Source organism: Jeotgalibacillus proteolyticus (genome assembly GCF_002926065.1).
GTDB lineage: Bacteria > Bacillota > Bacilli > Bacillales > Jeotgalibacillaceae > Jeotgalibacillus > Jeotgalibacillus proteolyticus.
Genome location: NZ_PREZ01000005.1, coordinates 287,530 through 345,200, shown reverse-complemented (window position 1 = coordinate 345,200; position 57,671 = coordinate 287,530). Strand labels below are relative to the sequence as shown.

General features: G+C 42.9%; 56 protein-coding genes, 1 riboswitch and 1 other annotated feature (2 of these 58 only partly in view). Of the genes, 28 read left to right on the top strand and 28 right to left on the bottom strand.

The genetic code is table 11. The annotated features are described in order from the left end of the window. The 4 genes from C4B60_RS14785 to C4B60_RS14770 form a co-directional block, all read right to left on the bottom strand. Positions 1 to 583: the 5' portion of a carbohydrate ABC transporter permease gene (locus C4B60_RS14785; RefSeq protein ID WP_104058792.1), read on the bottom strand. The gene continues 239 nt to the left of window position 1, outside the view; the window shows 583 of its 822 coding nt (coding positions 1-583); its start codon is at positions 581 to 583; the stop codon falls past the left edge of the window. 12 nt (positions 584 to 595) lie between these two features. Continuing rightward, on the bottom strand, positions 596 to 1,870 hold the full coding sequence (locus tag C4B60_RS14780; protein ID WP_104058946.1) for a carbohydrate ABC transporter permease: 1,275 nt from the start codon (positions 1,868 to 1,870) through the stop codon (positions 596 to 598). Positions 1,871 to 1,991: 121 nt separating this feature from the next. Beyond that, positions 1,992 to 3,308 carry an ABC transporter substrate-binding protein gene (locus tag C4B60_RS14775; RefSeq protein ID WP_104058791.1) on the bottom strand — a complete coding sequence of 439 codons (1,317 nt, stop codon included), beginning with the start codon at positions 3,306 to 3,308 and terminating at the stop codon, positions 1,992 to 1,994. A gap of 19 nt (positions 3,309 to 3,327) precedes the next feature. After that, positions 3,328 to 4,314 carry a LacI family DNA-binding transcriptional regulator gene (locus tag C4B60_RS14770; protein ID WP_104058790.1) on the bottom strand — a complete coding sequence of 329 codons (987 nt, stop codon included), beginning with the start codon at positions 4,312 to 4,314 and terminating at the stop codon, positions 3,328 to 3,330. 477 nt (positions 4,315 to 4,791) lie between these two features. Here C4B60_RS14770 and C4B60_RS14765 point away from each other — a divergent pair, with 477 nt between their 5' ends. Next, positions 4,792 to 5,835, top strand: coding sequence for an ArsR/SmtB family transcription factor (locus C4B60_RS14765; RefSeq protein WP_104058789.1), 1,044 nt, complete (start codon positions 4,792 to 4,794; stop codon positions 5,833 to 5,835). A gap of 21 nt (positions 5,836 to 5,856) precedes the next feature. Next, on the top strand, positions 5,857 to 7,095 hold the full coding sequence (locus C4B60_RS14760) for an MFS transporter (RefSeq protein WP_104058788.1): 1,239 nt from the start codon (positions 5,857 to 5,859) through the stop codon (positions 7,093 to 7,095). 274 nt (positions 7,096 to 7,369) lie between these two features. Here the strand turns inward: C4B60_RS14760 and C4B60_RS14755 are convergent, their stop codons facing one another. Continuing rightward, positions 7,370 to 7,861 (bottom strand): hypothetical protein, encoded by a 492-nt coding sequence (locus tag C4B60_RS14755; RefSeq protein ID WP_104058787.1) that lies wholly within the window; start codon positions 7,859 to 7,861, stop codon positions 7,370 to 7,372. Between the two features lie 174 nt (positions 7,862 to 8,035). Here C4B60_RS14755 and C4B60_RS14750 point away from each other — a divergent pair, with 174 nt between their 5' ends. The 3 genes from C4B60_RS14750 to C4B60_RS14740 all read left to right on the top strand — a co-directional run bounded on the left by C4B60_RS14750 (position 8,036) and on the right by C4B60_RS14740 (position 11,047). Then, on the top strand, positions 8,036 to 8,779 hold the full coding sequence (locus C4B60_RS14750; RefSeq protein ID WP_104058786.1) for a Cof-type HAD-IIB family hydrolase: 744 nt from the start codon (positions 8,036 to 8,038) through the stop codon (positions 8,777 to 8,779). 108 nt (positions 8,780 to 8,887) lie between these two features. Further along, on the top strand, positions 8,888 to 9,715 hold the full coding sequence (locus C4B60_RS14745) for an aldo/keto reductase (protein ID WP_104058785.1): 828 nt from the start codon (positions 8,888 to 8,890) through the stop codon (positions 9,713 to 9,715). A 372-nt stretch (positions 9,716 to 10,087) separates the two neighbouring features. Then, complete coding sequence (locus tag C4B60_RS14740) at positions 10,088 to 11,047, top strand: YflT domain-containing protein (RefSeq protein WP_104058784.1); 960 nt, start codon at positions 10,088 to 10,090, stop codon at positions 11,045 to 11,047. 47 nt (positions 11,048 to 11,094) lie between these two features. Here the strand turns inward: C4B60_RS14740 and C4B60_RS14735 are convergent, their stop codons facing one another. Then, a complete protein-coding gene (locus tag C4B60_RS14735; protein WP_104058783.1) occupies positions 11,095 to 11,571 on the bottom strand; it encodes a hypothetical protein in 477 nt (158 codons plus the stop codon). 79 nt (positions 11,572 to 11,650) lie between these two features. Continuing rightward, the gene (locus C4B60_RS14730) at positions 11,651 to 12,049 is read right to left on the bottom strand and encodes a DUF2500 domain-containing protein (RefSeq protein WP_245153992.1); all 399 of its coding nucleotides are present in this window, start codon (positions 12,047 to 12,049) and stop codon (positions 11,651 to 11,653) included. A 162-nt stretch (positions 12,050 to 12,211) separates the two neighbouring features. Here C4B60_RS14730 and C4B60_RS14725 point away from each other — a divergent pair, with 162 nt between their 5' ends. Next, positions 12,212 to 12,973: an SDR family NAD(P)-dependent oxidoreductase gene (locus C4B60_RS14725; protein WP_104058782.1), complete on the top strand. Its 762-nt coding sequence runs from the start codon at positions 12,212 to 12,214 to the stop codon at positions 12,971 to 12,973. Between the two features lie 81 nt (positions 12,974 to 13,054). Here C4B60_RS14725 and C4B60_RS21520 read toward each other — a convergent pair whose 3' ends face one another. The 8 genes from C4B60_RS21520 to argC form a co-directional block, all read right to left on the bottom strand. Then, a complete protein-coding gene (locus tag C4B60_RS21520; protein ID WP_167578678.1) occupies positions 13,055 to 13,204 on the bottom strand; it encodes a hypothetical protein in 150 nt (49 codons plus the stop codon). 4 nt (positions 13,205 to 13,208) lie between these two features. Then, positions 13,209 to 14,156, bottom strand: coding sequence for an ornithine carbamoyltransferase (argF, locus tag C4B60_RS14720; protein WP_104058781.1), 948 nt, complete (start codon positions 14,154 to 14,156; stop codon positions 13,209 to 13,211). Continuing rightward, positions 14,153 to 17,248 (bottom strand): carbamoyl-phosphate synthase (glutamine-hydrolyzing) large subunit, encoded by a 3,096-nt coding sequence (locus tag C4B60_RS14715; RefSeq protein ID WP_104058780.1) that lies wholly within the window; start codon positions 17,246 to 17,248, stop codon positions 14,153 to 14,155. Before C4B60_RS14715 ends, argF begins: the two co-directional genes overlap by 4 nt. Further along, positions 17,249 to 18,301, bottom strand: a complete 1,053-nt coding sequence (locus C4B60_RS14710) for a carbamoyl phosphate synthase small subunit (RefSeq protein WP_104058779.1) — start codon at positions 18,299 to 18,301, stop codon at positions 17,249 to 17,251. Between the two features lie 76 nt (positions 18,302 to 18,377). Further along, on the bottom strand, positions 18,378 to 19,532 hold the full coding sequence (locus tag C4B60_RS14705) for an acetylornithine transaminase (protein WP_104058778.1): 1,155 nt from the start codon (positions 19,530 to 19,532) through the stop codon (positions 18,378 to 18,380). After that, positions 19,516 to 20,310: an acetylglutamate kinase gene (gene argB, locus C4B60_RS14700; protein ID WP_104058777.1), complete on the bottom strand. Its 795-nt coding sequence runs from the start codon at positions 20,308 to 20,310 to the stop codon at positions 19,516 to 19,518. The genes C4B60_RS14705 and argB overlap by 17 nt, the downstream gene beginning before the upstream one ends. Then, complete coding sequence (argJ, locus tag C4B60_RS14695; protein ID WP_104058776.1) at positions 20,273 to 21,499, bottom strand: bifunctional glutamate N-acetyltransferase/amino-acid acetyltransferase ArgJ; 1,227 nt, start codon at positions 21,497 to 21,499, stop codon at positions 20,273 to 20,275. Before argJ ends, argB begins: the two co-directional genes overlap by 38 nt. A gap of 14 nt (positions 21,500 to 21,513) precedes the next feature. Beyond that, entirely contained in the window at positions 21,514 to 22,545 is a 1,032-nt protein-coding gene (gene argC, locus C4B60_RS14690) for an N-acetyl-gamma-glutamyl-phosphate reductase (protein WP_104058775.1), read from the bottom strand. A 453-nt stretch (positions 22,546 to 22,998) separates the two neighbouring features. Here argC and C4B60_RS14685 point away from each other — a divergent pair, with 453 nt between their 5' ends. From C4B60_RS14685 to C4B60_RS14660, 6 genes are all read left to right on the top strand, one after another. Continuing rightward, on the top strand, positions 22,999 to 23,769 hold the full coding sequence (locus tag C4B60_RS14685; protein ID WP_104058774.1) for a helix-turn-helix domain-containing protein: 771 nt from the start codon (positions 22,999 to 23,001) through the stop codon (positions 23,767 to 23,769). After that, positions 23,732 to 24,064 carry a hypothetical protein gene (locus tag C4B60_RS14680; protein ID WP_104058773.1) on the top strand — a complete coding sequence of 111 codons (333 nt, stop codon included), beginning with the start codon at positions 23,732 to 23,734 and terminating at the stop codon, positions 24,062 to 24,064. Before C4B60_RS14685 ends, C4B60_RS14680 begins: the two co-directional genes overlap by 38 nt. A 328-nt stretch (positions 24,065 to 24,392) precedes the next feature. Further along, a complete protein-coding gene (locus C4B60_RS14675) occupies positions 24,393 to 24,779 on the top strand; it encodes a response regulator (protein WP_104058772.1) in 387 nt (128 codons plus the stop codon). 170 nt (positions 24,780 to 24,949) lie between these two features. After that, positions 24,950 to 25,170, top strand: a binding site (T-box leader). Between the two features lie 79 nt (positions 25,171 to 25,249). Continuing rightward, positions 25,250 to 26,956 (top strand): arginine--tRNA ligase, encoded by a 1,707-nt coding sequence (gene argS, locus C4B60_RS14670; RefSeq protein ID WP_104058771.1) that lies wholly within the window; start codon positions 25,250 to 25,252, stop codon positions 26,954 to 26,956. Between the two features lie 76 nt (positions 26,957 to 27,032). Beyond that, positions 27,033 to 27,980: a peptide-methionine (R)-S-oxide reductase MsrB gene (gene msrB / locus C4B60_RS14665; RefSeq protein ID WP_104058770.1), complete on the top strand. Its 948-nt coding sequence runs from the start codon at positions 27,033 to 27,035 to the stop codon at positions 27,978 to 27,980. Positions 27,981 to 28,002: 22 nt separating this feature from the next. Next, a complete protein-coding gene (locus C4B60_RS14660) occupies positions 28,003 to 28,314 on the top strand; it encodes a hypothetical protein (RefSeq protein ID WP_104058769.1) in 312 nt (103 codons plus the stop codon). 216 nt (positions 28,315 to 28,530) lie between these two features. Here the strand turns inward: C4B60_RS14660 and C4B60_RS14655 are convergent, their stop codons facing one another. Beyond that, positions 28,531 to 29,346, bottom strand: coding sequence for an SGNH/GDSL hydrolase family protein (locus C4B60_RS14655; protein WP_167578677.1), 816 nt, complete (start codon positions 29,344 to 29,346; stop codon positions 28,531 to 28,533). 826 nt (positions 29,347 to 30,172) lie between these two features. Between C4B60_RS14655 and C4B60_RS14650 the strand changes: the two genes are divergently transcribed. The 3 genes from C4B60_RS14650 (at position 30,173) to C4B60_RS14640 (ending at position 34,280) form a co-directional block, all read left to right on the top strand. Next, the gene (locus tag C4B60_RS14650) at positions 30,173 to 30,625 is read left to right on the top strand and encodes an SRPBCC family protein (RefSeq protein ID WP_104058767.1); all 453 of its coding nucleotides are present in this window, start codon (positions 30,173 to 30,175) and stop codon (positions 30,623 to 30,625) included. 94 nt (positions 30,626 to 30,719) lie between these two features. Then, on the top strand, positions 30,720 to 31,904 hold the full coding sequence (locus tag C4B60_RS14645; protein WP_104058766.1) for a class I SAM-dependent rRNA methyltransferase: 1,185 nt from the start codon (positions 30,720 to 30,722) through the stop codon (positions 31,902 to 31,904). Between the two features lie 90 nt (positions 31,905 to 31,994). Continuing rightward, a complete protein-coding gene (locus tag C4B60_RS14640; protein WP_104058765.1) occupies positions 31,995 to 34,280 on the top strand; it encodes a helicase C-terminal domain-containing protein in 2,286 nt (761 codons plus the stop codon). 16 nt (positions 34,281 to 34,296) lie between these two features. On the opposite strand, the gene C4B60_RS14635 is transcribed toward C4B60_RS14640, so the two are convergent. The 3 genes from C4B60_RS14635 to C4B60_RS14625 all read right to left on the bottom strand — a co-directional run bounded on the left by C4B60_RS14635 (position 34,297) and on the right by C4B60_RS14625 (position 35,763). Continuing rightward, complete coding sequence (locus tag C4B60_RS14635) at positions 34,297 to 34,491, bottom strand: YwbE family protein (RefSeq protein ID WP_104058764.1); 195 nt, start codon at positions 34,489 to 34,491, stop codon at positions 34,297 to 34,299. Positions 34,492 to 34,574: 83 nt separating this feature from the next. Further along, positions 34,575 to 35,465: a manganese catalase family protein gene (locus C4B60_RS14630; RefSeq protein ID WP_104058763.1), complete on the bottom strand. Its 891-nt coding sequence runs from the start codon at positions 35,463 to 35,465 to the stop codon at positions 34,575 to 34,577. Positions 35,466 to 35,538: 73 nt separating this feature from the next. Then, a complete protein-coding gene (locus tag C4B60_RS14625; protein ID WP_104058762.1) occupies positions 35,539 to 35,763 on the bottom strand; it encodes a YuzF family protein in 225 nt (74 codons plus the stop codon). A 453-nt stretch (positions 35,764 to 36,216) separates the two neighbouring features. On the opposite strand from C4B60_RS14625, the gene C4B60_RS14620 reads away from it, so the two are divergent. The 6 genes from C4B60_RS14620 to C4B60_RS14595 all read left to right on the top strand — a co-directional run bounded on the left by C4B60_RS14620 (position 36,217) and on the right by C4B60_RS14595 (position 41,324). Continuing rightward, the gene (locus tag C4B60_RS14620; protein WP_104058761.1) at positions 36,217 to 36,399 is read left to right on the top strand and encodes a hypothetical protein; all 183 of its coding nucleotides are present in this window, start codon (positions 36,217 to 36,219) and stop codon (positions 36,397 to 36,399) included. A gap of 22 nt (positions 36,400 to 36,421) precedes the next feature. Further along, positions 36,422 to 36,724 carry a DUF4212 domain-containing protein gene (locus C4B60_RS14615; protein WP_104058760.1) on the top strand — a complete coding sequence of 101 codons (303 nt, stop codon included), beginning with the start codon at positions 36,422 to 36,424 and terminating at the stop codon, positions 36,722 to 36,724. A gap of 43 nt (positions 36,725 to 36,767) precedes the next feature. Beyond that, positions 36,768 to 38,444, top strand: a complete 1,677-nt coding sequence (locus C4B60_RS14610) for a sodium:solute symporter family protein (protein ID WP_104058759.1) — start codon at positions 36,768 to 36,770, stop codon at positions 38,442 to 38,444. Then, a complete protein-coding gene (locus C4B60_RS14605; protein ID WP_104058758.1) occupies positions 38,413 to 40,320 on the top strand; it encodes a DUF294 nucleotidyltransferase-like domain-containing protein in 1,908 nt (635 codons plus the stop codon). The genes C4B60_RS14610 and C4B60_RS14605 overlap by 32 nt, the downstream gene beginning before the upstream one ends. Before the next feature lie 23 nt (positions 40,321 to 40,343). Further along, complete coding sequence (locus C4B60_RS14600; RefSeq protein ID WP_104058757.1) at positions 40,344 to 40,994, top strand: 3'-5' exonuclease; 651 nt, start codon at positions 40,344 to 40,346, stop codon at positions 40,992 to 40,994. Positions 40,995 to 41,111: 117 nt separating this feature from the next. Continuing rightward, a complete protein-coding gene (locus C4B60_RS14595; protein WP_104058756.1) occupies positions 41,112 to 41,324 on the top strand; it encodes a hypothetical protein in 213 nt (70 codons plus the stop codon). 52 nt (positions 41,325 to 41,376) lie between these two features. Here the strand turns inward: C4B60_RS14595 and C4B60_RS14590 are convergent, their stop codons facing one another. Beyond that, entirely contained in the window at positions 41,377 to 42,756 is a 1,380-nt protein-coding gene (locus C4B60_RS14590; protein ID WP_104058755.1) for a dipeptidase, read from the bottom strand. Positions 42,757 to 43,461: 705 nt separating this feature from the next. Between C4B60_RS14590 and C4B60_RS14585 the strand changes: the two genes are divergently transcribed. The 3 genes from C4B60_RS14585 to C4B60_RS14575 all read left to right on the top strand — a co-directional run bounded on the left by C4B60_RS14585 (position 43,462) and on the right by C4B60_RS14575 (position 47,021). Beyond that, positions 43,462 to 44,721 carry a hemolysin family protein gene (locus tag C4B60_RS14585; protein WP_104058754.1) on the top strand — a complete coding sequence of 420 codons (1,260 nt, stop codon included), beginning with the start codon at positions 43,462 to 43,464 and terminating at the stop codon, positions 44,719 to 44,721. A 72-nt stretch (positions 44,722 to 44,793) separates the two neighbouring features. Next, a riboswitch (SAM riboswitch) is annotated at positions 44,794 to 44,906 on the top strand. 74 nt (positions 44,907 to 44,980) lie between these two features. Next, positions 44,981 to 46,036, top strand: coding sequence for an LLM class flavin-dependent oxidoreductase (locus C4B60_RS14580; RefSeq protein WP_104058753.1), 1,056 nt, complete (start codon positions 44,981 to 44,983; stop codon positions 46,034 to 46,036). A gap of 22 nt (positions 46,037 to 46,058) precedes the next feature. Continuing rightward, positions 46,059 to 47,021 carry an ATP-grasp domain-containing protein gene (locus tag C4B60_RS14575; protein WP_104058752.1) on the top strand — a complete coding sequence of 321 codons (963 nt, stop codon included), beginning with the start codon at positions 46,059 to 46,061 and terminating at the stop codon, positions 47,019 to 47,021. A gap of 39 nt (positions 47,022 to 47,060) precedes the next feature. Here C4B60_RS14575 and C4B60_RS14570 read toward each other — a convergent pair whose 3' ends face one another. Then, complete coding sequence (locus C4B60_RS14570) at positions 47,061 to 47,867, bottom strand: alpha/beta fold hydrolase (RefSeq protein ID WP_104058751.1); 807 nt, start codon at positions 47,865 to 47,867, stop codon at positions 47,061 to 47,063. 184 nt (positions 47,868 to 48,051) lie between these two features. Between C4B60_RS14570 and C4B60_RS14565 the strand changes: the two genes are divergently transcribed. Both C4B60_RS14565 and C4B60_RS14560 read left to right on the top strand, forming a co-directional pair. After that, positions 48,052 to 48,369 (top strand): ArsR/SmtB family transcription factor, encoded by a 318-nt coding sequence (locus C4B60_RS14565; protein ID WP_104058750.1) that lies wholly within the window; start codon positions 48,052 to 48,054, stop codon positions 48,367 to 48,369. A 79-nt stretch (positions 48,370 to 48,448) separates the two neighbouring features. Then, complete coding sequence (locus tag C4B60_RS14560; protein WP_209020094.1) at positions 48,449 to 49,312, top strand: permease; 864 nt, start codon at positions 48,449 to 48,451, stop codon at positions 49,310 to 49,312. Positions 49,313 to 49,468: 156 nt separating this feature from the next. On the opposite strand, the gene fdhA is transcribed toward C4B60_RS14560, so the two are convergent. The 5 genes from fdhA to C4B60_RS14535 form a co-directional block, all read right to left on the bottom strand. Then, positions 49,469 to 50,692, bottom strand: coding sequence for a formaldehyde dehydrogenase, glutathione-independent (gene fdhA, locus C4B60_RS14555; RefSeq protein WP_104058749.1), 1,224 nt, complete (start codon positions 50,690 to 50,692; stop codon positions 49,469 to 49,471). 185 nt (positions 50,693 to 50,877) lie between these two features. After that, complete coding sequence (locus tag C4B60_RS14550; protein WP_104058748.1) at positions 50,878 to 51,141, bottom strand: adhesin; 264 nt, start codon at positions 51,139 to 51,141, stop codon at positions 50,878 to 50,880. Between the two features lie 84 nt (positions 51,142 to 51,225). After that, a complete protein-coding gene (arsC, locus tag C4B60_RS14545) occupies positions 51,226 to 51,645 on the bottom strand; it encodes an arsenate reductase (thioredoxin) (RefSeq protein ID WP_104058747.1) in 420 nt (139 codons plus the stop codon). 229 nt (positions 51,646 to 51,874) lie between these two features. Beyond that, entirely contained in the window at positions 51,875 to 53,173 is a 1,299-nt protein-coding gene (locus C4B60_RS14540; RefSeq protein WP_104058746.1) for an arsenic transporter, read from the bottom strand. 19 nt (positions 53,174 to 53,192) lie between these two features. Continuing rightward, a complete protein-coding gene (locus tag C4B60_RS14535; protein ID WP_104058745.1) occupies positions 53,193 to 53,546 on the bottom strand; it encodes an ArsR/SmtB family transcription factor in 354 nt (117 codons plus the stop codon). Between the two features lie 168 nt (positions 53,547 to 53,714). Between C4B60_RS14535 and proC the strand changes: the two genes are divergently transcribed. Continuing rightward, complete coding sequence (gene proC / locus C4B60_RS14530) at positions 53,715 to 54,524, top strand: pyrroline-5-carboxylate reductase (RefSeq protein ID WP_104058744.1); 810 nt, start codon at positions 53,715 to 53,717, stop codon at positions 54,522 to 54,524. 46 nt (positions 54,525 to 54,570) lie between these two features. On the opposite strand, the gene C4B60_RS14525 is transcribed toward proC, so the two are convergent. Beyond that, positions 54,571 to 56,097, bottom strand: a complete 1,527-nt coding sequence (locus C4B60_RS14525; RefSeq protein ID WP_104058743.1) for an FAD-dependent oxidoreductase — start codon at positions 56,095 to 56,097, stop codon at positions 54,571 to 54,573. 341 nt (positions 56,098 to 56,438) lie between these two features. Between C4B60_RS14525 and C4B60_RS14520 the strand changes: the two genes are divergently transcribed. Continuing rightward, the gene (locus C4B60_RS14520; protein WP_104058742.1) at positions 56,439 to 56,867 is read left to right on the top strand and encodes a hypothetical protein; all 429 of its coding nucleotides are present in this window, start codon (positions 56,439 to 56,441) and stop codon (positions 56,865 to 56,867) included. Between the two features lie 92 nt (positions 56,868 to 56,959). On the opposite strand, the gene C4B60_RS14515 is transcribed toward C4B60_RS14520, so the two are convergent. Beyond that, a protein-coding gene (locus tag C4B60_RS14515) for an ABC-F family ATP-binding cassette domain-containing protein (RefSeq protein WP_104058741.1) crosses the window boundary here: on the bottom strand, positions 56,960 to 57,671 show its 3' portion. Its footprint extends 836 nt past the window's final position; only the last 712 of its 1,548 coding nucleotides appear in the window; its start codon lies beyond the right edge, outside the window; it ends in the stop codon at positions 56,960 to 56,962.

Below are 57,671 nucleotides of genomic sequence, written 5' to 3'. Positions count from 1 at the left end.
TCGTAAATACGCCGGGCGCTGCAAGTGGGAAAATAATTTTTCTGAATGTTTGGAAAGGTGTTGCTCCATCCAGTTTAGCAGATTCTTCAAGCTCCCATGGAATCTTTTGAAAGAAAGTTGCTAAAATCCAGATTGATAGAGGCAGGCTTATCGTAATGTATGGGATAACTAAGCCCATATAGCTGTTACGAAGGCCTACGGATGTAATAAAGTTGTAGATTGGCGAAATAATCGCAATCTGCGGAAACATGGAAGCAGCAAGAATTACACCTAGAATAAGCCCTTTGAATCTAATTGGCAAGCGAGTTAATGCGTACGCTGCAACAGAAGCAAAAGCAATGGCAATAATCGTCGTAATGCTCGAAATCATAAAGCTGTTGAGCATATACCGGCCTAAAGGACGGTTGTTCCAGGCATTTACATAGGATGCTACAGATGGATCCGAAGAAAACCAATTGAAATTATTAAAGATTTCACCCGGCGGTTTGATCGATGTGAGGAAAACCCAGATGAAAGGGAACATCACAAAAAACACAAACACGACGAGAAAAATATAAAATCCTATACCAGCACGTTTGTTCATCTTGATTCCTCCTTATCGAGTTTTTCCTGCAAAAAGATCAGACCCGATGAATTTTATAAATAGAGTTGAGATTATCGCAACTGAGACAAATACGATAACGGATAACACTGAACCTGCTCCAAAATTTTGCTGCGAGAAGAGGGTGATATAAGCATAAATAGATATCGATTCTGTTGCGTTTGCAGGTCCGCCGCCTGTTAAAACGAAGATCAGATCAAATACCCGGAATGCATCAAGTGTACGGAATAATAGTGCAACGAGAATAGCAGATTTCAAAAGAGGTAAGGTAACCTTCCAGAATTGCTGCCATTTTCCTGCGCCATCCACCTCAGCCGCTTCGTACAATCCTTGCGGGATCGTCTGAAGCCCTGCCAGTAATAAAAGGGCCATATAAGGCGTTGTTTTCCATACATCTGCAAAGATAACGGAGAACATTCCCCCGGTAGCAGTAGATAATAGAACCGATGCATCTGAAATTAAACTGAATTGCTCAAAGTAGTGGGATACGATCCCTGTCTGTCCGTCATAGAGAAATTTCCACATCATCGCGGCAACAGCAGTAGGGATAGCCCAAGGGATCAGAACAGAAGCCCGTACGATTCCCCGTCCTGTAAATGTCCGGTTAATCAAGATTGCAATGGCCAGACCTAAAATTAACTCTGCTCCCACTGATACAACGGTAAAAATTAAGGTATTGTAAAGCGATTGCCACATTCTGCCGTCCTGTAAATACCTTGAATAATTTTTTAATCCGATAAAATTGGATTCAATTACGGTGTTCTCTACCATTAACAGGGTGCCTGCTACATTTGCGGCATTTGTGGTGAAAGCTTCATCATCAGCTGTTGTCACAAAGCTCTCGAGTTCCTCGCTCGACTCTGTTAAAAACGCCTTATAGCTCTCGGCCCACTCATTATCCACCTCAGCATATTTTAAGGTTCGGTCACCTATAGCCGTAAAGGAAGCTAGCATTGATTCTACTTCTTCATATTGCTCACTCAGCCCGTCCATTTCCAAAAGCTCGTTATGATAGCCTTCAATTCCTGCCTGAATCTCGCTGACAGCATCAGCCGCTTCAGGATCCGGTGCATCTGCAGCTAATGTTTCAAAGTCTCTAGAAAGATAGAAGTATTGGTTCGCATAGTTTTCAAGGTCAACATTGGACGACAAAAAGCGGTCCGACCTGGAAGGATCATTTAAGCGGTAGTCAAATAAACTGTTGTAAAAGGACTGAGCCACCGGCCAAAGGGTTACTAAAATAACAAGAATCAGGGCAGGTGCGACCATTAAATAACCTAGCTGCTTTTCGTTCAATTGAAACTTCAACTGTATCACCCACTTTTTAATTAATAGAAAGGGGAGGTGAAATAACCTCACCCCCCCTTAGTTAACTTGTTATGCTTCCGCCTTACTCAGCCATTGCAGCTTCAATTTTTGTCTGCATGTTTTCAGCTGCCTGCTCTGGTGTAATTTCTCCTGCAAGTGCACGTGAAAGCTCAACCTGCATAATGTCAGAAATTTGCGGATAGATCGGTGATACCGGACGAGGTACAGCGTTTTGAAGGGTTGCTACGAACTCTTCATTTGAAAATAGAGCTGCTGCATCCTGTACTTCAGGATCCTCATAAAGAGCTTCTAAAGTAGGAGCACGTCCGCCAACTGTTGCACTGATTTTTTGTCCTTCAGGTCCGGACATGAATTTCACGAATTCCCAAGCCGCTTCCTGATGTTCGCTGTAACGGTTAATCATCGTCATCCAGCCGCCAAGTGTCGCTGCGTTACCGCCATCCCCTGCAGGTAATACAGCAAACCCAACGTTGCCGGCTACTTCTGAAGCTTCTTCGTCATTTGATGTTGCCTGCATATAAGGCCAGTTACGGGCAAATACTGCCTGTCCGCCAACCCATGCATTGTTTGTTTCAGTTTCCTGGAAGCTTAAGATATTGCTGGGAACGAAATCTGATTGTACAAAGTCAACCATTTTTTGAATTCCTGCAACTGTTTCCGGGCTATTTACAATCACCTGATTATTTTCGTCAATAACTCCACCGCCGTAAGCTGCGATGAACTCGACTGCATTACAAACCATTCCTTCATACTGATTTGCCTGCATCAGGTAACCGAACTGAGTATCTCCCTCGCCATTCAGCTCACTTGCCATGTCAAAAAGTTCGTCCCATGTTTGTGGAGGCGTATCAACAAGATCTGTACGGTAGTAAAGCAGCCCTGCATCTGTAAACTTCGGCATCGCATATTGACGGCCGTTGAAATTACCTGATGCAACGGTTCCAGGGAAGTACTCATCCATATTGATGCCGTCTGCTTCAATGAAGCGGTCAAGTTCTAAGGCGTATTGTGCCTGTGCAAACTCTGCCGGCCAAATAACGTCTGCATCGAACACATCTATTTCAGATTCCTGTGCACTGAAGCTTGTTACATACTGGTCATGAGAAGCTCCGGTATCTGCCGGCATTTCTCTGTAGGTAACAGTAATATTCGGATTTGCTTCTTCGAATGCCTCGATCAGCGCCGGTGTAGCACCTGTTACATCAACTCCGGCTGCATAAACAATCTCAACCTGTTCCTCAGAGCCGCCGTTGTCGCCGTCACTGCCTGTGTCAGGATTTTCACCGCCATCAGCGTTGTCATCTCCGCTGCAGGCTGCAAGGATCATGCTTAACGAAAGGACCGTTGCACCCGCTATCTTTTTGTTCCAAAGCTTCATAGATAAATCCCCCTTATTTTTAAGTTGATTGTCTTTCAATTAAATGGAGCGGCAATAAAATATCCCTAGATGTATTTAAGGATGGCTGGTTAATGATTTCCAGCATTACTTCCATGGCTTTAATGCCAATGTCGCTAGTAAATTGATTAATCGTCGTAATCTGAGGGTCCAGCAGCTCTGCGATCGGCTGGTCATCAAAGCCAACCACTGCTAAATCCTCGGGTACTTGCCATGAATGAGCCTGGGCTTCTTTAATAATTCCTGCAGCAACTTCATCACTGCCTGTAAAAATAGCAGTAGGGGAGTCAGGTAATTCTCTTAAATGGTTGAAAATTCTTCGTCCATCCTCAATGGTGAAGATATTTTTAAACATCCAGTCCGGATTCGGTTCCATACCCGCTTCTGTAACCGCTTTCAAAAAGCCTTTGCGTCGATTCGTTGAAACGCTGCTATCATTGCCCTGACAGTATGCAATTTTTCGGTGCCCTTTATCAAGTAAGTGTCTGGTACCGATGTAGCCGCCTTCTATCTGGTCAAGTCTGACTCTCGTAACTGTTGCATCCGGATCATATTCATTGCAATAAATAATTGGTCCATATTTGGTGAAAGGTTCAATGGCACTCCAACGATTTTCAGCAGAAGCCATGATAATGCCGTCTACCTGCTTTGATTTAAGAAGCTGAAAAAAATCCAGTTCCTTTTTTGGATCAATTCTCGTATTACAAAGGATCAATTGATAGCCTGCTGTGGCAGCCTGTCTTTCCATTGCATCTACCAGCTGGCTAAAGAAAGGATTTACAATTCGTGATACAAGAACAGCAACTTTATTTGTTTTAATATTTCGCAACCGCTGTGCAGAAGAGTTTGGAACATAACCAAGTTCATCCATAGCCTGTTGTACGGCGCGCTTTTTATCTTCGCTGACATAAGGATGGTTGTTGATTACTCTTGATACGGTAGCCTGTGATAACCCAGCTTTTAACGCTACATCTTTGATGGTATACAAGCGCTCACCCTCCTATAGGAACACCCCCATGAAATATGAAATCGTTTTCACATCTAGAGCATATTACATACAGATGACAAATGCAATAGGAAATTTTAATATTCTCACAATTTATTTTTAAGTTTGAGAGAAGGAATAGGGGATGCATTTACATTTTGAGTTATAGGGGTGTTGGGTCTTAATGGGGCGTGTTGATTTCCGTTGCAGGGGGATGCTTTCCGCGGGGCGGAAGCTGAGCTAACTTGCTTCGCAAGTGGATCTCAGCCTTTCCGCTTCATCCCGCAGGAGTCACCCCCTTCCACTTCAATCAACTAATTTAGCATTGATTTGATCCTTCTAATGGAGTTTAGTATTGCACTCAAAAATCAATTACTAGAATAGATAATTTTTTTAAAAAAATAAATTCTAAAAATATTGAATTTAAAATTCAAAAAATATAGAATAGTTTATAACAAGTGAAGAGGGGTGGGGAATAAGGTGAATATCTTAAATCTCGCAAGTAAGAAAAGGGAAACGTATGAAATCAATTTAACCTATTCAATATTGTGGGAATGTGCATTAGGGATAGCGGCAATTACTAATTCAGCATTACATGATTCTCTTGAGAAAACAGAAGGAGAATGGCTGGAAATTAAAGAATCTTTACCAGATGAATTAATAAAGGAGCTTGATTATGTTGAAAACAATAATACTTGGAAGTCATTGTTGCAGCTTCTTCACCTAAAACATTTTGAGGATATAAATGATTTTGTTATCTGTCTTCAGAAGCTAGCTGATGAAGAGTTAAAATTTTATTGTTTACCTTATACGGGATTAAGGTTTCAAGAGATTAGAAAAAGAGCTGCTTTAAATCAGGAAGAAGCAGTAAACACATTAAAAGAGGTAACAAAAGCCAATCCGTTTTTTCCTAAATATATAGAATTTATTAGCGGGGTTGATGCTCAGCATCTTAGAACTCATTTAATTAAAGTGATGAAACTCTGGAATGAAGCTTTTATAAAAAATGATGAAAAGCGTTCACAGCAAATTTTGCAAATTGACTATGAAAATAAAAAGAAAGCTAAGGGGAAAATGGATCCTGAAGAATTTCTCGAATGGGCGACAGGCGGGATTGCGTATAAACCGGAGCCTGGTGTATCTAAAGTTCTGTTAATTCCTCAACGTATTTACAGGCCATGGAATATAGAAGCAGATATAGAAGAAACAAAGGTCTTTTATTATCCTGTTTCAAATGAAAGTATAACTCCTAAAGACCGCTTCACACCGGATAACTTTTTAACACTTAAATATAAAGCTTTAGGTGATGAGATTCGTCTGAGAATTGTAAAATTGCTTTACGAAGAAAACTTGTCACTACAGGACATAACAGAAAAAATGGAAATGGGGAAATCAACGATACACCATCACCTTAAAATTCTCAGGTCAGCAAAATTAGTTGAGATTGTTGAATCAAAATATTCATTAAAAAAACGCGGAATACAAAGATTAGCAGAGGAATTGGAAAGCTATTTAACTAAATAGGACAGAGGGTGAAGGGGGGACATGAAAAGGAGCATCTTAAAAAATCGGCAGTTCTTATTTGTTTGGATAGGAAATGTTATTTCTGAGCTTGGAGGAGCTTTTGGGACTTTTTGCAATTCGATCCTCGTTTATCAACTCACAAATTCTACAATGGCTCTAGGGAGTATGTGGCTTTTGTACTTTTTGCCTTCCTTAGTTCTTCAATTATTTATTGGTCCATTTATTGACTGGTGGAGTAGAAAATGGATCATGATTCTTTCGCAGTGGGGAAAAGGGTTGGTCTTTTTAGTGCCATTAATCGCGCTGATCTCAGGAGATCTGCAGGTTTGGCACATTTACGCGGTTCAAATTATTGTTGGGTTAATAGCACCTGCTTATACACCCGCAAATCAGGCGATAACACCTACAATTGTTCCGGCTGCACAATTGGGAACAGCAAATGCGTATATCGATGGCTCCGTAAGACTTATGACTTTTTCTGCTCCGTTACTAGGGGGAGTAGTAATCGAGTATACCGGGGTAAGGGCTACCTTATTATTCGTTTGCATAACACTTCTTATAAGTGGAACACTGCTGCTGATGATTCAGGAACGAAAAAATCTTGAGACTATACGGAAATCATGGCTCGCGCAATTTAGAGAGGGGATCTCCTACTTTTTCACAAAACCAATTATGGTCTGGTTAGGAATCTTTTTAGCTTTTGTTCAATTCGGAGTGGGAGTGACGATGGTTGTAACACTTCCTTACATAACAAATGAACTGTCGGGGAGCTATGCTCATTACGGGTATTTCATGGCTGGCTTTCCATTAGGCTATATAATTGGTGCCATTTTTGTCGGTAAAATTAAGTATCAAAGCAGGAGAAACCTAATGCTGGGCTCACTGGTAGCTGGCGGTCTGACGTTTATCGTTCTGGGCGTTAACTATAGTATTGTGCTGGCTATTACGGTAGAAGTGATTGCAGGAATTGCGATGGCTATCTTTAGCATTCATAACCTGACAATTGTTCAACAGACGGTTCCTAATGAGATGATGGGGAAGATTACATCTGTACGTCTATTCATTATTAGAGCGGCTATGCCATTGGGGATAGTTGCAGGCAGTATATTGAGTGAGATTTGGGGAATCAGACCACTTTATTTACTAATCGGATCAATTATTTGCACTGTTTCTTTAGCTGGGCTTCTTCTGCCATATTTCAAATTCATTGATGAACCAGGGGACAGCTCTGAGAAAAATACCGACCGGAACAGCGCCTGATTAAAATTAGGTGAAAGGAGAAAGCTCAAACGAAACTAAGCCTGGGATATAACAATAATATTAGAAACGTGAGGTGAACGGAGCGTAAGGGGGTGACTCCTGCGGGAGGAAGCGGGAGCTTGAGATCCACTTGCAAAGCAAGTTAGCGAAGGGCCCCGTCCCGCGAAAAACATCCCCCTGAAGCGCAGTGAACCGGGTAATTTTAGGTTGAGGCATATTTGTCCCAGCCTAAAACTGTCCTACCCAACAATCTATACTTAATGAGTAACCCCAGTTATTGACCATTCCCTGCAGCTTCTTCTTCCTCCACCGGCGGAAGGGCTTTTTGCTGTATATTAATAGATTGGCGCAGAGAGAGGGGGACGCCGTCATGGTTCATTCGCACTCGTACATAGAAAGGAAAGAGCTCCTTTACGCTGTTTGTATAATTGGATCCATCGTCCGGAACTTTATGTCCGACAGCTTCTTCTTGTTCATTTAGTAAAATAACAACAGGAAGGGAAGCACCTGCTTCTATGTCCTGGTTTTCTCTGTTCCATTCCTCAAAGGTATACCATAAATAAAGCTCATCCTCTTTTTCACCATAAATCTTATAAGCGTCTGTGATAACGCCGCCAGTATTGTTCCATGCAATATTTTCTTCCAAATAACGTTCAAGGGAAGCAGTCTGATAGGAAGGGGTGGGGACAAGCAGGTTTATGGCAAGAAGGACAGTTGCCAGTGCTATGCCATAAAGGTTGTACTTTACTTTTTTCTTTAGACGCATAAGGAACCTCCGATTAGTGTGTATAAAACTGTATTTGACGAAAAGAGGTAATTCTCCTTCAGATTAAAGGAATAAATTTTAGGGGATAAGTAAAATGGTGGTTCCGTTCGATTATAAAAATGAATCAGGCTATACTAATAAAATAGGAAAGGATAAGGGAGGAGTTTAGTGAAAATGGAAGCAGGAAAGATAAAGTTAATTGCACTTGATATGGATGGAACGCTGCTAAAACAGGATCATTCAGTATCTGAGGAAAATCGAAAAGCGATCAAAAAAGCGCAGCAAAAAGGTGTTACGGTGATGGTCAGCACAGGACGGCCGCTTGTTTATTGCAAGGAGATCGTTGAGTCACTAGAGCTTGCTTCTTATTTGATCACAGTCAATGGAAGTGAAATATGGGATGCAGATTTGAATCTGATTGAGCGGACCATGATCGATATCTCTCATATTGAACAAATGTATGAGCTTGCGCAAAAGCATGACACGCACTTCTGGTCCTCGACTGTTGGGGGAGTGTGGAATAAAAAAACAGAATTCCCGAAAGCATTGGATGAGCATGAATGGCTGAAATTTGGCTTTGACATAGAGGATGACGCTATTCGGGAAAGCATCAGGGAAGAGCTTTCATTAAATAAAGAGCTTGAGCTATCGAACTCGAGTGAAACCAATATTGAAGTAAACGCTGCAGGGATAAATAAGGCAGCGGCGATTCGCAAGGTATGTGACAGACTTGGCTTCACCATGGATGAGGTAATGGCAGTGGGCGACAGCCTGAATGATTTAGCAATGATTAATGAAGCAGGCATTGGTGTGGCGATGGGAAATGCCCAGGCGGCTGTTAAGAAAGCGGCAGACTGGGTCACCGAATCCAACGAAGAAGATGGCGTGGCAAAAGCAATTCAAAAGTTTGTTTTATGATTGATTTACCAGATTTGGACATTTAACGGTACTAAATAATAGATTTTTAGAAATGGTCTGATTATACTTATGAAGTAAAAATTTCGTATTTCGAAAGGAGCTTTTAATATGCAAACAATTAAGCTGAATAATGGAATCGAAATGCCTCAAATTGGACTTGGTGTCTGGCAGGTTGAGGATGGAAAGGTTGCAGCAGATGCTGTTAAAAAGGCAATTGAAGTAGGATACCGCTCAATTGACACAGCAGCAATCTACCAAAATGAGACAGGGGTAGGCGAAGGAATTAAAGCGTCCGGAGTATCCCGTGAAGAGCTCTTTATTACGACTAAAGTATGGAATGCAGATCAGGGCTATGATACAACCATTAAAGCCCTTGATGAAAGCTTAGAAAAGCTTGGCCTTGATTATGTGGATCTTTATTTAATTCACTGGCCGGTTCCATCAAAGGACAAGTATATTGAAACCTATAAAGCAATGGAAAAGCTCTATGAAGACGGAAAAGTAAAAGCAATCGGTGTGTGTAACTTTGAAGTTGAACATCTGCAGCGCCTGCTGGATGAGTGTACAGTAAAACCGGCAGTTAATCAGGTAGAATGCCACCCTTACCTAGGGCAGCACGAACTTAAAGCATTCTGTGCAGAGCATGATATTTTCATCGAATCATGGAGCCCGATTATGCAGGGCGGAGCAGTGCTTGAGGACGAAACGATTCGCAATATTGCAGAAAAGTATGGAAAAGAGCCGGCACAGGTTGTCATTCGCTGGCATCTGCAAAGCAATGCAATCGTTATTCCAAAATCCGTTACACCGTCAAGAATTGAGTCAAACTTCAATGTCTTTGACTTTGAATTAACTCAAGATGAAATGAACACGATTAACAATCTGGACCGCAACGAACGTAAAGGTCCACATCCAAGTGACATGAACAGAGAATAGTACTCTGTCAGTAGAATGTAAGACATAACGTTAACTGAAAAAGGATACATTTCATGGTTAATTCGTTAAGAAACGCGAGGTAAACGGAGCGGAAGGCGGCGACTCCAGCGGGATGAAGCGGGAGCTTGATATCCTCGCCCCGCGGAAAGCGTCAGCCTGAAGCGCAGTGAACCGGATATAAAGGGTTGAGACACACATTTGTCTCAACTTTTTTTGTGTTCTTTCAATCTTCTGTTCATAATTTAGAATTAATTTCCACTCCAGCTCTCTAAAAACAGTTTTAAAAGGTGTGAGGCGGGTATTTTACTAGTAAGCTATTCCAGAAAAGTAAAGATACACAGCGAAGCTTAAAATAATGAGGAGGAATATAAAATGGCGAAGAATTTTGTAGAAACCTTTAACTCAGAAGAGCGTATTCTGGAAAAAATCGAAGAATTAAAAGCACAGGGATATAGAGAAGAGGATATGTATGTGATGGCCAGAGACAAGGATGAGCTTTCCTTAGTAAGAGGCCGTACAGATGTAGACCTAGAGTCATCAGAAGGAAACTGGATGGACAAGTTTAAAGCCTTTGTAACAGGAGATTCCCCGGTACGTGAAGCGTTTAACCGGATGGGAATGGAACGAGAAGACGCAGAGCGTTATTACGACGATGTAAATAACGGTGCATTTCTGCTTTACGCAGATAGAGAATACGGCGGAGCAGCAGGAACTGTTAAGGATGACACCCGCTCACCTTACCCTGAAGACCAGGAAAGAAACGGCGTCCAGGCAACCGATAAAAATCCGTATTACGGAGATGAAAATATCGCACCTCCAACAGGTCTTGAGCAGGACCGCACGACAAGAGGAACAAACTTTACGAACACGGATGAGTCTACCCATACGGAGTCCGGCAGTGATAACGGTAAAAATCTTGGACCATCAGAAGAGGATAAAGAGCGCTTTGGCAGCCCTTCTGGAAGTGACAACGGAAGCAATCCGATTAACATGGAAAAGTCCGATGATACAGTTGATGCCGGAACACCAAGAAATGATATTCGCCCGGACCAGGAGGGGAGAACGGCACAGGACTCTTCTGTCGATAATGGCGAGTGGGAGGATCGTGAGCGCTCTACCGGTACATCCGGAACGTACTCCAATAAGAATGAAGACACTGTGCGCCTTGGCGATGATGTCGAGGTTGATAACCGCCAAGTTGAAAAATACGAAGACGATGAAAACCGTCTTTGGGGCGGTCAGTCAGTAGAGGATGAAAATCTTCAGCATAAGCATAGTGACCTGGATGAAAGTGAAAAGGATTCAAATCGTAAAGTGAGAAACAACAGATAAATAAAAATAACAAAAAAAGCTTATCAGGATCTCCTGATAAGCTTTTTTTAGTATCTTTTTTTCGTAAATCCTTCTTCCTCTAGGTAAGCCGCTGCTTCATTGTAGGAAGGGAAGATCCCCTCGAGGTTTTTACCTGCATAGACACTCCACATATCATCTTCTTTTGTAAGAAGAAGTGTTTGCAGATTTGCATTTGCCCATGTTTCTTCGACTGCAGCCTCAAAATCAGCCAGCTCCTCCTGCGGTTCTATTGAAAGAGAACGAATGGATTTTTCGATCAGCAGACGAATATCTTCTTCCGGGAACTCCCGAATATTGATCATGCCTTTATCATTTTTCTTATAGCCTTTTACAAATCCTCCGAAAATAAATCCGTTGCCATTTGGGTGGATATGATAGCCAACGAGTGATTTATCTCTTTTGCTCTCATCAAAATGGAAATTCACACGGCCTAAGGAAACCTCTTTACGGGTAAGTTCAGGGTAGGATTCAAAAATGGACAGTTTTTCTTCAAATGTAAGCATAGTGCCTCCGGTCATATTCTTATTGTTCTAATACTGCCAACAGTATACCATATTTTTTACTTCCGCATTTCTCGAGCCGCTATTCTTCAGATGAAGCTTCTCGTGTAAAATCAAGAAAACGTGTTCCTTGATAATGGACCGTACCTTTATCCCCTTCAGCAAGCAGACCATAATCCTTTCCTTGAACCTGAAGCTCCATACGGCTCCCGGAAGACAGCTCGAATGTGATGTAGTACTGAGTAGTTGAGTTATGATGATGGTTGCTTCCGACATGGCGGTTTTGTGTTCGTTTAGTCAGAACAAATGCCTGCTTCGTTTCCTGAGGGGAACGATTATTCATCGACCACACTGAAACTCCTTTAATAGCTGTAAAAATGAGAAGGCCAAAAACAATAATAAATACGATGGCAATAAATATAGGAACTGCTGAAAACATGAAGTTTGAATCGGAATGAGCAAATTGGATCAGCATCGGCATTTCTTTTCCTCCTGCTTGCAGTAATTTCCCCCTATTATATAAGAAAATTGGATGAAACATAAGAAAATAACATTTTAAGGAGGAAGAACAATGAAATAATGATAAAATTAGTTTAGTGAAAATTAAAACTATTTAACTAGTTAAAGGATAAGGAGAATGAGAATGGGAACTCAACATCGTCTTGAAGGAAAAGTAGCCCTTGTAACAGGAGGATCAAAAGGATTGGGGAGATACATAAGCAAGGAGTTAGCCCGGGCTGGCGCAACTGTTTTAGTAAATTTTGCGCACAATGAACAAACAGCTAACAAAACAGTAGAAGAAATTAATTCAATTGGTGCAGGGAATGCTTATGCGGTAAAAGGAGATATTACAGATGAAACAGCAGTAAAAGAATTAATAAGAGAGGCAAAAGAAAAAGCAGGGGGAGAAATTGATATTCTCGTAAATAACGCCACGGGGCCCCAGCCTGAGCTTGGAATTGAAGAGAGCACATGGCAGGATTATTTAGACCAGCTTCACTTTTTTGTAAAAGCACCCCTGCTGCTCACTCAAGCATTGCTTCCTGAAATGAAGGAAAGAAGAGCAGGGAGAATTATTACGATTGGAAGTGAAGTAGTCCAGTTAGGTAATCCGAGCTTTGCCAATTATGTAACCGCCAAATCAGCCCAGCTTGGCATGACGCGGTCGTGGGCAAGTGAACTTGGACCTTTTGGAATTACGGTAAATCTGATTAACCCCGGGTTTATTCCAGTGGAGAGGCATGAGGGGATCGATCCAGGCGGCTACGCGAAGCAGGTTCCACTAAGAAAAACAGGGGAAGGAACGGATATTGGGAATGCAGTTGTGTTTTTAGCCTCTGAAGACTCAAAATTCATCACTGGTCAGTCCCTGTCCGTTAATGGAGGAAATACATTTGGTGTGTAAGCGCTGACAGAATTCTTTTCTCGAAATAAAGAAGCTGAGACATATGTGAGTCTCAGCTTCTTTGATCCGGTTCACTGCGCTTCAGGCGGGCGCTTTCCGCGGGGCGGGGCCCTTCGTTAACTTGCTTTCAGCAAGTGGATCTTCAGCTCCCGCTTCATCTAAGCTGGAGTCGCCACCTTCCGCTCCGTTCACCTCACGTTTTAAAATATTCGGTAAGTCTTTGGTTCTCATACAACTATTTGATCAATGCAACTAAAAGTGCCTTTTGCGCGTGGAGACGATTTTCAGCCTCCTGAAAAACGACTGAATGAGGTCCTTCAAGAATGGAGGTAGTGACCTCTTCTTCACGGTGGGCAGGAAGGCAGTGCATAAAAATATAATTAGGATTTGCATGCTTAACGAGCTCATCATTTACCTGATAAGGAGTAAAGTGACGGGTGCGTTCAAGCGCCTCTTCCTCCTGGCCCATGCTTGCCCATACGTCTGTGTAAATGATATCACTGCCTGTTACAGCAGTTATTGGATCCTCTACAACTTCAATTTTGGCTCCGGTCTGGCTGGCAATGGATTGGGCAAACTCTACCATTTCAGCGCGCGGGAAGTAGCTTGCCGGGGCCGCAATCGTGCAGTCCATGCCAACCTTTGCCGCACCGATCATTAGTGAATGAGCCACATTATTTCCGTCTCCAATATAGGTTAATTTTTTTCCTTTAAAGGTCCCGAAATGCTCATAAATGGTTAATAGGTCTGCAAGGATCTGGCACGGATGATATTCATCTGTCAGCCCGTTAATAACCGGAACGGAGCTGTTCTGCGCCAGCTCATCCACCGTTTCCTGCTTAAAGGTGCGGATCATAACGCCATCTAAATAACCGGATAAGACACGGGCGGTATCAGCGATGGTTTCTCCTCTGCCCATTTGAATATCGCGGGTGCTTAAGTACATGGCGTGCCCTCCTAGCTGAAGCATGCCTGCCTCAAAGGATACACGCGTACGGGTGGAGGACTTTTCAAAGATCATCCCGAGCACCTTTCCTTTTAAAAGGGGAAGGTGCTTATTTTCAGGTTTTTTTAATTCAACCGCAAAATGGATTAACTCTAAAATTTCATTTGTTGTAAAATCCTTTAAGGAAAGCAGATTTTTCTGCTCAATTACTGGAATTAAGGGGTGAGTGAAATTCATGCAAGCACTCCTTTCTGAAGTAATGTAGATTGACCGAGTGTGCCGAGATAAGCCTCAGCTGTCTCAAGCCGTGTCCAAACATGCAGACGGTGAATCGCTGCTTTTTTCTCGTTTTTTGCAGCTGCGTCTGTGTGTAAATTGATATATACCTTCTTATCTTCGCGCTCCATCCACTCATCAAAGCTTAGGCTGCTGGAGGACAGGACGGTAAATCCGTACGACTCCCACGCTTTTACATCGATTTTTGACCAGGAGGCCGCTTCAATAAAGATGCTCCCGCTTTCCTTCCAAAGGTTCGCCAGCTGCTGGCTTGCCCCTGTCAGCGCCTTATACATAGCGATGTTCGGATCATGATGAGAAGCGATGACTTCACCTGTTGATGTCATGACCGGTGATAGAGCAGGGGAGAGGTCTGGAAGCTTAACATGTGAGAAGACCGGTGCTTTCACCGTAAACTTGCGCTGTCCATTAAAGCTGCCCATAATATTAAGCTCATCAAAGGTTTTTCCTAGCATTAAAGCAGTAGCATGCTGTACCAGAGGAACATCTGTGACCTTGCTTGCGATCGGTGCTGTTCTGGATGCACGCGGGTTTATCTCGATCACGTAAAGACCATCCTTCTGGCAGACAAACTGAATATTGAAAAGACCTTTAAAGGACATATTTTTAGCAATATGCTTTGAAACGCTGCAGACATAATCAAGCATCTTAGCCGGAAGATTCAGAGGAGGCGTAATTGAAATGCTGTCTCCTGAATGGACCCCGGTTCCTTCGATATGCTCAAATACTGCAGAAATCCATGAATTTTCCCCATCCGTTAAAACGTCAACCTCAACTTCTTTGCCTTCAATAAAGCGGTCAACTAAAACAGGATATTCAATTTGGGCGGATGCAAGAAAGTCATCGAGCTCCTGCTCTGTATTCAGTTTGACCATTCCGCTGCCGCCGATTACATAGGACGGTCTAAGAAGAATCGGGTAGCCGATGGAAGCAACTGCCTGCCAGATTTCAGCCGGCTGATTGGCTGTAAAGCCCGGAATCACAGGTAACTTAATGGACTCTAGGAAAGAGTAAAAACGGTCCCGGTCCTCCATTTGATCCAGGATCTCAGAAGTGGATCCCAGAATCGTAATTCCTGCTGCTTCAAGTGATTTTGCTACATTTATGGAGGTCTGGCCGCCAAATTGCACAATTACCTGGTCGATTCCTTCGAAGTCGAGAACATTTAAAATATCCTCTGTCGTCAGCGGTTCAAAGTAAAGTGCGTCCGCTACCTCGTAATCTGTACTTACTGTCTCAGGGTTATTGTTAATCATGATCGCTTCGTATCCAAGCTTTTGAAGAGCGATTACGCTATGGACACAGCAGTAATCAAATTCAATTCCCTGACCGATCCGGATCGGTCCTGAGCCAATAACGGCAACTTTTTTTGCAGAGGAGCTTCGTTCATCTGATGTTCCGCTCCAGGTAGAATAAAAATAATTAGATTTCGCTTCAAATTCTGCTGCGCACGTATCAACCATACGGTAAGAAGGAGTAATGCCCCATTTTTTACGCTGGTCACGTATTAATTGAGCAGGAACGCGCCAAAGCTTCGCTAAGTCAGCGTCACTAAAGCCATGCTTCTTTGCATGGTTAAGACGCTCTTTTGTTATTTCAGTCCAGGTAAATTCCTTAAGCTCTTTTTTCATCGACACAATTTTTTGAAGGACAGATAAAAAGTACGGAGAAATACCTGTCGCCTCTTGAAGCTCTTTTAACGAATAGCCGCGCATAAACAGCTCGATCAGGACGAAAAGTCTGCGATCGTCAGGATTTACAGCGAGATATTTCAGGCTTTCATCACTTTCGTCTGCCAATGCCGGCAGTCTGAAGCCTTCCAGTTTTATATCCAAAGAGCGTATAGCTTTTTGAAAAGCAGCCTCCATATTCCGTTCAATCGCCATTACTTCTCCGGTAGCCTTCATCTGAGTGCCAAGCTTCCGGTGTGCTTCAGTAAACTGGTCAAAGGGCCACCGCGGAATTTTAACGGTCACATAATCAAGTGCCGGCTCAAAGCTTGCAAAAGTAGTGCCGGTCACAGGATTTTTTAACTCATGCAAACTGTAGCCAACCGCCAGTTTTGTCGCAAGGCGGGCAATAGGGTAGCCCGTTGCTTTAGAAGCAAGAGCTGACGAGCGGCTTACCCGCGGGTTAACCTCAATAAGAAAATACTCGGATGTCACAGGGTGAAGGGCGAATTGAATATTGCAGCCTCCGACTATCCCAAGTGCTTCAATAATTTTTATCGAAGCTGTTCTGAGCATATGGTATTCCTTATCATGGAGCGTCTGACTTGGTGCTACAACAATCGAATCTCCCGTGTGAACGCCTACCGGATCAAGGTTTTCCATATTACAAATCGTTATGCAGGTGCCGGCAGCGTCACGCATTACTTCATATTCAACTTCCTTATAGCCTGCAATGCTTTTTTCTACCAGACACTGATGGATGGGGCTTGCGCTTAGACCCTGCTTTACAAGGTTGATAAAGTCTTCTTCCACTTCCGCAATGCCGCCGCCAAAGCCGCCAAGTGTATAAGCGGGACGGACGATTACCGGATAGCCTACACTTTTCGCAAAAGTAAGTGCCTGATCAATTGAATAAATAATATCGCTTTCCGGTACAGGTTCATTGAGCGCATTCATAAGAGAACGAAAGGCATCGCGGTCCTCGGCTTGTTTAATGGAGTCAATATTGGTCCCCAGAAGCTTTACATCATATTGTTCAAGAATCCCTTTATCTGTCAGCTCCATCGCCAGATTTAATCCTGTCTGGCCGCCAACGGTTGCTAAAAGGCCATCGGGTCGCTCTTTTTCAAGGATAGCTGCAACACTTTCTGCTGTCAGCGGTTCAAAATAAACGGTATTGGCAATTGTTTTGTCCGTCATGATAGTCGCAGGATTATTATTAATTAGAACAACATCAATGCCTTCTTCCTTCAGCGCGGTGCAGGCCTGTGCTCCGGAATAGTCAAATTCCGCTGCCTGCCCGATGACGATGGCGCCGGAACCGATGACGAGGACTTTTTTTATTGAGTCTTGCTTGGGCATTTAAGACACCTTCTTTTCTTGATCAATGGATTGGAAGAATTGCTCGAATACTTCGTGGTGTTCAGCTGGCCCGGGCGAAGCTTCAGGGTGAAACTGAACGGTCATAATGGGCAGCTCTTTATGGTAAAGTCCTTCAATACTTAGATCATTAACATTTGAATATAAGACGCCTAAAGTGGCGGGAAGATCATTTAATTCAACTACGTAGCTGTGATTCTGAGAACTCATGCTGACCCGTTGTGATTTCAGGTTCATAACAGGATGGTTTGCTCCCCGATGGCCAAAGGCAAGTTTTGTTGTCGTAGCGCCAAATGCCAGCGCGAGTAACTGGTGACCGAGACAAATTCCAAGGGAAGGGTAGCGCTCAACCCACCCGCGATAGACTGGCACATATTCCTGTAAGGAGAAAGGATCCCCAGGGCCGTTTGAAAAGAGCAGGCCGTCCAGCTTGTAGGAATCGAGCACCTCTGTTGAAACGGTGTAAGGGAAAACCGTCACCTTGCATCCCCGGTTTAGCATCGCTTCTAAAATGGATTTCTTATAGCCAAAATCAATTAAGCCAATATGAGGTGCTCCTTCCCCGTAGGTTTTAATGGAAGCGGCTGTAACGCTTGGTACAAGAAAGGTTTTTATCGGCTCCCATGCGGGAAGAGGTTTGCCTTCAAGGCTCATAACAGCCTGCATCGTTCCATCCTCGCGAATAACTTTAATAACAGACCGGGTGTCTACTCCTGTCATTAACGGAACTCCCTGTGAGGAGGCAAAATCAAGTAAAGAAATTCCTTTTTCAAGCTCGCCTTCATACACCTCTGTCACGACAATTCCTGCTACCTGAATCTCTGCTGACTCCAAATGAGCATGCTGTATTCCGTACTGTCCCATTAAGGGATAAGAAAAAACAATAATTTGACCGTGATAGGACGGATCAGTTAATACTTCTTCATAACCTGTCATACCGGTATAAAAAACGATTTCACCTTGTACGTCAGTTGTTGTTCCTTTCCAGACTCCAGAAAATGACTGGCCGTTTGATAGCGATAATGTACCTTTCATCTATCGGATCCTCCTTTGTATAATTATTAATGGGAATGTAATAATATTCATTTTGCGTTAAAAAAGTACTCCTGAATCAGGAGTCGATGGTGACTGTAGATAAAAGAATGTTTTTTAGTATGTCAGCTGCCTGTTCGAGTTCTTCCTTTGAAACGGTCAGAGGAGGTAGAAGCCTGATTACATTTGGCCCCGCAGGAACAACCAGAAGTCCTGCTTCCTCAGCCTGTTTTATAAATGGTGCTGCTTCGTCTGTACATTCAAGACCGAGGAGAAGTCCTTTTCCTCTAATCGCTTTAAGTGCCCCGTTATCTAAAAGAGGGGAGAGAAGCTTTGTCAGATAGCTTCCTTTTTCGGCAACCTCATTTGTAAAGGAATCCGGAAAGGCAAGCTCTGTTACCTTTCTGGCCACACTTACAGCCAGCGGGTTGCCGCCAAATGTGGTTCCATGTGTGCCGGGGCCAAATGAATCGAATAATTCCTCTGAGCCAAGCATTGCTCCAATCGGAAATCCGTTGCCAAGGCCTTTGGCGAGTGTGACAATATCAGGCTTTAAATTCGTTTGCTCATAAGCATACCTGGTGCCGGTACGGCTGATTCCTGTTTGCACTTCATCTATTATCAGTAAAATATTCTTTTCCCTGCATAAGGTATTAATTGTCTCAACGAGCTCATGATCAAGGACATTAACGCCGCCCTCGCCCTGAATGACCTCGATAAGAATGGCAGCCACCTGATCATCTGCGGCATTAACGAGTGCTTCCTTATCATTAAAAGGCACGGTGCGGAATGATTCTAAAAGGGGACCGAAGCCCTGTTTTACTTTTTCCTGACCGGTCGCTGACATAGCGCCGAAGGTCCGGCCGTGAAAAGATTGTTCAAAAGTTATAATGACATGCTTCTGTGAGTGCTTTCTTGAAAGCTTTATCGCTGCTTCATTTGCTTCTGCTCCACTGTTGCAAAAGAAAGCGTGCGCAAGAGGTGTTCCGTCGACTAGTGATTCAGCGAGCTTTTCCTGCTCCGGGCTTTCAAAAAGGTTTGAAATATGCCAAAGCTTTTCACTTTGCTGCTGTAAGGCGTCAACAATGGCAGGGTGTGCATGCCCGAGATTAGTGACGGCAATACCGCTTGTAAAATCAAGATAGCTTTTACCGGAAGAGTCTTCAACGACCGTTCCTTTCCCTTTTACAATCGATAACGAGCGTCTTGCATAGTTATTAAACAGGAAAGTCATGAGCTTCCACCTCCTGGGATATAGTTGTTCCTGTAAGGGATTCTCCCACAATTTGAACGGATGGAATGCCTTCCTTCAGGCAATTTAATGCAGCTTCTGATTTAGGAATCATGCCACCGTAAATATCTCCTGATTGAATCCATTGTTCAATATCTTGAGAAGAAACATCCTTTTGAGTCTGGTCATTAATTTTAATACCCGGCGTATCCGTAACAAGCAGCAATTCATCTGCGTCTAAAGCGTGGGCAACCTTTCCAGCTACCGTATCAGCATTGATGTTAAGTGCCTGGCCGTCTGCAGTGGTGCCGATACAGGAGACGACGGGAACGTAACCGTTATGTGTAAGGGTAGTCAGCAGTTCAGTTTTAACCTCCTGTATGCTGCCCACATATTCATAGATCTCTTTATCTAAGTAATCACAAAGCAGGAGATGATGGTCAAAGCCGCTTAAGCCGACAGCTTGTATTCCAGCCGCGTTTAATTGATGAACAAGAGAAGGATTAACTCTTCCGATCAGCGTGGTTTGGACGACTTCTATAGCTTTTGCAGAGGTGACCCTTAGTCCGTTTTTAACAGGTGTTTCAATCTTCTGCTGAGCAAGCTTTTTATTTATAGCAGGCCCGCCGCCATGGACAATGACAAGTGAATGACCATTGGCAAGCAGCTCAGACAGTCGGGTATAAAAAGAGGGAGTCAGCGTGTGGAGCAGGCTTCCTCCAAGCTTAATCACTGTAATCGGCTTAGGTACGATAGCTGGCATTGATTTGGACGTAGTCATACGTTAAATCACACCCCCAGGCAAGTCCGTGTCCATTTCCCTGATGAACATCCACTTTTAATTTAATTTCTGGCTGCTTCAAATACTCGATAAGCTCATCCTCTGAAAATGGGACAGGCTCTCCGGCCTCAACGACAGTCATGCTTCCTATTTGAATTAAGATCGCATTTGGATCCAGAGTAGCTCCGCTGTACCCCACTGCTGCCAGAATTCTTCCCCAGTTTGCGTCACAGCCAAAAACAGCTGTTTTTACTAAAGGAGATCCAACTACAGTCTTGGCTATCGAACGCGCTTCGGTATCGTTTATCGCCCCTGAAACCTCTACTTCAATCAGCTTCGTTGCGCCTTCTCCATCCTTTGCAATCATTTTTCCCAGATCTTCGCATACATGCAAAAGTGTCTGGAGAAAAACTGCCCAATCCGGATGCGAAGGGGAGAGGGTGTTATTCCCGGCCAGCCCGTTGGCCATCACAACGACCATGTCGTTTGTCGATGTATCGCCATCCACTGTAATGGAATTAAAGGTACGATCTACTACGGATGTTAAAGCAGCATGAAGATCCTTCGATTCAATGGCTGCATCCGTTGTAATAAAACCGAGCATTGTCGCCATATTCGGATGAATCATTCCAGAGCCTTTGGCAGTTCCGGCGATTGTTACGGTTTTGCCGTCAATATCGACACGGTAAGCAGTGTTTTTGGAAACAGTATCCGTCGTCAGGATGGATTGAGAAAAATCAATGGAGCCTTTAAGGCCAACAGCAGGCTCTAAACGTGGAATCCCGTTTTTAATACAATCCATTGGCATTTTTTCGCCAATCACACCAGTAGATGCGACTCCGACCAAATGATCTTCAATTCCAAGCTGCTGCGCTGTCATGTTTTGCATCGTTCTGGCATCTGCAAAACCCTGCTTTCCCGTGCAGGCATTTGCGTTACCGGAATTGACAATGATCGCCTGCATCTTTCCGGTTTTTGCGATTGCTTCCTTTGTTACAAGGAGTGGAGCAGCTTGAACCACATTTGTGGTGTATACGCCAGCAGCGTTTGCCGGCACGTCACTGACTAAAAGAGCTAAATCATTTTTTTTGTGTTTTATGCCGCAATGAAGGCCGGCAGCGCGGTAGCCGATTGGAGAGGCTATATTATTACCTGAAATACGCTTTATCGATGGATATACAGTGGTCATGCTACTCCTCCTAGCTAAATAAATAATGGGATAACCGAAAGTCCGGTGGATTCATCTAAATCAAATTGAATATTCATGTTCTGGATGGCCTGGCCTGCAGCGCCTTTTACTAAATTGTCGATGACAGCCACAATCGTTGCCCGGTTTGTTCTCGGGTCAACATGAATCTGAATATCACAGTAATTTGAGCCGTAAACCTGATTTGTACCAAACGGTGAAGCATCCTGGTTAAATCGGACAAATGCTTCATCCTTATACGTTTCCTTATAGCAATCAATTAGCTGCTGTTCTGTTACACCATCTGCAAGAGGTGCATAGCTTGCAGCCAGAATGCCTCTGGTCATTGGGACCAGATGTGTACTAAAGGTAATGGGTTGCGGCTTTCGGGCAAAAAGCTCCAGCCCCTGTTCGATTTCGGGAATGTGCTGATGCTGATTTACCTTATAGATTGAAAGATTTTCATTTGCCACACTGTAATGAGTGATCTGACCAGGTTTATTTCCTGCACCAGAAACTCCGCTTTTCGCATCAATAATTAGATTATCTGTATTGATTAACGAATTGTTTACAGCAGGAAGCAGGGAAAGAAGAACTGCAGTGGGATAACACCCGGGATTTGCAATGAGGGAGGCTTCCTTTATTTGAACACGATTCCACTCGGATAATCCGTATACACTTTCCTCCAGTGCATCTGTCGGAGCTGCCTCTTTCTTGTACCACTTCTCATATTCTCTTTCAGGAAGGCGGAAATCCCCGGAAAGATCAATCAGTCTGGGTCCCTTTCCAATTAGAGAAGGAAGCAGCTTGCTTGAAACGCCGCTCGGTGTACTTGTGAATACTACGTCCAAGTTTGCTAGATGACCAGAATCAATTTTATGAAGGGGAGTATCGTAAATATTCATTAAATGTGCATATTTATTAGAAAAAATATTCCCTTCCTCTGAAGACGAAAAGAGGTCAATTGATTCGACTTCCTTATGACCATGTAAAAGTCTTATAAGCTCAAGTCCTCCGTAACCCGAAGCACCAATAATTCCAACCTTCATAACCATCACTCCGAAAAAATAGGATAGACACATTATAGTATGTATAAAAATAAAAGCAACAGTATTTTTATAAATTTTTAAATTCTTTCTCAGAAAATGATTTAGGAGGGTAGAGGAATACATGAACGTTTTCTTTTTTATAATAGAAAATAAGACTTAATATTATAAATTTACAATTAAAGTAACAAAATTAATTTAATTGACTATGTTGTCGGAAATAGTATCAGTTTGGACAGAAGAGGAGTATATGCTTTAAATATAGAGAGAATAAGAAATATTATAAGTACTATAGTCATCTTTATGAAGGTAATAACTAGATAGATCTCTCGTCTTGAAGATAAATAATAATAAAAATACAAAGAGAAAGGATTAATTGTTTACAATACATGCCAAATAATTTAATATTAAAATTGTAGTTTGAAAGCTTTTATAGATTTTCAAGGAGGATATTTAGTGAAAGATTTAACATATGATGAACAATTCGCCCGTTTGTATATACGTGACATAGAAGTCACGAAAGATTATAAAGAAGTTGTGAGCTTTTTTCAGCTTCAGGAAGAACTTATGCGTGCCGTTTTAGCCAGTGCAGTCAGTGATGCTGAGAAAGTGATGAAGAAGCTGCAGGAAACCCTTCATGTCCGGGCACCTCTTGATCTTCATGTCGCTCTCCCCCGTTTTTACCTTACACAGATTGCTTTGTTTACTAACGAAATAAAGAAATTCGGCATATCTCCTCTTAAAATTTTTTGTTTCAGCTCTGCGAGTATAGAAATCATCTATTCCTGGAAAACTGAATCGGAGTTGATTGAGGGAGGAAAGTGGCTCGTTGGCCATTTAATTGATATGATAAATGAAAGACTTCACCCGCTCTTTAACCATCCGCTTGTCAGACAGGCTGCTGAATACATTAACCGCCATTTGGAAACGGCAATAGAAGTAGATGCCGTAGCTAAAAAGCTTGATATCTCTCCCAGCTATCTCGCTAAGCTATTTAAGCAGGAAGCAGGAATGACGGTAAAACAATTCAGCAACAGCCGCAAGGTAAGCGAGGCGAAATACTATTTGCAATATTCTTCGCGGGATATTGCGGAAATATCTGAGCAATTTTCGTTCTGTAACCAAAGCTACTTTACAAAAGTCTTTAAAGAGCAGATTGGCATGACACCTAAACAATTCAGATTATCACTTGAAAGAAAGCCAACCAAAGTACTCCAAAAGGTCTAGTAAAGGAGGGAGCTCCATTAAAGCACTGGCATCACACGGATATACTATCATTACCCGTAAGATTGAATGGGAAGAGCAGCATATTATTGAACATACTCATGAGCTTCAATTGTTTGAAAACCGGATTGTTGATCACGCAAATCAGTTCCCGTTAGCTGAAATTCTTGATATTTCTTATAAGTCCAGCCGTCAAAGCTATGGACTTCTTTATATTCATACGATTAAGGGTTTGTTTCCATATAAGGTTAAGGAGCATCCTTCTGCTTTTATTGAGAAGTATCTGGAGCTTAAGTGAATCGAAAAAAAGCCAATCGTTAAGATTGGCTTTTTTATTTAACTTGAATTCGAGTTTCAATCCCCTATTATTGGAAAAGAAGGCACTTATTTTTTACAATAGGTTCAAACAATGAGATAATGAACTTTACAATTAAATAAAGGGAATTAGCCTTTAATAGTAGAATAATAGTTAAGAAGTGTTTATTTTCACTTTCCTGAAATGTAAAAAGGAAAGCAAGTCTGAAAAAGCACATCTGAGCAAACTGTTTATCCTGGAAATAAATATAAAAACTGCACTGTGATGCAGAAGATTTAAAGGGGGTACGGATAGGGGAAGGAGGAATTACATGCAAAAGGTAATGATTATTGAGGACAACAACGATCTTCGACTAGATTTGACTGAACAGGTGAAGGGTAATGGGTATGAACCAATTCCCATCACAGATTTTGAGCGGATCATTGAGCATTTTATAGAAGAACAGCCTGACCTGGTTCTCTTAAATGTGAATCTTCCTTATTTCGATGGCTATTACTGGTACCGTCAGATCAGGGAGTATTCTGAGTGTCCTGTGATTTATCTTACTCAGGACGGAGATGATCCGACAATGCAGCTTAAAATTCCCGAAACAAAGCAGGGCTCAAAAAAAAGTGTAGCCGTCAAACCATACACCAGTGAGATTCTGACAGCTACTTTGCGTTCCCAATTAGCAAGTACCTATCCTAAAACAAATTAAGATTTCTGACGCAGCCTTTCATCATTGCCGTGGTGAAAGGTTTCGTTTTTTATTGTATACCACTTTTATACATTTAAAAACCCCTAATTTCAATTATTTCATATTCGAGATTAATAATAAAGCATGGATTGAGTTTTCAACTGGGCATGGATATAATAAGGAAATATAGCACAAATTCGAAGAGCAAGAGAGTAAAAAGCAGCAAAGCAAAAGAGAGCCGGGGAGGGTGGAAGCCTGGCGCAGAAGCTGTTTTTGAAGCGCACTTGTGAGATGCACCGCTGAACTCGAGTAGGCGCTGCCGGCTTCATGCAGCCGTTAATTGCATAAGATGGAATGTCTTTAAAGATATTCAATTGGAGTGGTACCGCGGATCAAAGCATTCGTCTCCTGCAAATTTTGCAGAGGGGCGGATGTTTTTTTATTTTCGTTTAAAGGTTCATACTGGACCAGCTTAAAAAGGAGGAAGAACCATGAAAGAAAAAATCGCTGAAGAATTAACTCAATTAATAGGAAAGGAATTTACAATCAGGGAAATAGAGGACTGGATCGAAAAACCGAAATTTACTACGATGGGTGATTTTGCGTTTCCTTGTTTCCGGCTAGCTAAGAAACTGAAAAAGTCTCCAGTTGAAATTGCCTCCAATTTATCTTCAGAATTTACTGTTAAAGGAATAGAAAAGACGGAACCGGTAAACGGCTATTTAAACTTGTATCTTGATGTTAAAGCGTACGCTGCTGTTGTATTAAATGAAGTGTTAGAAAAAGGAAGCGATTATGGCCAAATGGATACCGGGAAAGGACAAGTGATAACGATTGATTTTTCCTCCCCGAATATTGCGAAGCCTTTTTCAATGGGTCACCTGCGTTCTACAGTCATTGGAAATGCATTGGCGAATCTAATAGAAAAAACCGGTTATAAGGCAATTCGAATTAACCATATCGGGGATTGGGGAACTCAATTTGGCAAGCTGATCACTGCCTATAAAAAATGGGGAGACGAAAACAAAGTAAAAAAATCTCCGATTGTGGAGCTGCACAAGCTTTATGTTTATTTTCATGAACAGGCTGAGAAATACCCGGAGCTGGAAGAGGAAGCCCGTTTGTGGTTTAGGAAGCTTGAGGGTGGAGACGAAGAAGCTCTTGAGCTTTGGACGTGGTTTCGTGAGGTTTCCCTGGAGGCATTTTCTATTGTCTATAATCAGTTGAATATTACCTTTGATTCTTATAATGGAGAAGCTTTTTACAATGACAAAATGGAAGGGGTCATTGAAAAGTTAAAAGAAGCCGCATTACTTGAGGAGTCTTCAGGAGCAATGGTTATTCGTTTAGAGGAAGAAGCCCTTCCGCCATGTTTGATTCAAAAGAAAGACGGGGCAACTCTCTATGCAACAAGAGATTTAGCGGCAGCAGTTTATCGTAAGGGAACATACAATTTTGTTAAATCAGTCTATGTTGTGGGGAATGAGCAATCTCTCCATTTTAAACAATTAAAAGCAGTGCTGGCAAAGTTAAAGATTATATGGGCTGATGACCTTATTCATGTTCCGTTTGGAATGATGCTAAAGGACGGCAAAAAAATGTCAACAAGAAAAGGGAAAATTGTTTTACTGGAGGAAGTTCTGGCTGAATCGGTTAATTTGGCTAAACAGGCGATCAATGAAAAAAACCCTTCACTTCCTAATAAGGAAAAGGTTGCGCAGCAGGTAGGCTTTGGAGCTGTCATGTTTCATGACTTAAAGGTATTTCGTCAAAATGATGTTCATTTTGAGCTTGAGGATATGCTAAGGTTTGAAGGGGAAACCGGTCCGTATGTACAATACGCCTATGCCAGAGCCAGTACATTAGTAAAAAAAGCTGAGACAGCAACTGGACATTCATCGCAAGCACTGTACGAAACATTTGATTCGTTTGGAGAAACGGAACGTCCACTAATTATGAAGATCAGTGAATTTGAAGAAACCATAAAACAGGCTGCAGATGATTGGGATCCTTCAAAAATTGCGAAATATTGCATTGATCTTTCTCAACTGTTTAATCAGTATTATGCCCGTACCAGCATCCTTAAGGAATCAAACAAAGTAAAGCAGGAGCAAAGCCTTCAATTAATTAAAAGTGTTAAAATTACACTTAAAGAAGGATTGCGTCTTCTTGGTGTTGCTGCTCCAGAAGAAATGTAAACTTGGGGACCGATCAATTGTTGTTTTCATTTATTCTCTATATGATAGAAAGAGAAAAAAATGGGAGGATGTGCGTATGGAAAAGGCTATTTTTGCCGGCGGCTGTTTTTGGTGTATGGTCCGCCCTTTTACTGAACTGGAGGGTATAGTAAAGGTTGTATCCGGCTATACAGGCGGCGCCGAAAAAGATGCCAGCTATTCTGCTGTTAAATCGGGCGAAACCGGACATGTCGAAGCGGTCGAGATCACATTCAATCCGACGAAGATTCCCTATTCTAAATTGCTTGAGATTTTTTGGACAGTAACGGATCCAACAGATGAAGACGGTCAATTTACCGATAGGGGTCCTGCTTATCAGTCCATCATCTTTACGAATTCGAATGAGCAACGGATAGCAGCTGAAGCATCACGTTCAGCCCTTATACAGAGCGGGCGATTTGAAAAACCGGTTATAACAAAAATTAAAGAAGCGGCAGATTTTTATCCTGCAGAAGAATTTCATCAGGATTTCGATCTAAAAAATCCGTTTAGGTATTCACTCTATTATCAAGGCTCTGGAAGAAAGGAATTCAAGCGCAGGTATTGGCCAAAGGATCGTACCGTGCTAAAAAACAAGCTTGAGCCTATGCAGTATTTCGTTACACAGGAAAATGGAACAGAACCGCCTTTTGAAAATGCGTACTGGGATAACCAGGAGGAAGGAATTTATGTAGATATTGTTTCGGGGGAGCCTTTATTCAGCTCAAGAGACCAATATGATGCAGGCTGTGGCTGGCCTTCCTTTACAAAGCCGATTACACCTTCAATGGTGAGGGAAGAGTGGGATGTATCGACTAAACATACCCGCAAAGAAATTAGGAGCAGAGATGCAGACTCTCATTTAGGTCATGTGTTTGAAGACGGACCAAAGCCTGAAGGTCTGAGATATTGCATCAACTCTGCAGCTCTTCGGTTTATTCCAAAGGACATGCTTGAAGAAGAGGGGTACGGAGATTTCCTTCTGCTATTTTCCGTTAGAAAATGAAGAGAAAAGAGGATTTTCACAAATGAAAAACAACAAAGCTGCCCTGCTGCTATGGGCAAGCCATGGTTTTTACATTATCTTTCTGCCTGTCTGGTTCATGTTTTTTGGACTGACTGTCATGGGTCAGGATGAAAATGCCCAGGCGGGAAATATAGCGGGGGTTATTACGGAATATGCGATTGGCGCCTACCCGGTCATTTTACTAATCGTAATCGCCATCAGCTGGTCTTCTTACCATAAGCGGAACTGGAAGAAGATGATTCTTACAAACGTCATTCCACTATTATGGATCGCACCGATTCTGCTGACATTTTTATTTGCTAATTTGGTTTGAGAAAAATTTAATTGTCTAAGATATAACGATAATTTTAGAAACGTGAGGTGAACGGAGCGGAAGGTGGCGACTCCTGCGGGATGAAGCGGGAGCTTGAGATCCACTTGCTGAAAGCAAGTTAGCTCAAGCCCCGCCCCGCGGAAAGCGTCCGCCTGAAGCGCAGTGAACCGGATGAGAGTGGTTCAGACATATTGATATGCTCCATTTAACTTTATCCTAACGATGCTGGCCATAATAAGGGGTTATCAAAGCTTCTGTAAAAAGCTCCTTAAACCAGATCTGATAGCCAAGATCATTCGGATGTATCATATCGTTCAGCGTATCTTCCTTCGTTAAACCCTGTGCTTCCATTTCGGCAAGCATATGACCATGTGTGTCAAAATAATTCCAATCATTCGCTAAAATAACCTGCTTCGTATAATCCACATATTCTTCAAATGTCAGCCCTAATGAATTTAATCCGGAAGGGTCAATGTTTTCCTTTAATATAGGATTAGGAGAAATAAACAATATTTCAGCCTCTGGAAGCTCATGCTTAAATGTATGGTAAAGCAGCTCAATAGACGATTTCGTATCAGGCAAAGAAACAGAACGGCGATAATTATTAATCACTGAGGTTTCCAAAATAATCAAATCAGGGCGGCTTGAGATGACTTTATCTACTACATCCTGCTCCAGCAGTCTGACCGATGTATAGCCGGAATGACCATGGTTTGAAATCGTCACATGCTGCAGCGGACGGCTTGAATCTCTTATTTCGCTTTGCAGCAGCGCACGCCACGAATTGCCGGGTACACTTGCTCCAACCCCTTTTGTCACACTGCTTCCCAAAGTAGCCACACGGGCAGACCCGTTTTTAAGTACACGGTACGTTAAAAAATCAAGATACGATACATCCTCATGTAGTGCCGGATTAATCTCATCCATCCGTTCTTTTATCTCAACCTGCTTATATCGGTATTCACTTCGAACCATCCCCAAAAGCACCAGCAGAACAGCCAAAGCGAGCGAAATTTTAATTACTCTTTTCAAACGAAAACAACCCCTTCTATTCAAGCTAAGCTTCCCAAAGGCAAAAGAACCGGAATCAACCTGCCCCATGAAGAGGGCTTTCCCATGACAAAACAAAAACTTTCTATATTTTGACCATTGACTGGTGAAATTCAACTTTTCAATAATCAACGGGACTTAACCCCTTAACCCACAACCTCCGAAGAGTATTCACCTTTTATTCAGGAGTTGATTGAAGTGTAAGGGGGGTGACTCCTGCGGGATAGAGCGGGAGCTTGAGATCCACTTGCGCTAGCAAGTTAGCTCAAGCCCCGCCCCGCGGAAAGCATCCCCCTGCAACGGAAATCAACACGTTTCCTGAAGAACACAAGCTCATAACTTTAGAATGGTGGAACATGTTGGATAGGAGTATACCTTCTTAACACCCAATTTCCGAAGAACCTTCACCTTTTATTCAGGAGTTGATTGAAGTGGAAGGGGGTGACTCCTGCGGGATAGAGCGGGAGCTTGAGATCCACTTGCGTTAGCAAGTTAGCTCAAGCCTCGCCCCGCGGAAAGCATCCCCCTGCAACGGAAATCAACACGTTTCCTTAAGAACACAAGCTCATAACTTTAGAACGTTAGAACATGTTGGTTAAAAGTAACCTCTTTCCATAAAACGCCAAAAACTTCATAAGAAATACAATTTCCACAATTGTAACAAGAATGTAACAAACCTTCAATAGGCAGAAACGCCGACTTCCTGCTCACATTTAGCTTTTCCACCCAGCCCCCAACTAAACAAAAAACTCACCGTCCAAGTATAATAAAGCCATACAAGCACTCATCACCTAGGGAGGGAACTCAAATGGGAGCACTAAACCAAAAAATTGTCATCGAAAAACCAATCGAAAACGTTTTTAACATCGCTGTAAACATGGAAAACTCACCAGCCATCATGGACCAGGTTGAAGAAATCAAAAAACTGACAGACGGTCCCGTAGCACAGGGGACAAAATACGAAGAAATCCGGAACCTCGGCGGCAGAAGGGTACAATCCATCCTCGAAGTAGTTGAATACACACCAAATGCCTCCTACGCCGTATCAAGCGAACAAAACGGAGTACAAATTACATTCCGCTACACCTTCACCCCTCAAGGTGAGCATACCCTTGTAACATTTGATGGGACAATTCAAACAAAAGGGCTTGCCAGAAGCCTCTTTAAGGGGATGATTGTCCGCATGATTTCAAAGGAAGAATTATTTCATCTGCAGAAATTAAAAACATATATAGAAAAGAACGATTCAGAGGATCGTTAGGACAGAATTTGTTTGTCAGGGCTTCCTCAGCTATGATGGGGAAGTGCAAGAGCACTTGCCCAAAAGATAAAAGGGGCACCTGAGGAGAGAAAAAATGAACAAAATCACATTAAAGAAAAAATTTACTGATAAAGTCAAAAGCGGCTATCCGCTGCTGACAGCTGAAATGCTTGAGGATCCCTCCCAGCTTGGAGAAGAAGGAGATATCCTGATTTTGACTGATCATAGGGACGAGTTTATCGCCAAAGGATTTCAGGGGAAGCAAAATAAAGGAATCGGCTGGCTTGTCACCTGGGAGCAGGACGAGGAAATAGCCAAACTATTATTTATAAATCGTTTACGTGCGGCCATCGGACGCAGGAAAAAATGGTTTTCGAGCTCTGACACCAATGCATTTCGTGTATTTAACGGAGAAGGAGATGGCTTAGGCGGCCTTACGATTGATTATTTTAATGGTCATTATTTATTTACCTGGTACAGTGAAGGCATTTATTTAATGAGAGAAGAATTATTCTCTGCTTTTGAGGAGCTTGTATCCTATAAAAGCATTTATGGGAAAAAGCGCTTTGATACAAAGGGCCGTTATGTGGAAGATGATGACTTCATTAAAGGCGAAAGACCGTCATTTCCTCTTGTTGTAAAAGAAAATGGCGCTCAATTTGCCGTTTATTTAAATGAAGGTGCAATGGTAGGCGTGTTTTTAGATCAGCGTGATGTAAGACGGGCAATACGTGACCGGTATGCGGAAGGGAAGACCGTATTAAATACCTTTTCCTATACAGGCGCTTTTTCAGTATTTGCTGCTTTGGGCGGAGCGGTTAAAACAACAAGTGTTGATTTAGCAAATCGCAGTGTTCCTAAGACAATTGAGCAATTCAGCATGAACGGGATTGATTATGAAGCACAGGATATTTTAGTGCGGGATGTCTTCCGCTATTTTAACTATGCGGTTAAAAATGAGATTAAATTTGATTTAGTGGTAATGGATCCTCCAAGCTTTGCGCGATCCAAGAAAAATACATTCAGTGCAGCAAAGGATTATAAGAATTTGATGAAGCAGGCCATTGATATTACAGAAAACAATGGAGTGATCGTTGCTTCAACGAATGCTGCGAATGTCCCAATGAAAAAATTCCAGCGCTTTATTGATGAAGCCTTTAAAGAAAAAGGATTAAAGTATGAAATTTTAGAAACGCACACACTGCCTGAGGATTTTGCCGTTTCTTCTTCTTTTACAGAAGGGGATTACTTAAAGGTCCTATTTGTAAAAAGAAAATAAGTCATGCCGCTCACTAATGCAGTGAGTGGCTTTTTTAGGTAAAAAAACGGTAAACTTAAAGGAATAAGGATCAGAACAGGGTGGGTTGCAATGTCAGACGCAATTAAAATTTCAGCAAGACGGCTCGCAGAATATGTTCACAGAAGCGGTAGTATCGATGCAGGAATTGGGAGTGCTGCAGCCATGCTTGAAGGGACGAAAATCCATCAGGCGATTCAGCAAACCTACACAGAGCAGGACCATAAAGAGCTTCACCTGGCCAAAGAGCTGGAAGCAGAGGGAGCTGTTTTTCAGCTGGAGGGCAGATGCGACGGTCTCCTGTTAAGAGATAATCGTTTTATCATTGATGAAATCAAATCGACTGCAAGACTCCTCGAAGAAATTGAGGAGCCAAGTGCGGTGCACGTTGCGCAGGCTGCTGTTTATGCATGGATTGTTTGTGAGGATAAGGAGCTTGAAGAAATCGATATTCAAGTTACCTATGTACAGACAATTACGAAAGAAGAAAAGAGATTTTTGAAAAACTGGACAATTGATTCGCTAAGAGCAAAGGTGAGAGAAATGGTGCGATGCTATGCGCCGTTTGCCAAGCTGATGAAGGAGCTTCGCCTAAAACGGAATGAATCGATTCAGTCACTTGCTTTTCCTTACGAAGAGTTTCGGACAGGACAGCGAAGGTTTGCGGGAGCTGTTTATCAGACGATCTCGGAAAAAGGAAAGCTGTTTGCACAGGCACCCACCGGAATTGGAAAGACCATTTCAACTCTTTTTCCTGCGATTAAATCAATTGGAGAAGGGAATGCGAACCAGGCGGTTTACTCCACTGCGAAAACCATCACACGGAAAACAGCTGAGGAAGCCTTTTCTCTTATGCAGGAAAAGGGGCTCAAAATGTCAGCTGTTACGTTAACGGCAAAGGATAAAATCTGCTTTCAGGAGAAAACCATTTGCCAAAAGGAATATTGTGAGTTTGCAGACGGTCATTTTGACCGCATCAATGAAGCGGTGCTGGATATTATGCGTAACGAGCTGAGTATGACCCGGACGGTTATTGAGCAATATGCCTTTAAACACCGCGTCTGTCCATTTGAATTTTCAATGGATTTATCCTATATCACCGATGTAATGATTGGGGACTATAATTATGTTTTTGATCCCCGTGTAGCAAGAAAGCGCTTAGCGGGGGAGCAAAAGCGCTCAACAGTGTTATTGGTGGATGAAGCGCACAATCTGGTGGACCGGGCGAGGGAGATGTACTCAGCTTCTATTCAAAAATCTACCTTCCTTGCGCTTAGTAAATCAGCTTCAGCCACTCCTGCCCTTAAAAAAGCAGCAAAAGGAGTGAACCGTGCCTGCCTTGATTTGAAAAAACAATGCGGGGAAGAGCGCTACCGGATTTTTGACGATGCCCCGGATGAGTGGAAACTAGCTTTACTGACCTTTTATGAAGCAGCGGAGGAACGCGTTCATTCTGGAGAAACAGATCAGGAAGTAATTGACCTTTATTTTGCCGCACAGCGCATGCTTCATGTGATGGAGTCAATGGATGAGCGCTTTTATTTCTTAGTTGAGAAAAAAGGAAGTGACGTTGGAGTAAAAATTGTCTGTATGGATCCTTCCCTATTTATTAAAGAAACGACAAAGACTTATCGCGCGGGAGTTTTCTTTTCTGCCACGCTTGCACCTATTTCCTATGTAAGGCAAATGCTTGGGGGAGCGCCTGAGGACTATGGGATCGCTATCCCTTCTCCGTTTAAAAAAGAACAAATTGATGTCAGGACATATTCGATTTCAACGAAATACCGGGACAGGGAAAGAACGCTTGACTCTATTTTAAATGCAATAGAGCAGGGGGTGAAGGATGCGAAAGGGAATTTTATTGCCTTCTTTCCTTCTTACTCCTATATGGAAGCAGCTGTTGACCGGTTTAGTGAGCAAATGGATCTGAGCGGCTATGATTTGATGGTCCAATCGAAGATCATGACAGAAGAAGAGAGGGAGGCGTTTTTACTTTCCTTTAAAGAAAAACAAAATATTATCGCCTTTGCGGTTATGGGAGGGATTTTTTCTGAGGGTGTGGACCTGCCCGGAGATCAACTGGCAGGCGCAGCAATTGTCGGAGTCGGTCTTCCTCAGCTGAACCCGGAGCGGGATCAAATGAAAAAGTATTTTCAGGAGCAGGGGAAAAACGGCTACCATTTTGCCTATGTGTACCCTGGGATTAATAAAGTTCTCCAGGCAGGGGGGCGACTGATCCGGACAGAAGAAGACCAGGGGATTTTGCTTTTAATAGATGACAGATTTCAATCGAGGCTGTATCAGGAGCTTTTGCCTGAGGAATGGAGAATAAATGAAAACACGCAGACACCCGGTTAGGGGATCTGCGTGTTTTTTACGTATGAATATTTTTTACTCTGCCGACCTGTCCGTCTTCTAGCCTTACCTTAATTCCATGAGGATGTGAAGGAGACTTCGTAAGAATATCCTTTACGGTTCCACGGGTCAGTTTGCCTGAACGCTGGTCCTGCTTCAGGACAATATCTACCTCGATGCCAGGCGTGATGCTGCTTCTTTGCTGTCCGTTCATCCTGCTCCCACTTTCTATTAAACGTTTGTTTAATCATACCACAGAAAGCTGGGAGGGGCTTTACACATGAAAAAGGCAAAGAGCTACATATTTTCCATCAGTCTTTTGACAATCCGGTCATAATCGTCTTTTCCAATCCCGGGAGCAAATTCTTCCGGCAGATCGTCTAAATCAGGAACAGTGCCTCCTTCAGGCATTCCTTCCTGTACAACAAGCGGCTGTCCATTGCTTGGATTCGTTCCCTTCCAGATGGCTCTGATATCCTTGTAATCACCGTCGCTCCAAGTAAAAAGGACATTCCCGACGCCCTGCTCCTCATATTTCCTCGCGTGGTCAAATGCCCGGTTATCAAGGCTTGGTATGGGAAGCATTTTAGTCAGATCAACGCCGGTTGCAATTTCAAGTGCTTTGGCATAAGCCAGAACATGAACGCCTCCGCGCACAAGCAAATAACCGATCATTTCCCTGGCTGTAGGATGATCTGTCATTTCATAAACCCGCATTTTATGTGTTCTTGCCCCTATCTCAAGGAAGAAATTATGAAGAAGGTCAAGCACTAAATTTCCGCTTGAAAAAACATTATCCCCTCTCCAGGGGTTTCCCATTGAGTCACCTGCCAGGGAGGTCTGTGCGGTTGCTATAAAGGAATAGGTGTTTCGCATATCCTTCGCATTTTGAAGAGGTGTCAGATCGGGTTCCGCTGTGAAGGTTGTTCCTTTTGAAAGGAGATTGATCGTGGTGCTGACAAGCTCTACATGGCCAAACTCCTCAGCTGTGATGCTTGCCACAAGATCATAAAAAGGCTTCAGCTTTCCTTTTTGACGAAAGTTGAAGGACTGATACATATAGTTATTGAGAGTCGACATCTCTCCGAATTTCCCGCCTAAAAGCTCCTGAACAGCTGCAGCTGCATTCGCATCCCCATATTCAGGATTCGGAAGTTCAATCGCTATTTTATTGACCCGCTTAAACATCATTCATTCCTCCTTTGCACATTCCTCCTGCTATGTGTATGTTCACATAGCGGAGGATATGAGAAAGGAATCTTTAGGAAGGGGATACCCAGATAATTTGCTGTGTCCGGATAAAGAATGGCGTCTTGTTAATTTCAATTACAATGTGATCAGGAAGAACGCTTGTTAAAGTTCCCTGCAGTGACCCGCGAATGGTTTGAACAACAATATTGTTGCCGACTACACCAGATAACGTCTGGTAAACATACGGATCATACATACTCGTTAATTGAACTGTCTGTTGTGACTGTCCATTCATATTCCTGCACCCCTTTAATCGCAATTGCTAATAGTATATGAGCAAATGGAAAACAGGTGAAAAAATGGAGATGAATCATCATCCCAATAAATTTAGCAAATTTAATAAAATGATAAAATTGTACTAAAGTAAAAGCAGCTTAAAATAGAAAAGTTAAAAAATAGGATGAATAAATATTCTTTAAATTTAATTTAAATTAGAATTTAAAGAAAGTTTGTAACGGAAAATGACAGAATTTTTAAAGACAATACGTATCTGAAATATAATTAATATAGCATTAAAAGGCTGTATGGAGGATATAGTATACCCCAAACAAGGACTTAAGTCTTATTTAGTATTAACTACTAACCTTGACATCGGGGATGGATTATAGGAATAATAAGAAAAGCTTGAATATTCATTAAATTTTTTAATTTAAAATGACAACGCTTTCAAATTTGAGGAGGTGAAAAAATGCTGGTATGGGGATTTGCTATTATCACGGCTGTTTCGGTGGTTCTCGGATTGAGGCTGAAAAAGAAAAGGTGGTTCGCCCTGCCCTTTGCAGTACTTGCAGGCTATCTGCTGATTGAAATTATCAAAGTCCCGCTGCCATTTTGGGATACGATCACATTTATCTTTGACTTAAGAGGCTGAAACTGAAGGGGGAGAAAATAAAGTGAAAAAAATTGATAAGAAAGTGGCAGACGCTTATTTTCGTACTCGTACAACCTTAATTATGATTTATCTGGCCATAGGATTTATTGCTTCCTTTGGCATGGTAATGTTTGCGGAAAGCTTGTCGTCTATCAAGTTTAATGGATTTCCGGTCCATTACTATATGGGAGCTCAGGGGGCAGTTTTAATTTTTATTATCCTTCTTTTTGTAAACGCGTTTGTCAGTGATAGAGTTGATAAAAAATATGGTATTGATGACGCAAGGAATGAATCCATCGGTTCGGGCAAAACAGTAGACCATTAAGCACAGTTGATTGGAATAGTCTGATATTCAAAGGGGGAAGACAATGGATTCTCAGTTTCTGGTATCACTAGTATTTATTTTAGTAACTTTTGGCTTATACATAGGGATTGCTATTTATAACCAGGCGAAGGTTACATCTGATTTTTATGTAGCAGGACGCGGAGTTCCGCCAATTTATAACGGGATGGCAATCGGGGCTGACTGGATGAGTGCTGCTTCATTCATTGGTATGGCCGGTACTGTTATGATCATGGGATATGACGGACTGGGCTACATTATGGGTTGGACAGGCGGTTATCTTCTTTTAACTTTTCTGTTAGCTCCTCAGTTAAGAAAATACGGACGGTATACCGTTCCAGAATTTATTGGGGACAGATACGGCAGTAATTCAGCGAGACTGATTGCCGCATTTGCCACCATTATTATTAGTTTCACGTATTCAATCGGGCAGATGTCCGGGTCAGGTGTTGTAATTGGGCGCCTGCTTGAAGTGGATTACAGAATTGGAACCCTAATCGGTGCTGCGTTGATTGCTTTCTATGCTGCATTGGGCGGTATGAAAGGGATCACCTGGACACAAGTAGCGCAGTACATCGTATTGATAACTGCCTATCTTGTACCGGTAATTTTTATGTCACTACAAATTCAGGGTAATCCTCTTCCTTGGGTGTCCTATGGAAATGTGCTTGATCAGATGAGTGTTCTCGATCAGGAGCTCGGTATATCGGAATATCTGGTGCCGTTTACCGAATCAACTAAATGGCAGTTTTTAGCTTTAATGTTTACATTGATGGCCGGGACTGCGGGGCTGCCGCACGTTATTGTACGTTTTTACACCGTTTCTACTATGAAGGCTGCACGCTGGAGCGGCGCATGGGCTATTTTATTTATTGGACTTCTTTACCTTTCCGCTCCTGCCTATGCTGCTTTCTCCCGTTTCATTTTAATGACACAGGTAGCCGGATCGCCTATTGATGCATTGCCTGCCTGGACAAATTCCTGGGTAGATACAGGCATGCTTCAGGTAGCAGATACAAATGGAGATGGCATACTGCAGTGGGCAGAGCTTCAGATTGCCAATGACATCGTCGTTATGGCCACACCTGAAATTGCTAATCTTGGTGTTTTTGTTATCGGTCTTATGGCTGCCGGAGCAATGGCTGCTGCCCTATCAACAGCTGGCGGTCTGATGATTGCTATTTCGGCTTCTCTGTCACATGATATTTATTTCCGTTCAATTAACCCAAATGCTACAGACAAAAAGCGTTTATCTGTTGGCCGCTGGTCAATTGTTATCGCATCCTTGGCTGCAGGCTTAATTGCTTTAAATCCTCCAGGAGCGATCACACAGATTGTGGCATGGGCATTTGCTCTGGCTTCAGGCTCCTTCTTCCCGGCACTTCTGCTTGGTGTTTGGTGGAAACGATCAAATGCTGCAGGGGTTATTTCAGGAATGCTTGTCGGGTTAAGTGTTACACTCGGTTACATTTTTGCTGCTAAATATGGAGGATTCACGATCTTAGGGATTATTGATACAGGTGCCGGTGTGTTTGGTGCATCTGCAGCAATTCTTACTAACGTCATAGTGTCATTAGCAACCAAGCCTCCTTCTAAGAAAATCCAGGAAGAGGTACAGGATCTTCGTTATCCGGAGCAAATGACCTATCGGGATGGAGAGGTGTGGCTGGATGACGGAGAAGACGTTCCGCCAACCAAATAATCATGAGCATTCAATCAGGAAGTTTGTAAAAGAAACTCCTTTATTCAAAAAGAAAAGCGGACCAGAATTTGACCGCTTATATGAACAGTGTGAGGAAAGGCTTTACGATAAAGGGAATTTAATCGCCCATGCGAAGAAAAGGAGAGAAGGCATCCTCCTGATCACATTCGGGCTTGCAGAGGTATATGCATCAGGCTATCAACATGAGAGGGAGGTGCTTGAGCTTGCAGGTCCTGGTGAGGTTATTGGCCTTGCAAGCTTGAGCAATATGCTTCGCCCCTCCGGAGAGTCGACAAACACAGTAGAGATCCAAGCGTTGGAAACAACGCTTGGATTGTTTATTCCGTATAAAGTTCTTGAAGGAATCTGGAAGGAAAAAGAGGTTCAGCAGTTCTTTTTGGAAAAGACCATTTTCCGGCTGAGAGACGTGTATCAATCCTTTACGGATCAGCTTCAGCAGTCCAGCTGGATGGATAGTCAAAGACAGGTGTTTCAGCGGGTACAGAATATCATGTCTTCACCATTATTGACGTTGTCTTCAGACAGCACTATTAAAGAGGGAATGCGCTTTATGACAGAGCATAATTTAAGTGCTGTTGTCTGTCTAAATTCCTTATCCAGACCCATTGTGATCTCCATGAGAGAGATGATAAAGGCACTAGCTGAAGATCGCGCTCTTACAACCTCCCTGCGCGAATTACCAGTTAAGGATGCCACTGTTATTTCCCGCTCCGCTTACTACTATGATGCTTTAACCATTTTTCAGCAAAAGCCGGATCTGCGGCACGTTGTGGTGACAGATGAGCAGGAAAATCCGGTTGGCATGCTGACCCTCTCGGATGTCCTTAAGCAGAGACACCGTTCAATCCAGCAGGTGATGAAGCAGATTCACCAGCTGTCATACGCATCGATCGAAGAGGTATCTTCAGAATTAAAAAAAGTTTCTGCACAGCTTATTGACGAAAGGGAAAGCATTCGTCTAATGACATCAACAATTAGGCCGCTCTTTGATCAGGTGGTGATTGAGATTGTGAAGCTTGCGCAGAACCAGATTAATGAAGAAAACGGAAAGACTCCTCCATGCAGCTTTTCATTTTATCAGATGGGAAGTGCCGGGCGGGGCGAGCAGCTGCAGATGACTGACCAGGATCATTTTTTAGTCTATGAAAAATCCGGCAGCCAGGTGGATGAGTACTTTGCTTTACTGGGAAATAAGATAGTAGAGCTCCTCGAGAAAATAGGATTTAAACGCTGTGATGGAGATATGATGGCAAGCAATCGTCTGTGGAGAGGATCTGTGGAAATGTGGCAGCAGCGGATTCACCGTTTTGCAACAAAGTCCACACCGCAAAATATTCTTTACGCCTATAACTTCTTTGCGATGAGATGGATTACAGGAAGCAGCTCCCTTCACCAGGCCTTTACAGCTATGATCGAAGAGGAAATAAAAAGCTCCGGCGTTCTTCTTTCTCAAATGGGACAGGAATTAAGGAGTATGCTGATTCCGCAAATTGATCATCGCCTAAGATCCCTTCTTTTAAGAGAAGGGAAGACAATCGATCTTAAAAAGCAGGTTCTATTTCCGTTTCACCATGCGCTGCAAATCAGGGGTCTTCTTAATCGGATTGCAGATGGATCGACTGTTGAGCGGGTTGACAGCCTTCTTGCTAAAGGCCAATTAACTGAAGAGGAGGCTGAGGAGTTAAAGGAGAGTATCGACTGTGTTCTTCTGCTTAATCTTCAGCAAAAACAAAAGGATGGCACATCACGTATTGTTGCCGATCAGCTGACCTCCCGTGATAAAGCCTTACTATCACGCGCTTTAAAGGTGCTAAGGGAGTTTCAAATGAACGTTATAAGAGGATTTGGCGCATAGTCTAAGAGAAAGGAGGTCTGGAGATGGCGATTTGGTCTAGAAAAATATTTCAGGATCATATAAATCAGGATATCCCTCTCTCGACTCCGCTTGATCATGTAAATCTGCTTGTCGTCGATACTGAAACCACAGGGTTTGCAATCGGCAAGGAAGATCGATTAATTGAAGTAGGGGCAGTGCCGATTGTCGGGTTAAAGGTTCTGGAAAAACATATTTTCCACTCTCATGTGAACCCGGGTAGAACAATCCCTTCTGAGATTACAGCTCTTACGTCGATCGAAGACAGTGACGTAACAGACGCTCCATCTGCTCAAAAGGTTATAGAAAGACTTTTTGCATTTGGAAGTGAGCATAATGTAAATGGCATGGCGGGTCATTATCTTTCCTTTGACATGCTTGTGCTTAAGCATGAACTCAGAAGAAGCTCCTATAAATTTGTCCAGCCGGCAGCAGTTGATACGCTTGATTTGCTTGCTTATTTGGTGCCTACCTGGGAAATGAAGGATCTGTCCTATTATGCAAGTGTGTTTGAAACAAGAATGTACGACAGGCACAGTGCAGTAGGAGATGCCCTGACGGCCGCCTATCTGTTTTGTGAACTCTGTGAACGAATTAAGGAAAGAGGGAAGGGAACCTGGGGGGATTTATTGGAGCTTTCTTCCTTGCGTTTTTAAAATTTGTTGAAATATGCTGAAGGTGGTTTTAAAGGGATTAGTATTCGGGAATAGTTCCTTGTGTGGAAATTTTACAAGAATGGCTCGTTCCCGAGCAGAAAGAAAGGATAGTAAACGATGTCTATCGATTCAATCATAAATGAATTACAATCCCTTAGCAAAAAGGCTTCTTCACCGGAACAGCTGGATGATCTGTATGCAGACCTTATGATACGGATGGAAAAGAAATTTAAAATTCCGGATGTCATTACAGGTGAGTGGGAGCAGGAAAATAAACCGGTAAGTACAGTCTACAGGCTGATTGCAAGCAGCAGACTGATGGAGACATAAATGAAAAGACTACGCAGCTTGAGCTGTGTAGTCTTTTTTACTATAATATTTTTTATTTTTTAAATGCTTTTGACAGTTCGTTATAATAGTCTGCTATAACCAGTAGACCCTGATCAAAATTCTCAAGATGGAAGTGTTCGTTTGGTGCATGGAAATTCTCACCCGGGAGGCCAAAGCCCATCAGCACAATCGGTTTTTGAAGAAGCTGGTCAAATGTTGCCACAATAGGTATGGATCCACCGCCGCGGATATACTGCGTAGGCACCCCGTAAATTTTTTCATACGAACGGCCTGCAGCCTGAATAGCAGGGTGATCGTAAGGTGTGACATATGGCGCACCTTTATCAAATGGCGTGACATTCACCGTTACCCCTGGTGGAGTGTGGGCATGCACATGGCTCGTCAGAAGCTCTACTATTTCATCCGGATCCTGATCAGGAACAAGACGGCATGTAATCTTTGCATGCGCTTCATTTGGCAGAACGGTTTTAATCCCTTCTCCCTGGAAGCCGCCCCACATCCCGTTAATTTCAAGAGTCGGACGTACCCACATGCGTTCTAGGGTGGTATAGCCCTTCTCTCCGGCAAGTTCAGTTACGGCAAGCTCCTTTTTTAGCTCATCATCTGAAAATTGCAGGTTTTCATAGGCTGCCTTTTCCTCATCCGTTAAGCCTTCCACTTTATCGTAGAAGCGGTCGACCTGAATGACTCCATTGTCATCACGAAATGAATCGAGTAAGCGGACCAGAGCATGAAGTGCGTTTTGGACGGCGCCGCCGTAAAGACCGGAGTGGAGATCACCTTTAGCTCCTTTTACATCGATTTGAATTCCGGCTAAGCCACGAAGACCATAGCAGATTGCCGGCTTTCCTTTTTCCTGCATGCCGGTATCAGAAATTACAATGACATCAGCGGATAATAGCTCCTGATTTTTCTCAACAAAATCCGGAAGATTTACACTGCCGATTTCTTCTTCGCCTTCAATTAAAAATTTTACGTTAACCGGAAGCTCCCCGTCAGTGTCCATCAGTGCCTGGAGTGCTTTAACATGCATAAAAGTCTGCCCTTTATCATCGGTTGCACCGCGGGCAAAAATTTTATTATCGCGAATCGCAGGCTCAAACGGAGGGGTCTCCCACAGATGAAGAGGGTCAACAGGCTGGACATCATAATGGCCGTAGATGAGCACCGTAGGCTTTCCTTCTGCATGAAGCCAATCCGCGTAAACGACGGGGTGACCGTCAGTAGGGTGAAGCTTAATATTCTCCATGCCTATTTTCTCAAGCTGATCAGCGATCCACTGAGCACCTTTCAGCGTATCTGATTTATGCTCTGAAAGGGCGCTTATGCTTGGAATAGAAAGCCATTCCGTTAATTCTGCTAAATGCTGATCTCTTTTATCCTTAAAGTATTGAGTAAGATTAGTAGACATTCTGCTTCCTCCTTGAATAGAACTTAGTAATTTGACAGATTTAAAAATTTAGGTTATGATGGTCGTTGATCGTTTTACGAAATTGGCAATTTTGAGCAGCTGTCCTCACCAGCTGTAAACTAAATAAAATATAAGGTCTGGAATACAAGGCCTGAATGACAACCCGCATAAAGAGCGGGAGAACTGAGCAGTAAAAATCGTTTGACACCGGCAGTAGGTTTTATTCACCCTCAAAGCATGTCAGCGTGCACCCCTGCACTTGACTGGCATCCACTATTTTCTGCGTATCAAAGGATCCTTCCATGTTTTACTTCTTATCGGTTCAGCAGATGCATGAACCCTTTCAGACCAACATCCAGATAACGTATGTATGGAGACCCCATACCATAAGTAAATGTCTGATTCACACTGGCACGGTCGAGGAGCCGTAAGGACGAAAGAGAGGTAGGGCTTTCGTTGTTTTAGGTATTATGTAAGTCTTTTTCGTAAAACAGATCACCAAAATTACCCTTCTCCTTCTACTTTACAACTACACAACCTGATAATCAATTCTTCCCCACTGAACCTAATCAGCAATTATCCTTCCCATTTTCTTTGTTTATCTGACAAAAACACTAATTTCTTTACATACGAGTGGAAATTTTATCTTAATTGGTATACGCTATTTATAATTATTTTACGTTGATTTTATTGGGAGGAATATTGTTGGAATTTATAGCCATAGCCTTATTGCTTTTTGTGTCATTTTTTCTTTCTGGAAGTGAAACCGCTCTTACGGCAGTGAATAAAATGAAAGTGAAAACACGAGCTGAAAAAGGTGATAATGCGGCTGAAAAGCTACTCCAAACCGTTGCAAAGCCGGATAAAATGATTACGACTATTCTAATCGGTAATAATATTGCAAATATCACACTGCCTACACTGGTTACGATGATTGCCATTCAATACAACTTTAGTGTAGGGATTGCCACCGGTATTCTCACTGCAGCGGTAATTATTTTTGCTGAGGTAATCCCAAAAACGATTGCAGCAACATTCGCTGACCGTATTGCCTATATTGTCAGTCCGGTTATTCGGTTTTTGATGATTATTTTAAGCCCAATAACCTTTTTGCTTTCCCGATTAACAAATGTAGTCATCCGCATTTTATCTAAAGGGGATATTAAAGAGGCGACCATTACGAAGGATGAACTGAGAACAATGGTTGACATTGCTTCTACAGAAGGGACTTTCCTTTCAGACGAATCCCTGAGAATTAAAGGGGTTCTGGACTTCCAAAAAAAGGACGTTGGAGATGCCATGAAAACACCCCGTGTGGAAATCGTGGGGATGCCGGTAGATTTTACGTATGAGGAAGCCAGAAACCATGTAGTGGATAACCCTTACACCCGCTATCCTGTTTATAAGGAAAACATGGATAATATCGTTGGTGTTTTTCATTCCAAGCAGGTAATTGAATGGTCATTGGACCCTGAGCGGGAGTTTAGCGAATTCATTGATGATGATCCTTTATTTACTGTAGAATCTACCTCAATTGAACGCATTTTTAAGCGGATGCTTCAGGCGAAAAAGCATTTTGCTGTTGTCTTGGATGAATACGGAGGAACCCTTGGGATCATTACCCATGAGGATATTATCGAGGCCATGATTGGTCAGGAAATTTCTGATGAAAATGATGATGAAGAGGAAGTCTGGATCGACGAATTAACCGATAAGCATATTATCTGCCATGGCAAGCTTGCCATTCACCGGCTTAATGACGTCTTCAAGACGAAACTGCCAGAGGAGCAGGATGTGTTAGCCGGATTTGTCTTAAAGGAATTTGGCCATCTTCCTGAAGAAGGAGAAGAATTTGATTACCAGCACCTGAGGTTCAGTATTGTAGAGATGGAAAAAAATAAAATCACCAAAGTTAAAATTGAAAAACGAATGGTAGATGAGCTTAAGGAAAAAGAGTCGGAGTAGTGTAAAAGTCAATCAGCATTCTTGACGGATACCCGATAAATGATATAGGATTAAAGGACAAAAATGAATAAACTCTTATCAAGAGAGGTGGAGGGATTGGCCCTATGAAGCCCGGCAACCGCTGAACATCAGTTCAGAAAGGTGCTACATCCAACAGGAGAATGTAAACTCCTGAGAGATAAGAAAGAAGCATACATGTAAAACTTCTTCTGTCTCAGAAGAAGTTTTTTTGTTTTATAAAAAAGGGAGATGAACAGGCATGAAGTATGGATTCTGGTTACCTATTTTTGGCGGCTGGCTGCGCAATGTTGAGGAAGAACAAATGCCGCCAACCTTTGACTATGCAAAACAGGTCGTACAAGCGGCGGAGAAGTGGGGATATGATACCACACTGATCGCAGAGCTTTATCTAAATGATATAAAAGGACCCGAACGGGATTCTCTAGAAGCATGGTCGACAGCAGCGGGACTTGCTGCTGTAACAGATAAAATCGAAATTATGACAGCCATTCGCCCGGGGTTCCACAATCCAGCTGTAGCGGCAAAAATGGCAGCAAATATTGATCATATTTCAAACGGACGCTTTACACTGAATGTCGTTTCGGCATGGTGGGCGGAAGAAGCCAAGCAGTATGGCGGGGTGTTTACCGAGCATGATGAGCGCTATGACCGGACAGAAGAATTTCTGCAGGTAATGAAAGGTCTATGGGAGCAGGACACCTTCAGCTACGAAGGAAAGTTTTACAATATCCAGGATACGAAACTTGAACCAAAACCGGTTCAGCGTCCAAATCCTATTTTATATGCTGGCGGGGAAAGCCCAAGAGGAAAAGAAACCATTGTTGACCATTGTGATGCCTATGTAATGCATGGCGGAACACTTGAAGAAATTGAAACGAAAATTGCGGATATGAAGGAACGCCGTGCCGCAGCAGGAAAGAATCCGTTTCAATCCTTTGGGATGGCGGCATATATTGTATGCCGTGATACAGAAGAAGAGGTCCAGCAAGAGCTTGCCCGTATTACGAATGTGAAGGACAGCAGCGCATATGCAGGCTACAACGACTTCATTTCAAAATCCCAGCTTGAGCAAAAAATTGAGCTGATGGACTATTCTGTTTCTAACCGCGGTCTGCGTCCAAATTTAATTGGAACACCTGAACAGATTGCTGATCGGATTGTTGCTTTTGAAAATGCCGGCCTGGATTTATTGCTGCTTCAATTCTCACCGCAGCTGGAGGAAATGGAGCGTTTTTCAAAGCAGGTCATGCCGTTAGTTGAAGAAAAGCGGCAGCTTGCCGGGCTAAATAAGTAATAGACTACTAGGAGGATTCACAATGAGCAAAATATATGTCTTACATGAAAATGATGAATGGACAGTCCATTTAACCAATAGATTGAAAGAATTAAACCTGCCTTATGAAACCTGGCATCTTGATGAAGGACTTGTTAATTTAACAGAAGAGCCGCCGGAAGGGGTTTTTTACAGCAGAATGAGTGCATCATCTCATACAAGGGGCCACCGTTTTGCCCCTGAGCTGACTGAGTCGGTGCTTGCCTGGCTAGAGCGCCATGGCAGAAAGGTATTTAACGGCTCACGTGCTCTTCGTCTTGAGGTTAGCAAAGTAAACCAATATATGGCGTTAAATGCAGCAGGGATCGAAACGCCAAAAACCATTGCCTCTGTTGGAAAAAAACAAATCATTGAAGCAGCTGAGAAGCTCGGGGAACGCTCCTTTATTACAAAGCATAATCGTGCAGGAAAAGGTCTTGGCGTCCAGCTGTTTCATTCGATTGAAGGGCTGAAGCAGTATGTTGAAGGGGAAGACTTTGAATTGCCGGTAGACGGCATTACCTTAATTCAGCAATACATTGAAGCGCCGGAGCCTTATATAACCCGTTGTGAGTTTGTAGGAGGGAAATTTGTTTACGCTGTACGTGTAGATACGTCTGAAGGCTTTGAGCTTTGTCCTGCAGATGCCTGTCAGATCGGCGACCTGTACTGTCCGGTTGGGGAGGAAGTGGAGGAAAAGCCTAAATTTCAGGTGGTTGAAAATTTTGCTGATCCAATTATTGCCCACTACGAAAACTTCTTAGCTGCAAATGATATTTCTGTTGCAGGAATTGAATTTATCCGTGATAAAAATGGAACGGTGTATACGTATGACATTAATACCAACACCAATTATAACCCTGATGCAGAAGCGAAGCATGGAAAATACGGTATGCTCGAGTTAGCTAAATTTCTTGAACAGGAATTGAACAAGCAGGGACATATCCCGGCATTGCAAAGAGGCTGAATCAAATAAGAGCTCTCCCGTCTTGGGAGAGCTCTTATTTTAATTCTTTAGGAAACGAAGAATTTCCTGATTCACTTTTTCTTTTTGCTCGAAAATAAAGCCGTGTCCGCTGTTTTCAATTTTAATTAGCTTAGCATTCGCCAGCTGTTCTTCAAGCAGGGTTGAAAAATCAATAGGACAGATTTCATCCTTTTCACCGTGCAGAAGAAGAACAGGAACATTTACAGCTGCGAGATCTGAACGTCCATCTTCATCTCTCAGTGCCTGTGCTGAGTTTATTGTTCCGTGAGCCGATGCCTCTAAGCCAAGGGTGCCAAACCACTGCTTAAAGGGCTCTGAAGGCTCCTGATAAAAGAATTGGTCGCCAAATTCTTTTAAAAATGCAGGTCTGTCCTGTTTAATGCTTTCAATCATCCCGTCAATTTCCGATTTTTCAATTCCGAGTGAAAAATCATCCGTTTTTGTAAATCGCGGAGCAGCGGGAGCAAGAAGAAGCAGCTTGGAAATCTGGTATTCCTTATGTCTGGCCATGTATCTTAGCGCAACCGGGCCGCCCATAGAAAATCCTGCGAGTACAGCGTCCTCAAGCTGAAGGTATTCAATAACGGCACGAACATCATCTGCCTTGCGGTCATAATCATACCCGCTATCAGGTCGATCTGATTTTCCGTATCCGCGCTGGTCGATCCCAATAAAACGATAGCCCTCTTCCACAAGATCATTTATCTGGTATTCAAACATCTTATGGTTGACCGGCCACCCGTGAAGAAAAATAACCGGTTGACCCTCGCCAATATCCTCAACAAAAAGCTTTACATCCTGTTCTACTTCAACATAATGTCCCATTCTTTTCCTCCTTTATTGTCTTGAATCTGAGATAGTTAATATTTACCCTCTCGCAATAGCAGATAGTCATTTTAATCCAAATTCTTTAAATCAATTTTTTTTGATTTAATAATTGACAGCTTGTGTTAAGAAGAATATGATAGGTATACATCAAATAAATTTGATTCAGGAAAGGACAATAAAAATGCTAAAGACGTTAGAGCCAACTCAGGAAACATTTCAGCAATTTGAAAAGAAATACAAAGCCTTAGCTGATGCAAAAAGACTGGAAATTCTTCATTTAGTTCAAAAGCACAGCTCAGTTTGTGTATGTGATCTTGCTGAGATGATTGATATGCCGCAATCCAAGCTTTCCTACCATTTAAAGCTGCTGCTCGAGGCAGGGTATCTTACGGTGAAGAAGAAGGGAACATGGAATTACTATTCCATTCACGATGAGGAATTAAATAATGTGTTATCACCCGAGCTGTGTTGTTTGTTTCGTAATGAGGATAAATGCTAAGTGCTTTATCTGATCTATATATCAATTTTTTTTGATATATAAAGACCAAAAATAACTGATTTAAAGGTGCGTGATAACGATGGAGTTTATTCAGTCATTTTTATGGATTGCCCTTGAGCTGACAGGGTTATTTATTTTAATTTCATTCTTTATATCATTTTTGCAGTCCTGGATTCCTTATGACAAGGTCGAAAATTATCTAAAAAGGAGTTCAAGACTGAAGGGAGGTTTGTTTGCAGTTATCTTCGCATTTATTACACCATTTTGTTCCTGCTCAACTATCCCGGTAGTAGTAAATATGCTGAAAAATAAAGTCCCGTTTGGTTTGACCATGGTTTTTTTATTTGCGTCCCCTATACTCGATCCGACGATTCTAACCGTAATGGGGGTGATTTTAGGGTGGAAGGTGGCAGTGGTTTACATAATCATCACGATCTTTTTTTCAATTATAGTTGGCTATTCACTGGAAAGGCTTGGATTTGAGCGATATGTAAAACAAGTAATAATGGAGGGGTACACTCCAAAGTCTCAGGGGAAATGGAGCGTTAGAGATGCATTGACTGAAACGAAGGAGCTGATGAGATCTGTTTTTCCTTTTCTTCTGATCGGTGCGGCTATAGGTGCAGGCATTCATGGTTTTGTTCCTTCAGAGCTGATCGCTTCTTATTTCGGCCACGACGCATGGTGGCTGATTCCAGCTGCATCAGTAGCAGGGATTCCATTGTATATTCGATTATCCAGCATGATTCCAATTTCTCAGGTATTGCTTGCTAAGGGCATGGCTCTTGGGCCGGTTATGGCGATGATGATCAGCTCAGCCGGAGCGAGTCTGCCTGAAGTAGTCTTATTAAAATCCATATTTAAAACACAGCTTGTGATTATCTTTATCATCTCCGTTATCACCATGTCTACCGTATCGGGGTTTGTATTTTATCTTCTTTAAAGGAGGGGAGAATAGATGCTGAAAAAAGTAGTAGCCATTCTTAAACCGCAAAAGAAAAAAACCTGCTGTCAGGTAAAGATCATGGAGGAAAAAGAAACGAATAAATAAACAAAAAAAGCGCTCTTTTGTTTAACATAAAGGAGCGCTTTGATTTGTTTAACTATAATTCACCATATTGTGAGGATCTATAACGAACTTTTTGGAAGCACCGCCATCGAATTCCCGGTAGCCTTCAGGAGCATTATCCAGCGAAATGAGCGTGGCATTAACTGCTTTTGCGATTTGTGCACGTCCGCTAAGGATTGACATCATTAAATCACGGTGGTATCTCATAACCGGCGTCTGACCTGTAACAAATGTATGAGCTTTTGCCCAGCCTAATCCAAGACGGATTTTTAGTGTTCCTTCTTTTGCTTCATCATCGACCGCGCCAGGATCACCTGTTACATATAAACCTGGTATCCCCAAACGTCCGCCTGCGCGGGTAACGTTCATAATCGAATTCAAAACTGTGGCAGGGGCTTCATGCCCGCTGTCATCTCCATGTCCGCGTGCCTCAAATCCCACAGCATCAATTGCGCAGTCCACTTCAGGAGCCCTAAGTATTTGATCAATTTGTTCACCTAAATTACTATGTTCTTTTAAATTCACCGTTTCACAACCAAAGCTTCTGGCCTGGGCCAGGCGTTCTTCAATCATGTCACCGACGATAACCGTTGAAGCACCAAGAAGCTGGGCAGAGTGAGCCGCTGCAAGACCTACAGGACCAGCACCTGCTACATAGACTGTAGAGCCAGGCCGCACTCCTGCAGAAACGGCGCCATGGTAGCCGGTAGGAAAGATATCTGACAGCATCGTTAAATCAAGAATTTTTTCCATCGCCTGATCTTTGTCCGGGAATTTCAAAAGCTGAAAGTCAGCATAAGGAACCATTACATATTCTGATTGTCCACCGACCCAGCCGCCCATATCGACATATCCATAGGCAGAGCCCGGACGGTCAGGGTTTACATTCTCACAAATATGGGTATCGCGTTCCTTACAGCTGCGGCAGCGTCCGCAAGCGATATTAAAGGGAACGGATACAAGGTCGCCTTTCTTAATAAACTCCACATCACTGCCTGTCTCAATCACTTCACCAGTAATTTCGTGCCCAAGAACTAATCCACTCGGTGCTGTTGTGCGCCCTCTGACCATGTGCTGATCGCTGCCGCAAATATTAGTCGTTACGATCTTCAAGACGACCCCATGGTTGCATTTTCTTCCGACATTTAGAGGGTTTACACCTGGTCCGTCCCGAAGAACTAAATCAGGATATTGAATATCCTGAACCTCCACTTCACCAGGCTTCGTAAAGACAACTGCTCGATTTCCTGCCATCTGCGTCACTCCTTTGGATAGGTTTTTCCAATGAATGAAAGCGGTATCACGTTGTCTTCATTATAATATTTTAACAGAATAATTCAATTATTTTGATTTCGAGAGAGAATATAGAAATAGTGGAAGGGAAGGGTGGGGAGAAAGAGAGAATAAAAAAAGACCGGAATTCCGGTCAGATTATTGTTTTAAATGATGACGATTCCCCGTCCTTGAGGAGTGTCCTGCACGTCAATCGTAAGATCTTCTGTAAGAAACAAAATGCGTGGATCGATAGCGACTTTGATTTCATTAATGGTTTGAATGGCATCGTGAGCCTCAGGCATGTCGAGAGAAAATCCGAGCTGTTCAGGGTCTCCGCTCTGCTCCTCGAGAAAGATTCGGATGTTTGAGGCCTCGTACTGGTCGAATAAGTTTTTGAGTGCGCTGCGGGCTTCTTCGGTAATGTACATTTAAATGGCTCCTTTATAATTACTGAAACGTTCTATTACAACCACTTTAAACGTGTTATCAGCGAAACTCAAGCACCGGCTTTTTTACTTTCCTGTTTGGGCAAATTCCTTAATGCGCGCGCCGATCTGGTCACGAACGTTTTGGAACACCTGCCATTTTTCTTCTTCTGTTCCTTGAGCTTTAGCTGGGTCGTCAAAGCCCCAGTGCTCGCGCTTTACATGGGGAGGGGTTACCGGGCAGTGATCGGCTGCATGGCCGCAGAGTGTGACGACAAGGTCTGCGGTGTTTAGGATGTCAGGGTCGATGGTGTCTGACGTTTGGTTTGAGATGTCGATGTCGAGTTCTTTCATGGCTTTGACGGCGTTGGGGTTTAAGCCATGTGCTTCAAGGCCTGCGCTTTTGATTTCCCAATCGCTGCTTAGGTATTTTTTTCCGAAGCCTTCAGCTATTTGGCTTCTGCAGGAGTTTCCTGTGCATAAGAAGTAGAGTGTTTTTTTGGTCATTTTATTTCTCTCCTTTAAATTGAGTGAATGGTATTTAATTTAGCATGTTGATTTCCGCTGCAGGGGCATGCTTCCCGCTTCCTCCCGCAGGAGTCAGCCCCTTCCTCTGCAATCAACTCCTAGGTAACTTGTTTGCTTCTTCGAACCTGACATATAATATGTGAATGTATTACAAACAGCATGTGATTCCCGCACTGCCGACACAGGTGAAAAATCCTCCACCTTGTATTTACAAAATAATACTCAGCCACAGGTAAAGGCCGAATAGGGTGATGAGGAGGGTGGGGATGGTTAGGATGATTCCTACTTTAAAGTAATACCCCCAGCTTATTTTAAAGCCTTTTTTGCTTAGGACATGGAGCCATAAAAGGGTGGCCAGAGATCCGATTGGGGTTATTTTTGGTCCCAGATCGGAGCCGATGACGTTGGCGTAAATGAGTGCTTCACGGATGGCTCCGGTTGTGTTCGTTTCGTGAATAGCGAGTGCGTCGATCATGACAGTTGGCATATTGTTCATGACAGAAGAGAGTATGGCTGCGATAAAGCCCATACTGATGGTGGCAACAAAGAGCCCCTGATCAGCTGCCATTTCGATCACCTCTGCAAGAACCCCGGTGAGTCCTGCATTTCTTAGGCCATACACAACTACATACATGCCGATGGAGAAAAAGACGATTGCCCATGGTGCATCTTTTACCACGGTCCTTGTGTTTACTGCAGGACTGCGGCGGGCGATTAAAAGAAAAACAATCGCAATGCTGCCGGCTACAATTGAAACAGGAACACTCGTAAATTCACTTGCAAAGTAGCCAATTAATAAAGCTCCCAGCACAATCCAGGATAGACAGAACATCCGTACATCCTTTAGAGCATCATTCGGTTTTTTAAGCTGGCTCATATCGTAATTCTCTGGAATACTCTTACGGAAAAACAGCCATAAAACAAGAAGGCTGGCGCCAATACTGAAAAAGTTCGGAATAATCATCCGGCTTGCGTATTCGACAAACCCGATTCCAAATACATCAGCTGATACAATGTTAACGAGATTACTAACAATCAGCGGCAGGGAGGCGGTATCTGCGATAAAGCCGCTTGCCATGATAAACGGAAGAATCATCGCTTCCTTGAAATTTAAGTTGCGTACCATTGCAAGAACAATGGGGGTTAAAATCAGCGCAGCTCCATCGTTAGCGAAAAATGCCGCTACTAACGCACCTAAAAGCGTCACATACACAAACATTTTTATTCCGCTGCCTTTGGCAAAGCGGGCCATATGAAGAGCTGACCACTCAAAAAATCCAATTTCATCTAAAATTAATGAGATTATAATTAAGGCAACAAAGGTTAATGTCGCGTTCCATACGATGGCGGTTACATCCATGACGTCCTGTAAAGAAACAACCCCAAGCATCAGCGCAATAAGTGCCCCTGCACATGCCGACCAGCCAATGCCAAGACCTTTTGGCTGCCAGATGACGAGCGTTAAGGTTGTTAAAAATAAGATGACGGCTACAAAAACTTCTAACACATTCTACAGCTCCTTTGACTTACTCACAGGAAATTCGTTTTCCTTTTTGTATTAGTTCTTCTAAATGATGATCCTGTACAGGAAGCTGATGAAGAACTTGCTGAAGCATTTCATACCCTTCAAATCCCTGGTTGAGCGAGTACATAATCCATTGGCCGCGTCTTTGTTCTTTAATCATGCCAATATCCTTCATTTTTCTGACATGCTGTGAGATGGAAGGCTGACTCATATTAAAAATTTCTACAAATTCACACACACAGCAATCATGATCAGCTAAAATACGAAGCATCGTCAAACGGGTTTTATCACCCATTAGCTTCAAAGCAGCTGAAGCTTTATCAATTGAAAGAGCTTCTTTTGCTACCACATCCATACACCTCCACGGAAAATCATTTGTTTAAATTCATTATTAGTATATAGGCATATACTTATATGCGCAACTGGTTAATTAAAATTTAACAATTCCTTAAAATAAATTCGCTTTTTCCAGCAGATTCTTATACCATTTAACGTACAAACAGACAGTCAAAAGGTGGTTGCAATGAGAAAAAGAATTGGTTTTATTGGAAGCGGGAAAATGGCCCAGGCGATGATGGCAGGGATGATCCGGTCTGAAGTGGTGGTTCCGCAGGATATTTTAATTAGCTCGAAAACAGGACAAACGAGAATAAAAGCGGCAGCGCAATACGGGGTGCACGCTGTTGAGTCAAATCGGGATGCAGCAAGGCAGGCGGATATTTTATTTCTTGGTGTGACGCCTGACCTGCATAAGGAAGTGATTGAGGAAATTAAAGATAATTTAGTGGAAAACGTCATTATTGTGACGATTGCTGCAGGGCTTACGACAAAAAAAGTGGAGGGGTTCTTCGGCAGGAAAGTAAAGGTCATTCGGACGATGCCAAATACTCCTTCCTTAGCGGGAGCGGGAATGAGTGCAATGTGTGCAAACGAACTGGTGACAGAAGACGAATTGGCTGAGGTGAAGGAGCTTTTCCGTTCATTTGGAGAGGTGGAGGTAATTTCGGAGGGACTAATGGATTCCATTCCGTCAATAAGTGGTTCGTCTCCGGCATACGTTTACATGATGATCGAAGCGATGGCTGATGGTGGGGTGAAGCAGGGGTTAAAACGTGATCAGGCATACCGGCTTGCGGCGCAGGCGGTTTACGGGGCTGCTAAAATGGTGCTCGATACAGAGCTGCACCCGGGCCTCTTAAAGGATCAGGTCTGCTCTCCGGGAGGTGCTACCATAGATGCTGTTTCAACACTTGAGAAAGAACGGTTTCGTGGAGCCATTTTAAGCGCTATGGAAAGCTGTACTGCAAAGGTAAAGGAACTGGGGAAAGACTAAAAAAACTGCTCTCTGTACGAATTTAGTACGGAGAGCAGTTTTCTTTTTAGCGGTCTTTTTCAGTGTCAATCACTTTTAACGGTTTAAGCGCCGGTCCATTTAAGACCTCTCCATCAACAGCAAAACGCGAGCCGTGACAAGGACAGTCCCATGAGTTTTCACTTTCATTCCAATTACATTCACAACCCATATGTGTACAGGTCAGGTCAACAGCAAGGACCTTCCCGGTTTCATCACGGTATGCACCGATTGTTTTTCCATTCCACTTGACACTGCCGCCTTTTCCCGGAGAAAGCTGCTCAAGATCAACCGAAGCGCTTTCCAGCTTGCCCTTAACGAGCTCAAAGGCTGTATCAGCATTCAGCTTCGCACCCTGCTTAATAGAAGGGTTTGCTTTAAATCTGCTTGGTTCATACATTTCAGCCGATTCAGTTGAAACGCCAAGGATTTGATCAGTCATAATTTGGGCAGCCATGGTCCCTTGAGTCATTCCCCATTTTCTAAAACCGGTTGCCACTAGTACACGAGGGTGACGATTCGTGATCGAGCCGATATAAGGAAGTTTATCAAGTGTGATATTATCCTGTGCGGACCATTCATAAGTAAGGTCAGCCGGCCCGATTTGGGCATGAGTAAACTCCTTCAGATTTTCAATATGCTGATGGTGTTCACCTCCCTGACCGGTTTTATGGCCGTCTCCTCCAACCATAATGCCTCTTTTCCCGTCGTGGTCATAGAAACGGATGGATCTGCTTGGAGAATCAACAGATAGATACATGCCTCCCGGATCTTCTCCTGTCCATACTCCAGAAACGATATAAGAGCGTTCTACCTCCAAACGGGCAAAGTAAAGCCCTGCTGCATCCCAAAACGGATAGCTTGTTGCAATGACCACATGCTGGGAGGATAGAACGTGGCCGCTTTCCATTTCCACCTGGATGTCGTCGTCTTCTTTTATATCCACTGCTTTTGTATGTTCATGAATTTGACCGCCCATCGAAATGATTTCTTCCGTCATATGAGCTAAATATTTTAATGGATGAAACTGAGCCTGATTCTTCATAATTAACGCGCCTTTAATAGGAATATCGAAAGGAAGCGTAGAAGCCGTTCTAAATGGAATATCAAGCTTTTCGTAGGCTTTTTGTTCATCTAAAAGCTTATTTAGTGAAGGAGTGGACGAAGCATAGAGCCATGCTTCATGGTCCTCAAAGTCACAATCCCAGCCTTTTTGCTGAACGGTTTGTCTGATCCAGTCTACGGCCTGCTGATTATGGTCAAAAAACTGTCTCGCTTTTTCAATCCCGAAGTGCTCAATCAATTCATCATAGATAACCCCATGCTGGGCAGTGACCTTGGCAGTAGTGTAGCGGGTCGTACCGGATAGGATTTCACTTGCTTCAATTACGGTAACGCGGAGTCCTTTTTGAGATAGAAGGTAGGCGGTCGTGAGTCCTGTTATCCCTCCGCCGACTACGGTGACATCCGTCTGTCTGCTTTCATCCAGAGCTGGGAAATCCTTAATTTTGGCACTATCACGCCAATACGCTTCACGTTCATGGTTCGTTTCCATTTAAAACAACCTTTCTTCGTATAGTCGGTATTAGTATGGTGAAATTTTGCATTTTTATTATCCTTACCCCAGTATTTTCAAAATACACATTTCAAAGCCTATTAAAAGTTTGAAGCAATTCATATTACATCCCATCTTCTTGAGAAAATTTTTTGTTAGGTAAATGAAATGATCTAAACCAAACTTTTTTTCGTTATTGTTAGACCTGTTTTTATGTAATTTTCGGGGAAAACATAACAGGGAAATTTCATTCGAATTAAAGCGTTTTAGAAGCTGTTTTAGCTTGTTCTCCCGTGGAAGACAGAGACTGTAAGACATTAAATTTTAAGGAGTGATGAAGGATGTTGAAGAAAATGGTCGGAACAGGATTAGCTATAGGGTTAGCTTTTGGTGCTACGGGTGCAGGAGCAGCCTCCACTTCTGACAGTGAAGGACTGGATGTAGACCTATCGAGTAAACTGAATGCAGAGCTCAGTAGCGGAGAATTAATGTCTAGCCAGGATTTTAAGCTGTTGGCAGAGGAAAATGATTGGAACGTAGAGGATCTGCAAATTTGGGCAGAGGCAAACAGCATGACTGAGGTTGAGCTTCAGGAATGGGCAAAGCATTCCGGGTGGAGTGATAGAGACAGCACACGGTTGGACTTGGATCTGAACGGATCAATTGAGTTGGATAATCTTTTAGGCAGCAACAATAACGATCATCACCATGATAACGATAAAAGAAGCAATAATGGCCTGCTTGGCGGCCTACTGAACGGCCTGTTTTAAATCTACTTTGATCTCTCGTGAATGATAGACGAACAGCCCGATTTCTTCGTTGAAATCGGGCTGTTTCTTTGTGTTTTAATCATAGTGTTGGTTTACGCGTTCGCCCAGTCCTCGACATTCCATGTGGTGGTTGCCCAGTCCTCATAAAAGTCAGGCTCGTGGCACACAAGTACAACGGTTCCCTTGTAGGCCTTTAATGCACGCTTCAGCTCATCCTTTGCTGTAACGTCAAGGTGATTAGTGGGCTCATCAAACAAAAGCCAGTTGCTTTCATGCATCATCAGCTTGCATAAACGAACCTTCGCCTGCTCGCCGCCGCTCAGCTGGCTCATTTGGCGGGAGATATGTTCATTTTTAAGTCCGCAGCGTGCCAAAGCAGCTCGCACCTGATTTTGTTCCATGGATGGGAACTCGCTCCACACATCTTCAATTGGGGTAATGGCTTTTGCCTTCAGCTCCTGCTCGAAGTAAGAAGGGAAGAGGAAGTCTCCGTGAATGACTTTTCCTTTAAGCGGGTTAATTTTCCCCATAATTGTTTTTAAAAGGGTGGATTTTCCGACCCCATTTGCTCCAACGACAGCGATTTTCTCACCGCGTTCAATCGTGACATTGATTTTTGGCATAAGCGGCTGGTCATAGCCAATGACAAGATCCTCTGCTTCAATAACAAACCGGCTGCTGCCCCTTGCTTCTTTAAAATCGAAGGTAGGCTTAACTGCGGTTTCAGGGCGGTCAATCCGCTCGATTCGGTCAAGCTGCTTCTGACGACTTTTTGCACGGCCGGTTGTTGAGTAGCGTGCTTTG

Coding starts and splice junctions, on each gene's coding strand:
- C4B60_RS14735 (WP_104058783.1), bottom strand. CDS start 11,571: ATGCTTACATTTGAAGAAAAACTGTCCATTTTTGAATCCTACCCTGAA.
- C4B60_RS14630 (WP_104058763.1), bottom strand. CDS start 35,465: ATGTTTAAGCGGGTCAATAAAATAGCGATTGAACTTCCGAATCCTGAA.
- C4B60_RS14730 (WP_245153992.1), bottom strand. CDS start 12,049: ATGCCGATGCTGATCCAATTTGCTCATTCCGATTCAAACTTCATGTTT.
- argS (WP_104058771.1), top strand. CDS start 25,250: ATGAAAGAAAAAATCGCTGAAGAATTAACTCAATTAATAGGAAAGGAA.
- C4B60_RS14600 (WP_104058757.1), top strand. CDS start 40,344: ATGGCGATTTGGTCTAGAAAAATATTTCAGGATCATATAAATCAGGAT.
- C4B60_RS14550 (WP_104058748.1), bottom strand. CDS start 51,141: ATGTACATTACCGAAGAAGCCCGCAGCGCACTCAAAAACTTATTCGAC.
- argC (WP_104058775.1), bottom strand. CDS start 22,545: ATGAAGGTTGGAATTATTGGTGCTTCGGGTTACGGAGGACTTGAGCTT.
- C4B60_RS21520 (WP_167578678.1), bottom strand. CDS start 13,204: ATGAGAACCAAAGACTTACCGAATATTTTAAAACGTGAGGTGAACGGA.
- C4B60_RS14745 (WP_104058785.1), top strand. CDS start 8,888: ATGCAAACAATTAAGCTGAATAATGGAATCGAAATGCCTCAAATTGGA.
- C4B60_RS14625 (WP_104058762.1), bottom strand. CDS start 35,763: ATGAATGGACAGTCACAACAGACAGTTCAATTAACGAGTATGTATGAT.
- argF (WP_104058781.1), bottom strand. CDS start 14,156: ATGAATTTCACTCACCCCTTAATTCCAGTAATTGAGCAGAAAAATCTG.
- C4B60_RS14525 (WP_104058743.1), bottom strand. CDS start 56,097: ATGGAAACGAACCATGAACGTGAAGCGTATTGGCGTGATAGTGCCAAA.
- msrB (WP_104058770.1), top strand. CDS start 27,033: ATGGAAAAGGCTATTTTTGCCGGCGGCTGTTTTTGGTGTATGGTCCGC.
- C4B60_RS14650 (WP_104058767.1), top strand. CDS start 30,173: ATGGGAGCACTAAACCAAAAAATTGTCATCGAAAAACCAATCGAAAAC.
- arsC (WP_104058747.1), bottom strand. CDS start 51,645: ATGACCAAAAAAACACTCTACTTCTTATGCACAGGAAACTCCTGCAGA.
- C4B60_RS14715 (WP_104058780.1), bottom strand. CDS start 17,248: ATGCCCAAGCAAGACTCAATAAAAAAAGTCCTCGTCATCGGTTCCGGC.
- C4B60_RS14645 (WP_104058766.1), top strand. CDS start 30,720: ATGAACAAAATCACATTAAAGAAAAAATTTACTGATAAAGTCAAAAGC.
- C4B60_RS14535 (WP_104058745.1), bottom strand. CDS start 53,546: ATGGATGTGGTAGCAAAAGAAGCTCTTTCAATTGATAAAGCTTCAGCT.
- C4B60_RS14570 (WP_104058751.1), bottom strand. CDS start 47,867: ATGGGACATTATGTTGAAGTAGAACAGGATGTAAAGCTTTTTGTTGAG.
- C4B60_RS14740 (WP_104058784.1), top strand. CDS start 10,088: ATGGCGAAGAATTTTGTAGAAACCTTTAACTCAGAAGAGCGTATTCTG.
- fdhA (WP_104058749.1), bottom strand. CDS start 50,692: ATGGCAGGAAATCGAGCAGTTGTCTTTACGAAGCCTGGTGAAGTGGAG.
- argB (WP_104058777.1), bottom strand. CDS start 20,310: ATGACTACGTCCAAATCAATGCCAGCTATCGTACCTAAGCCGATTACA.
- C4B60_RS14755 (WP_104058787.1), bottom strand. CDS start 7,861: ATGCGTCTAAAGAAAAAAGTAAAGTACAACCTTTATGGCATAGCACTG.
- C4B60_RS14595 (WP_104058756.1), top strand. CDS start 41,112: ATGTCTATCGATTCAATCATAAATGAATTACAATCCCTTAGCAAAAAG.
- C4B60_RS14725 (WP_104058782.1), top strand. CDS start 12,212: ATGGGAACTCAACATCGTCTTGAAGGAAAAGTAGCCCTTGTAACAGGA.
- C4B60_RS14760 (WP_104058788.1), top strand. CDS start 5,857: ATGAAAAGGAGCATCTTAAAAAATCGGCAGTTCTTATTTGTTTGGATA.
- argJ (WP_104058776.1), bottom strand. CDS start 21,499: ATGACCACTGTATATCCATCGATAAAGCGTATTTCAGGTAATAATATA.
- C4B60_RS14560 (WP_209020094.1), top strand. CDS start 48,449: ATGGAGTTTATTCAGTCATTTTTATGGATTGCCCTTGAGCTGACAGGG.
- C4B60_RS14635 (WP_104058764.1), bottom strand. CDS start 34,491: ATGAACGGACAGCAAAGAAGCAGCATCACGCCTGGCATCGAGGTAGAT.
- C4B60_RS14705 (WP_104058778.1), bottom strand. CDS start 19,532: ATGACTTTCCTGTTTAATAACTATGCAAGACGCTCGTTATCGATTGTA.
- C4B60_RS14710 (WP_104058779.1), bottom strand. CDS start 18,301: ATGAAAGGTACATTATCGCTATCAAACGGCCAGTCATTTTCTGGAGTC.
- C4B60_RS14780 (WP_104058946.1), bottom strand. CDS start 1,870: ATGGTCGCACCTGCCCTGATTCTTGTTATTTTAGTAACCCTTTGGCCG.
- C4B60_RS14610 (WP_104058759.1), top strand. CDS start 36,768: ATGGATTCTCAGTTTCTGGTATCACTAGTATTTATTTTAGTAACTTTT.
- C4B60_RS14750 (WP_104058786.1), top strand. CDS start 8,036: ATGGAAGCAGGAAAGATAAAGTTAATTGCACTTGATATGGATGGAACG.
- C4B60_RS14575 (WP_104058752.1), top strand. CDS start 46,059: ATGAGCAAAATATATGTCTTACATGAAAATGATGAATGGACAGTCCAT.
- C4B60_RS14605 (WP_104058758.1), top strand. CDS start 38,413: ATGACGGAGAAGACGTTCCGCCAACCAAATAATCATGAGCATTCAATC.
- C4B60_RS14590 (WP_104058755.1), bottom strand. CDS start 42,756: ATGTCTACTAATCTTACTCAATACTTTAAGGATAAAAGAGATCAGCAT.
- proC (WP_104058744.1), top strand. CDS start 53,715: ATGAGAAAAAGAATTGGTTTTATTGGAAGCGGGAAAATGGCCCAGGCG.
- C4B60_RS14520 (WP_104058742.1), top strand. CDS start 56,439: ATGTTGAAGAAAATGGTCGGAACAGGATTAGCTATAGGGTTAGCTTTT.
- C4B60_RS14580 (WP_104058753.1), top strand. CDS start 44,981: ATGAAGTATGGATTCTGGTTACCTATTTTTGGCGGCTGGCTGCGCAAT.
- C4B60_RS14565 (WP_104058750.1), top strand. CDS start 48,052: ATGCTAAAGACGTTAGAGCCAACTCAGGAAACATTTCAGCAATTTGAA.
- C4B60_RS14660 (WP_104058769.1), top strand. CDS start 28,003: ATGAAAAACAACAAAGCTGCCCTGCTGCTATGGGCAAGCCATGGTTTT.
- C4B60_RS14675 (WP_104058772.1), top strand. CDS start 24,393: ATGCAAAAGGTAATGATTATTGAGGACAACAACGATCTTCGACTAGAT.
- C4B60_RS14775 (WP_104058791.1), bottom strand. CDS start 3,308: ATGAAGCTTTGGAACAAAAAGATAGCGGGTGCAACGGTCCTTTCGTTA.
- C4B60_RS14620 (WP_104058761.1), top strand. CDS start 36,217: ATGCTGGTATGGGGATTTGCTATTATCACGGCTGTTTCGGTGGTTCTC.
- C4B60_RS14640 (WP_104058765.1), top strand. CDS start 31,995: ATGTCAGACGCAATTAAAATTTCAGCAAGACGGCTCGCAGAATATGTT.